The 52517-nt window shown below is 74.6% G+C and carries 50 protein-coding genes, 1 other RNA gene and 1 riboswitch; of the genes, 29 read left to right on the forward strand and 22 right to left on the reverse strand.

The window, feature by feature from the left end:
* Window positions 1–137: 137 nt before the first annotated feature.
* Window positions 138–536: an ACT domain-containing protein gene (locus ACGF0D_RS16125; protein WP_392869558.1), complete on the forward strand. Its 399-nt coding sequence runs from the start codon at window positions 138–140 to the stop codon at window positions 534–536.
* Between the two features lie 98 nt (window positions 537–634).
* Window positions 635–892, forward strand: a complete 258-nt coding sequence (locus tag ACGF0D_RS16130; protein WP_392869560.1) for a Prokaryotic metallothionein — start codon at window positions 635–637, stop codon at window positions 890–892.
* Window positions 893–951: 59 nt separating this feature from the next.
* Here the strand turns inward: ACGF0D_RS16130 and ACGF0D_RS16135 are convergent, their stop codons facing one another.
* The 3 genes from ACGF0D_RS16135 to ACGF0D_RS16145 all read right to left on the reverse strand — a co-directional run bounded on the left by ACGF0D_RS16135 (window position 952) and on the right by ACGF0D_RS16145 (window position 3299).
* The gene (locus ACGF0D_RS16135) at window positions 952–1173 is read right to left on the reverse strand and encodes a hypothetical protein (RefSeq protein ID WP_392869562.1); all 222 of its coding nucleotides are present in this window, start codon (window positions 1171–1173) and stop codon (window positions 952–954) included.
* A 212-nt stretch (window positions 1174–1385) separates the two neighbouring features.
* Window positions 1386–1783, reverse strand: an RNA gene (gene rnpB / locus ACGF0D_RS16140) — RNase P RNA component class A.
* 13 nt (window positions 1784–1796) lie between these two features.
* Window positions 1797–3299, reverse strand: a complete 1503-nt coding sequence (locus tag ACGF0D_RS16145) for an MFS transporter (RefSeq protein WP_392916570.1) — start codon at window positions 3297–3299, stop codon at window positions 1797–1799.
* 196 nt (window positions 3300–3495) lie between these two features.
* On the opposite strand from ACGF0D_RS16145, the gene ACGF0D_RS16150 reads away from it, so the two are divergent.
* Both ACGF0D_RS16150 and yaaA read left to right on the forward strand, forming a co-directional pair.
* Window positions 3496–3948, forward strand: coding sequence for a DUF3995 domain-containing protein (locus ACGF0D_RS16150; protein ID WP_392869566.1), 453 nt, complete (start codon window positions 3496–3498; stop codon window positions 3946–3948).
* 42 nt (window positions 3949–3990) lie between these two features.
* Complete coding sequence (gene yaaA / locus ACGF0D_RS16155; protein WP_392870084.1) at window positions 3991–4776, forward strand: peroxide stress protein YaaA; 786 nt, start codon at window positions 3991–3993, stop codon at window positions 4774–4776.
* Window positions 4777–4795: 19 nt separating this feature from the next.
* Here the strand turns inward: yaaA and ACGF0D_RS16160 are convergent, their stop codons facing one another.
* From ACGF0D_RS16160 to ACGF0D_RS16170, 3 genes are read right to left on the reverse strand one after another with little or no spacing between them, the layout of a single operon-like run.
* A complete protein-coding gene (locus tag ACGF0D_RS16160; RefSeq protein ID WP_392916573.1) occupies window positions 4796–5932 on the reverse strand; it encodes a bifunctional RNase H/acid phosphatase in 1137 nt (378 codons plus the stop codon).
* 4 nt (window positions 5933–5936) lie between these two features.
* Window positions 5937–6680, reverse strand: a complete 744-nt coding sequence (locus ACGF0D_RS16165) for a zinc ribbon domain-containing protein (RefSeq protein ID WP_392869570.1) — start codon at window positions 6678–6680, stop codon at window positions 5937–5939.
* Window positions 6681–6703: 23 nt separating this feature from the next.
* Window positions 6704–7540, reverse strand: a complete 837-nt coding sequence (locus tag ACGF0D_RS16170) for a Nif3-like dinuclear metal center hexameric protein (protein ID WP_392869572.1) — start codon at window positions 7538–7540, stop codon at window positions 6704–6706.
* 502 nt (window positions 7541–8042) lie between these two features.
* Between ACGF0D_RS16170 and ACGF0D_RS16175 the strand changes: the two genes are divergently transcribed.
* The 3 genes from ACGF0D_RS16175 (at window position 8043) to ACGF0D_RS16185 (ending at window position 11882) form a co-directional block, all read left to right on the forward strand.
* Entirely contained in the window at window positions 8043–9374 is a 1332-nt protein-coding gene (locus tag ACGF0D_RS16175) for a hypothetical protein (protein WP_392916576.1), read from the forward strand.
* Window positions 9371–11362, forward strand: a complete 1992-nt coding sequence (locus ACGF0D_RS16180; RefSeq protein ID WP_392916579.1) for an alpha/beta hydrolase family protein — start codon at window positions 9371–9373, stop codon at window positions 11360–11362. Before ACGF0D_RS16175 ends, ACGF0D_RS16180 begins: the two co-directional genes overlap by 4 nt.
* Window positions 11363–11708: 346 nt before the next feature.
* Window positions 11709–11882, forward strand: coding sequence for a hypothetical protein (locus ACGF0D_RS16185; RefSeq protein WP_392916582.1), 174 nt, complete (start codon window positions 11709–11711; stop codon window positions 11880–11882).
* A gap of 87 nt (window positions 11883–11969) precedes the next feature.
* On the opposite strand, the gene ACGF0D_RS16190 is transcribed toward ACGF0D_RS16185, so the two are convergent.
* Window positions 11970–13052 (reverse strand): alcohol dehydrogenase catalytic domain-containing protein, encoded by a 1083-nt coding sequence (locus tag ACGF0D_RS16190; RefSeq protein WP_392916584.1) that lies wholly within the window; start codon window positions 13050–13052, stop codon window positions 11970–11972.
* 205 nt (window positions 13053–13257) lie between these two features.
* Here ACGF0D_RS16190 and ACGF0D_RS16195 point away from each other — a divergent pair, with 205 nt between their 5' ends.
* The 4 genes from ACGF0D_RS16195 (at window position 13258) to ACGF0D_RS16210 (ending at window position 17363) form a co-directional block, all read left to right on the forward strand.
* Window positions 13258–13911 (forward strand): class I SAM-dependent methyltransferase, encoded by a 654-nt coding sequence (locus tag ACGF0D_RS16195; protein ID WP_392916587.1) that lies wholly within the window; start codon window positions 13258–13260, stop codon window positions 13909–13911.
* 165 nt (window positions 13912–14076) lie between these two features.
* Window positions 14077–15240, forward strand: coding sequence for a hypothetical protein (locus ACGF0D_RS16200; RefSeq protein WP_392916590.1), 1164 nt, complete (start codon window positions 14077–14079; stop codon window positions 15238–15240).
* A 7-nt stretch (window positions 15241–15247) separates the two neighbouring features.
* Window positions 15248–16270 (forward strand): N-acetylmuramoyl-L-alanine amidase, encoded by a 1023-nt coding sequence (locus tag ACGF0D_RS16205; RefSeq protein WP_392916592.1) that lies wholly within the window; start codon window positions 15248–15250, stop codon window positions 16268–16270.
* A 187-nt stretch (window positions 16271–16457) separates the two neighbouring features.
* Entirely contained in the window at window positions 16458–17363 is a 906-nt protein-coding gene (locus tag ACGF0D_RS16210) for a hypothetical protein (protein ID WP_392869587.1), read from the forward strand.
* A 118-nt stretch (window positions 17364–17481) separates the two neighbouring features.
* Here the strand turns inward: ACGF0D_RS16210 and ACGF0D_RS16215 are convergent, their stop codons facing one another.
* The 3 genes from ACGF0D_RS16215 to ACGF0D_RS16225 form a co-directional block, all read right to left on the reverse strand.
* On the reverse strand, window positions 17482–18543 hold the full coding sequence (locus ACGF0D_RS16215; RefSeq protein ID WP_392869589.1) for a prenyltransferase: 1062 nt from the start codon (window positions 18541–18543) through the stop codon (window positions 17482–17484).
* A complete protein-coding gene (locus ACGF0D_RS16220) occupies window positions 18540–19358 on the reverse strand; it encodes a class I SAM-dependent methyltransferase (RefSeq protein WP_392916593.1) in 819 nt (272 codons plus the stop codon). Before ACGF0D_RS16220 ends, ACGF0D_RS16215 begins: the two co-directional genes overlap by 4 nt.
* Window positions 19359–19444: 86 nt before the next feature.
* A complete protein-coding gene (locus ACGF0D_RS16225; protein WP_392916595.1) occupies window positions 19445–20755 on the reverse strand; it encodes a glycosyltransferase family 4 protein in 1311 nt (436 codons plus the stop codon).
* Window positions 20756–20986: 231 nt separating this feature from the next.
* On the opposite strand from ACGF0D_RS16225, the gene ACGF0D_RS16230 reads away from it, so the two are divergent.
* The 11 genes from ACGF0D_RS16230 to ACGF0D_RS16280 all read left to right on the forward strand — a co-directional run bounded on the left by ACGF0D_RS16230 (window position 20987) and on the right by ACGF0D_RS16280 (window position 32884).
* Complete coding sequence (locus tag ACGF0D_RS16230; protein WP_392869594.1) at window positions 20987–21619, forward strand: TetR family transcriptional regulator; 633 nt, start codon at window positions 20987–20989, stop codon at window positions 21617–21619.
* Window positions 21620–21756: 137 nt separating this feature from the next.
* Window positions 21757–21840: riboswitch (cobalamin riboswitch) on the forward strand.
* A gap of 105 nt (window positions 21841–21945) precedes the next feature.
* Window positions 21946–23202: a prenyltransferase/squalene oxidase repeat-containing protein gene (locus ACGF0D_RS16235; protein ID WP_392916598.1), complete on the forward strand. Its 1257-nt coding sequence runs from the start codon at window positions 21946–21948 to the stop codon at window positions 23200–23202.
* Window positions 23202–23945 carry an SCO2322 family protein gene (locus tag ACGF0D_RS16240; RefSeq protein WP_392916601.1) on the forward strand — a complete coding sequence of 248 codons (744 nt, stop codon included), beginning with the start codon at window positions 23202–23204 and terminating at the stop codon, window positions 23943–23945. Before ACGF0D_RS16235 ends, ACGF0D_RS16240 begins: the two co-directional genes overlap by 1 nt.
* Before the next feature lie 21 nt (window positions 23946–23966).
* A complete protein-coding gene (locus ACGF0D_RS16245) occupies window positions 23967–25076 on the forward strand; it encodes an energy-coupling factor transporter transmembrane component T (RefSeq protein WP_392916603.1) in 1110 nt (369 codons plus the stop codon).
* On the forward strand, window positions 25073–26674 hold the full coding sequence (locus tag ACGF0D_RS16250; RefSeq protein WP_392916606.1) for an ABC transporter ATP-binding protein: 1602 nt from the start codon (window positions 25073–25075) through the stop codon (window positions 26672–26674). The genes ACGF0D_RS16245 and ACGF0D_RS16250 overlap by 4 nt, the downstream gene beginning before the upstream one ends.
* Entirely contained in the window at window positions 26671–27507 is an 837-nt protein-coding gene (locus tag ACGF0D_RS16255) for an ECF transporter S component (protein ID WP_392869599.1), read from the forward strand. The genes ACGF0D_RS16250 and ACGF0D_RS16255 overlap by 4 nt, the downstream gene beginning before the upstream one ends.
* Window positions 27508–27814: 307 nt before the next feature.
* The gene (locus ACGF0D_RS16260; RefSeq protein ID WP_392916608.1) at window positions 27815–28228 is read left to right on the forward strand and encodes an NUDIX hydrolase; all 414 of its coding nucleotides are present in this window, start codon (window positions 27815–27817) and stop codon (window positions 28226–28228) included.
* Between the two features lie 69 nt (window positions 28229–28297).
* Entirely contained in the window at window positions 28298–29872 is a 1575-nt protein-coding gene (locus ACGF0D_RS16265) for an IS1182 family transposase (RefSeq protein ID WP_392916768.1), read from the forward strand.
* A gap of 453 nt (window positions 29873–30325) precedes the next feature.
* Window positions 30326–31630 carry a hypothetical protein gene (locus tag ACGF0D_RS16270; protein ID WP_392916611.1) on the forward strand — a complete coding sequence of 435 codons (1305 nt, stop codon included), beginning with the start codon at window positions 30326–30328 and terminating at the stop codon, window positions 31628–31630.
* Between the two features lie 77 nt (window positions 31631–31707).
* Window positions 31708–31944: a hypothetical protein gene (locus ACGF0D_RS16275; RefSeq protein ID WP_392916614.1), complete on the forward strand. Its 237-nt coding sequence runs from the start codon at window positions 31708–31710 to the stop codon at window positions 31942–31944.
* Between the two features lie 70 nt (window positions 31945–32014).
* A complete protein-coding gene (locus ACGF0D_RS16280) occupies window positions 32015–32884 on the forward strand; it encodes a LysR family transcriptional regulator (protein WP_392916617.1) in 870 nt (289 codons plus the stop codon).
* A 65-nt stretch (window positions 32885–32949) separates the two neighbouring features.
* Here the strand turns inward: ACGF0D_RS16280 and ACGF0D_RS16285 are convergent, their stop codons facing one another.
* The gene (locus ACGF0D_RS16285; protein WP_392869608.1) at window positions 32950–33276 is read right to left on the reverse strand and encodes an antibiotic biosynthesis monooxygenase family protein; all 327 of its coding nucleotides are present in this window, start codon (window positions 33274–33276) and stop codon (window positions 32950–32952) included.
* 198 nt (window positions 33277–33474) lie between these two features.
* Here ACGF0D_RS16285 and ACGF0D_RS16290 point away from each other — a divergent pair, with 198 nt between their 5' ends.
* Entirely contained in the window at window positions 33475–33951 is a 477-nt protein-coding gene (locus tag ACGF0D_RS16290) for a MarR family winged helix-turn-helix transcriptional regulator (RefSeq protein WP_392916620.1), read from the forward strand.
* A 21-nt stretch (window positions 33952–33972) separates the two neighbouring features.
* On the opposite strand, the gene ACGF0D_RS16295 is transcribed toward ACGF0D_RS16290, so the two are convergent.
* Window positions 33973–34455, reverse strand: coding sequence for a hypothetical protein (locus ACGF0D_RS16295; protein WP_392916622.1), 483 nt, complete (start codon window positions 34453–34455; stop codon window positions 33973–33975).
* Between the two features lie 84 nt (window positions 34456–34539).
* A complete protein-coding gene (locus tag ACGF0D_RS16300; RefSeq protein WP_392870087.1) occupies window positions 34540–36504 on the reverse strand; it encodes an MFS transporter in 1965 nt (654 codons plus the stop codon).
* Window positions 36505–37032: 528 nt separating this feature from the next.
* On the opposite strand from ACGF0D_RS16300, the gene ACGF0D_RS16305 reads away from it, so the two are divergent.
* Window positions 37033–38223: a peptidoglycan-binding protein gene (locus ACGF0D_RS16305; RefSeq protein WP_392916625.1), complete on the forward strand. Its 1191-nt coding sequence runs from the start codon at window positions 37033–37035 to the stop codon at window positions 38221–38223.
* 56 nt (window positions 38224–38279) lie between these two features.
* Here ACGF0D_RS16305 and ACGF0D_RS16310 read toward each other — a convergent pair whose 3' ends face one another.
* The 4 genes from ACGF0D_RS16310 to ACGF0D_RS16325 all read right to left on the reverse strand — a co-directional run bounded on the left by ACGF0D_RS16310 (window position 38280) and on the right by ACGF0D_RS16325 (window position 43031).
* Window positions 38280–38870, reverse strand: a complete 591-nt coding sequence (locus tag ACGF0D_RS16310; protein ID WP_392870090.1) for a TMEM165/GDT1 family protein — start codon at window positions 38868–38870, stop codon at window positions 38280–38282.
* A gap of 228 nt (window positions 38871–39098) precedes the next feature.
* The gene (locus ACGF0D_RS16315) at window positions 39099–39905 is read right to left on the reverse strand and encodes an ABC transporter permease (RefSeq protein WP_392916628.1); all 807 of its coding nucleotides are present in this window, start codon (window positions 39903–39905) and stop codon (window positions 39099–39101) included.
* A 10-nt stretch (window positions 39906–39915) separates the two neighbouring features.
* Window positions 39916–41541, reverse strand: coding sequence for a dolichyl-phosphate-mannose--protein mannosyltransferase (locus tag ACGF0D_RS16320; RefSeq protein ID WP_392869618.1), 1626 nt, complete (start codon window positions 41539–41541; stop codon window positions 39916–39918).
* 188 nt (window positions 41542–41729) lie between these two features.
* Entirely contained in the window at window positions 41730–43031 is a 1302-nt protein-coding gene (locus ACGF0D_RS16325) for an MFS transporter (protein WP_392916631.1), read from the reverse strand.
* Between the two features lie 144 nt (window positions 43032–43175).
* On the opposite strand from ACGF0D_RS16325, the gene ACGF0D_RS16330 reads away from it, so the two are divergent.
* Window positions 43176–43757 (forward strand): MarR family winged helix-turn-helix transcriptional regulator, encoded by a 582-nt coding sequence (locus ACGF0D_RS16330; protein ID WP_392869622.1) that lies wholly within the window; start codon window positions 43176–43178, stop codon window positions 43755–43757.
* A 117-nt stretch (window positions 43758–43874) separates the two neighbouring features.
* Here the strand turns inward: ACGF0D_RS16330 and ACGF0D_RS16335 are convergent, their stop codons facing one another.
* From ACGF0D_RS16335 to ACGF0D_RS16345, 3 genes are all read right to left on the reverse strand, one after another.
* Window positions 43875–45599, reverse strand: coding sequence for a glycosyl hydrolase family 18 protein (locus ACGF0D_RS16335; RefSeq protein WP_392916633.1), 1725 nt, complete (start codon window positions 45597–45599; stop codon window positions 43875–43877).
* A gap of 387 nt (window positions 45600–45986) precedes the next feature.
* Complete coding sequence (locus tag ACGF0D_RS16340; RefSeq protein ID WP_392916636.1) at window positions 45987–46610, reverse strand: FxLYD domain-containing protein; 624 nt, start codon at window positions 46608–46610, stop codon at window positions 45987–45989.
* A 220-nt stretch (window positions 46611–46830) separates the two neighbouring features.
* Window positions 46831–47397, reverse strand: a complete 567-nt coding sequence (locus tag ACGF0D_RS16345) for a DoxX family protein (protein ID WP_392869628.1) — start codon at window positions 47395–47397, stop codon at window positions 46831–46833.
* A 212-nt stretch (window positions 47398–47609) separates the two neighbouring features.
* On the opposite strand from ACGF0D_RS16345, the gene ACGF0D_RS16350 reads away from it, so the two are divergent.
* The gene (locus ACGF0D_RS16350) at window positions 47610–48242 is read left to right on the forward strand and encodes a MarC family protein (protein WP_392916639.1); all 633 of its coding nucleotides are present in this window, start codon (window positions 47610–47612) and stop codon (window positions 48240–48242) included.
* A 65-nt stretch (window positions 48243–48307) separates the two neighbouring features.
* Here the strand turns inward: ACGF0D_RS16350 and ACGF0D_RS16355 are convergent, their stop codons facing one another.
* Both ACGF0D_RS16355 and ACGF0D_RS16360 read right to left on the reverse strand, forming a co-directional pair.
* On the reverse strand, window positions 48308–48847 hold the full coding sequence (locus ACGF0D_RS16355; RefSeq protein ID WP_392916642.1) for an NADPH-dependent FMN reductase: 540 nt from the start codon (window positions 48845–48847) through the stop codon (window positions 48308–48310).
* Window positions 48848–48935: 88 nt separating this feature from the next.
* Window positions 48936–49397, reverse strand: a complete 462-nt coding sequence (locus tag ACGF0D_RS16360; protein WP_392916645.1) for an Lrp/AsnC family transcriptional regulator — start codon at window positions 49395–49397, stop codon at window positions 48936–48938.
* Window positions 49398–49584: 187 nt separating this feature from the next.
* On the opposite strand from ACGF0D_RS16360, the gene ACGF0D_RS16365 reads away from it, so the two are divergent.
* The 3 genes from ACGF0D_RS16365 to ACGF0D_RS16375 all read left to right on the forward strand — a co-directional run bounded on the left by ACGF0D_RS16365 (window position 49585) and on the right by ACGF0D_RS16375 (window position 52425).
* On the forward strand, window positions 49585–50415 hold the full coding sequence (locus ACGF0D_RS16365) for a tryptophan 2,3-dioxygenase (RefSeq protein ID WP_392869636.1): 831 nt from the start codon (window positions 49585–49587) through the stop codon (window positions 50413–50415).
* A gap of 124 nt (window positions 50416–50539) precedes the next feature.
* The gene (gene kynU, locus ACGF0D_RS16370) at window positions 50540–51766 is read left to right on the forward strand and encodes a kynureninase (RefSeq protein WP_392916648.1); all 1227 of its coding nucleotides are present in this window, start codon (window positions 50540–50542) and stop codon (window positions 51764–51766) included.
* Between the two features lie 161 nt (window positions 51767–51927).
* Entirely contained in the window at window positions 51928–52425 is a 498-nt protein-coding gene (locus tag ACGF0D_RS16375; protein WP_392916651.1) for a hypothetical protein, read from the forward strand.
* The last annotated feature ends 92 nt before the right edge of the window (window positions 52426–52517 follow it).

Raw genomic sequence — 52517 nt, forward strand, 5'->3', positions numbered from 1 at the left:
GCAACGGAAGCCTAACCGCCGCCTGGCGAACTACTGGCACAAGCAGGTCGATCAAACTTCGATGGCAAACGGTGAAACTTCGCTGTCACAGGACAGGAGCACCGCGCATCCCCCGCCCAGCCGCTACGGTGGCGGGCATGGCCGCAGAACGAGACCTCGCGACACTGCTGCGCGCGATGAGCCCGCAGCTCAACCCGGGGCGGTACGTCTACTGCACGCTCCCCGCGCGGGTGCCCGCCGGCATGCGGCCGGTGGTGACCGTCGCCGAGCCCGAGGGGGTGACGATGGTGGTCGCCCAGGAGGAGGCGGACGCGCTCGGGCTGCGCTACGAGTACGTGGCGGCCTGGATCACCCTGCGGATCCACTCGGCGCTGGAGGCCGTCGGACTCACCGCCGCCGTGTCCGGCCGGCTCGCCGAGGAGGGCATCAGCTGCAACGTGGTGGCCGGCTTCCACCACGACCACCTGTTCGTCGCCGCCGACGACGCCGACCGCGCCGTCCGCGCCCTGGAGGAACTCTCCGCCCGTTCCGCCTGACGGCGACGCCGAGTGGCCGTCTCCCCGGGAGCCTCCAAGACTGGAAGTGACCGCGCGACCACCCCGGGCCGCGGCCCCACCGGAAGGAGACGGCCGCCATGGCAATCTGCGTCACCTGCGGCAACGACTACTGGCTGGCCTTCGAGATCAAGACGGTCAGCGGCGACACCTACACCTTCGACAGCTTCGAGTGCGCGATGGAGAAGCTCGCGCCACGCTGCGAACAGTGCCAGGTCCGCATCGTCGGCCACGGCGTCGAGGTCGCCGGCATGTTCTTCTGCTGCGCCAACTGCGCCCGCGTCAGCGGCGGCCTCGGCGACCAGATCCGCGACGCCGTCGGCGCCCACCCCGCCTGAGACCGCCATGCCCGCCCCGGCCGGGGCGGGCATCGCCGTACGGGACGTCACCGCGTCCGTCAGTGCGGGGGGACTGCGCACTCCTGGTCGTACTTGTGCTGGAGGTCGGACAGCCGCTTCTCGTCGTACGACAGCTGTCGGCGGTCCGCGGCCAGTCCCGCCTCGGCCGCGGAGACCTTCACCGGGTCGGGATTCTGCTGGGCGTTCAGCTGGTCGAGCCCGGCCACGTCGTTCTCCACAGCCGTGTGGTCGCGGTCCACCGCGTGCTCGGCCGTGGTCATCCACACCCGCATGCGACTGCACGGGTCTGGTGCCAGAGGGGCCATGGTCGCGCCCCCTTCCTCTCGGATTCGGGCGTTGCCCGCTGCCTCCATCGTGGCGCCGCCCCGCCGCGGCACGCATCCGGAACTCCCCGGGGAGCCGGACGGGACATGACGAAGGGCCCCGCGACCTGTCGTTTCCGCAGGTCGCGGGGCCCTCGTGAAGCCAGGGGCGGAAGAGTCGGCCTGTACGCCGGGTTCTGTCTCCCGGGTTGCTCGCGCGGCCCGGGGAGGCGGCCATCCATCTAGGGCTGCCGTTGCCGACAGCCTCGTGCGGTCCACCCGCGGACTCGGGCGAGCAGCCTTCGAACGTCCGCGCACGGTGCCCGAGGGCACCGATCTTGACCTTGCTCCAGGTGGGGTTTACCTAGCCGGCCGGGTCACCCCGGTCGCTGGTGGTCTCTTACACCACCGTTTCACCCTTACCCACCACGAAAAGCGGTGGGCGGTCTGTTTTCTGTGGCACTGTCCCGCGGGTCACCCCGGGTGGGCGTTACCCACCACCCTGCTCTGTGGAGCCCGGACGTTCCTCGGCGGGTCTGGGACCCGTCGCGACCGCCCGGCCGGCTCTTCCGCCGTAGTGGTCATCGTAGCCGCTCGGGCGGTGCCTCCCGTACACCGGACCGGACGGGCGGTGCCTCGGAGCCGAGGCGGGCCGCCACCCGGGCGGCCGTCGCGCTCGCCCAGGCGGTGGTGGTGGCCAGTCCGAGGGCGAGGACCGCGCCGCCGAGGCCGACCAGGATCCACCAGCCGGCGTGGCTGGCCGGGGCGAAGCCGGTCGCGACCGGCCCGACCACGGCCGAGGTGACGACCGTGCCGATCACCGCCACACCCAGCGACTGGCCGACCTGACGGCTGGTCGAGGCGACCGCGGCCGCCACCCCCGCCTGGGCGCGCGGCATGCCGGCGACGGCGGAGTTGGTGATCGGCGCGTTCACCATGCCGAAGCCGAAGCCGAACAGCCCGTACGCGACCAGCAGCAGGGCCGGCGGGGAGTCGGCGGCGAGCCGGGTGAGCAGCAGCCCGCTCGCGGCGATGCCGAGGCCGGCCGCGACCAGCGGCAGGCGCGGGCCCCGGACGGCGACGATCCGTCCGGACAGCGGCGCGCAGACCAGCATCATCCCGGCCATCGGCAGGGTCCACAGGCCGGCCTCGACCGGGCTGTAGTGGCGGACGTTCTGGAGATAGAGGGTGTTGAGGAAGAGGAAGCCGCCGAGCGCGGCGAAGGCGCAGACCGCGGTGACGGTGGCGCCGGTGAACGGCGCACTGGCGAAGAACCGCGGGTCCACCAGCGGCTGGGCCACCCTCCGTTCCCAGAGCGGGAAGGCGATCAGCGCGGCCCCGGCGGTCGCGGCCAGGACGAGGATCAGCGGGGAGGTCCAGCCGTTGGCCGGACCCTCGATGATCGCGGCGGTGCCGCAGCCGAGCAGCACGATCATCAGCAGCTGCCCCACCGGGTCCAGCCGGCGCGGCCGGGGCGCGCGGGACTCGGGGACGAAGCGGGCGGTCAGCGCGATGGCGGCGAGCGCCACCGGGACGTTGATCAGGAAGATCGACGGCCAGCCCGCGCCGTCCACCAGGAAGCCGCCGAGCAGCGGTCCGAGCGCCATCGAGATGCCGACCACGCCGCCCCAGACGCCGATCGCCCGGGCCCGTTCCTTCGGGTCGGTGAAGGTGTTGGTGATGATCGACATCGCCACCGGGTTGAGCATCGAGCCGCCCACCGCCTGCAGCGCGCGGAACGCCACCAGCCAGCCCAGGCTCGGCGCCAGGCTGCACAGCAGCGAGCCGAGCGCGAAGCAGACCAGGCCGGTCTGGAACACCCGGCGGCGGCCGAAGCGGTCGGCCACCGAGCCGAACAGCATCAGCAGCGAGGCCAGCACCAGGGTGTAGGCGTCGATGATCCACTGCAGCCCGGACGCCGGGGCGCCCAGGTCCCGCTGGATCACCGGAAGGGCGATGTTCACCACGGTGTTGTCGAGGCCGACGATGAACAGGCTCAGGCAGCAGATCGCCAGGACGAGCAGACGGCGGCGGGGCCCGAGGACGGGCGCGGGCGCGGCGGTGCGGGGCTGGGGGGCGGGCACGGACCGATCCTCCCACCGCGGGACGTGCCCGGGCGGGTGGGCGGCGCGTCCGGGTGGCGGCGCCGGAGCGGCGGCCGGCGCGTCGCGGGCGGCGGCGGGAGCGGCGGCGGGGATGTCGCGGGCGGGCGGGGGCCCGGACCGGCGTAAGCGCTCGTACGGTGGGGGCAGCCGACGGTGTACGAAGGGGGTTCGGGCGATGAGTGGTGCGGTGCGGGCGGCCGGGGGCGCGGTGGCCGCGGTGCTGGGGGCGACCGGGGTGCTGCACGCGGTGTGGACGGTGACGCCGTGGCCGCTGGGGTCCGCGGAGGAGTTCGCGGACGCCGTGGTGGGCCGGGGTGACGGGGTGCCACCGGTGTCCGCGTGCCTGGCGGTGGCGGGGGCGCTCGGGGCCGGGGCGTACCTGGTGGGGGCGGAGGCCGGCGTGCTGCCGGCGGTGGGGCCGCGGCGGCTGCGGCGGGCCGGGGTGCGGACGGTGGCGGGGGTGCTGCTGGCGCGCGGGCTGGCCGGTCCGGTGGTGTTCGGGCGGGTCAGTGAGCGCTCGGAGCGGTTCCGCCGGCTGAACGCGCGGTACTACTCGCCGCTCTGTGCCGCGCTGGGGGCCGGGGCCGCGGTGGTCGCGGGGGCGGGGTCGGGGCGGCGGCCGCAGTAGGGTTGCGGAGTTCGTCTGCCACAGATTGTTGAGGTGTCCGCTGTGCTGGTGCTTTTGCCGCCCTCGGAGGGCAAGTCCGGGTCCGGGGACGGCGCGCCGGTGGAGCTGGAGCGGCTGTCGCTGCCCGGGCTGACGGCGGCGCGCGGCGCGGTGCTGGACGCGCTGGTGGGCCTGTGCCGGGGCGACGAGGACACCGCCGCCGGGGTGCTCGGCCTCTCCCCCGGCCTGCGCGGCGAGATCGCCAGGAACGCCGCACTGCCGACGGCCGGCGCCCGCCCGGCGGGCGAGGTGTACACCGGGGTGCTGTTCGACAACCTCGGCCTGGCCACCCTGGACGAGGCCGCGTACGACCGGGCCGAGCGTTCGCTGCTGGTCTTCTCCGGCCTCTGGGGCGCCGTGCGGATCTCCGACCGGATCCCGTCCTACCGCTGCTCGATGGGCGTGAAGCTCCCCGAGCTGGGGGCGCTCGGCGCGTACTGGCGGAGCGCGACGGCCTCCGTGCTCCCGGACGTCGCGGACGGGCTGGTGCTGGACCTGCGCAGTTCCGCGTACGCGGCGGCCTGGAAGCCGGCCGGTGAGGTGGCCTCCCGCACGGCGACCGTCCGGGTGCTCCAGGAGCGCAACGGCAAGCGCACCGTGGTCAGCCACTTCAACAAGGCGACGAAGGGCCGGATCGTCCGGGACCTGCTGCTCGCCGGCGCCGAGCCGAAGACCCCCGACGCGCTGATGGAGGCGCTGCTGGACCTGGGCCACCACGTGGAGCTGGCGGCCCAGGGCACGGCGCGCAAGCCGTGGCAGCTGGACGTGGTGGTCACCGAGGTGCACTGACCCTCCCCCGAGGGGCGGGTCAGCGCAGGTGCGAGGTGTCGTTGAGCAGCCGCAGCGAGGCGTTGCCGTCCGCGTAGTACTGGACGGCGCAGATCGAGGCGGCGGACAGCTCCATCCGGTACATCGAGTCCGGCGGGGCGCCGAGCGCCAGCCGGACCAGGGTCTTGATCGGGCTGACGTGCGAGACCACCAGCACGGTCTTGCCCGCGTACCGGGCAAGGATCTTGTCCCGGGCGACGCCGGCCCGGTGGGTGAGCGTGGTGAAGCTCTCGCCGCTGCCGGTCGGCTTGGCCTTGGCGGAGCCGAGCCAGGCGGTCAGGTCGTCCGGGTACCGCTCCCGCACCTCGGCGAAGGTCAGGCCCTCCCAGTCGCCGAAGTCGACCTCGCGCAGCCCGTCCTCGTACCGGACCTCCAGGCCGAGCCGGGCGGCGACGGTCTCGGCGGTCTGCCGGGTGCGGCGCATCGGGGAGGCGACGACCGCCTGGACGCTGCCGCGCGCGGCCAGCGCCTCGGCGGCCCGCTCGGCCTGCCAGCGGCCCTTGTCGGAGAGCTCCGGGTCGCTGCCGCCGCTGCCGGAGAAGCGCTTCTCCGGGGTGAGCGGGGTCTCGCCGTGGCGCAGCAGGACGAAGGTGGTGGGGGTGCCGAGGTCGGCGGGGGCGGCCCAGCCGGCCTTGGCGGCGGGGGGCTCCGGCAGGGGTTCCTCGACGGCGGCGGCCGCCGGCTTGCGGGGCTCCCACTGGCGCCCGGCCTTGCCCGCGTCCATCGCCTCGTTGGCCAGCCGGTCGGCGTCCTTGTTCCGCTCGCGCGGGATCCAGGTGTACGTGACCCTGGCGCGCGGGAAGACGGTGCGCGCCTCGGCGGCGAGCGGCTGCATGTCGGGGTGCTTGATCTTCCAGCGCCCGGACATCTGCTCGACGACCAGCTTGGAGTCCATCCGGACGTCCACCGAGGCGTCCGGGTCCAGCTCCCGGGCCGCCTTGAGCCCGGCGATCAGGCCCTTGTACTCGGCCACGTTGTTGGTGGCGTGGCCGATGAACTCGGCGGCCTCGGCGATGATCTGCCCGGTGTCCCCGTCGCGGACCACCGCGCCGTAGCCGGCCGGCCCCGGGTTGCCCCGGGACCCGCCGTCGGCTTCGACGATGAAGCGCGCCGTCACCGGCTCAGACGCCCGAGTCGGAGGTGCGGACCAGGATCCGCGAGCAGTTCTCGCAACGGACGACCTTGTCGGCCGGCTCGGCCTTGATGGCGTTCAGCTCGGTGATCGAGAACTCGGTGCGGCAGCCCTCGCAGCGGCGCTGGTAGAGGCGGGCCGCGCCGACGCCGCCCTGGGTCTCGCGCAGCTTGGTGTAGACCTTCAGCAGGTCGGCCGGGATGACGGCGGCGACGGTCTCGCGGTCGCGCTTGACCTTGTCGGCCTCCGTGTCGATCTCGGCGAAGGAGGCGTCGCGGCGGCCCTCGGCCTCCTTGAGCACGACGGTGGAGTGCTCCAGGCGGGCGGACAGCTCCTCGACCCGGCTGATGGCGCTCTCCTGGCGCTCCATGATCCCCAGCACGACGTCCTCCAGGTCGCCCTGGCGCTTGGCGAGCGAGCCGATCTCGTGCTGGAGGTTCTCCAGGTCCTTCGGCGAGGTGATCGCGCCGGAGTCCAGGCGCTGCTGGTTGCGGGCGGCACGGGAGCGGACCTGCTCGACGTCCTGCTCGGCCTTGGTCAGCTCGCGGGCGGTGTCGCCCTTCTGGGCCTCGGCGGCGACGACGAGGTCCTTGAGGGCGGTGTGGTCGGCGGTGGCCTTCTCGATCTCGGCGTGCTCGGGCAGGCTCCGGCGCCGGTGGGCCAGCTGGTCGAGCTTCGAGTCGATGGCCTGGAGGTCGAGCAGGCGGATCTGGTCGGCGGGCGCGGCGTTCAAGCGGAGAGCTCCTGTGAATCGGGTCAGGCGGTGAAGGACATGGGGGCGTGCGCGGTCCACGGGTCGGTGACCCGGTGGGAGACCTTGGTCTCCACGGCCCAGCCGCGCTTGTCGGCGGCGGCCAGCAGGGCCCGCTCGGCCAGGGTGAGCCAGGGCCACTCGGTGGCCCAGTGGGCGGCGTCGAGCAGCGCGACGGGCGCCGCCTCGGCGGCCTCGGAGGCCGGGTGGTGACGCAGGTCGGCGGTCAGGTAGGCGTCCACGCCGGCCGACCGGACGTCGGCGAAGAAGCTGTCGCCGGAGCCGCCGCACACCGCGACCCGGCCGATCAGCCGGTCGGGGTCGCCGGAGACGCGGACGCCCGCGGCGGTGGCGGGCAGGCCCTCGGCCACCCGCGCGGCGAAGGCGGCGAGGGTCAGCGGGGGCTCCAGCAGGCCGATCCGGCCGGAGCCGCGGCGGCCCAGCGGGTCGGTCGGATCCGGCACCAGCGGGCCGGTCACCCGCAGGCCCACCGCCTCGGCGAGGGCGTCCGAGACGCCGGGGTCGGCGTGGTCGGCGTTGGTGTGGGCGACGTGCAGGGCGATGCCGTTGGTGATCAGCGTGTGCACCACCCGGCCCTTGAAGGTGGTGGCGGCGACGCTGGTGGTGCCGCGCAGGTAGAGGGGGTGGTGGGTGACCACGAGGTCGGCGCCCCACTCCACGGCCTCGTCGACGACCGCCTGTACGGGGTCGACGGCGAACAGCACGCGGTTGACCTCGGCCTGAGGGTCTCCGCAGACCAGGCCGACTGCGTCCCAGGACTCCGCCCACTGCGGGGGGTAGACCTCTTCGAGCGCGGTGATGACGTCGGACAGTTTCGGCACCTGTCGAGACTACCGTGCGCGCGGGGGCGGTCGGGCCTCGGCCGTTCGGCGGGCTGCCGGGGGAACCGTCACCGCCGTTCGGACGCGGGAGCTGTGGGCGTACGGGTGCGCGTCAATCCGCGACGGGAGGCGCCCGGCGGTCTCCACGCGCTCCGTACGCGGCCGCGCGCCGGGCGCCCGTTACTCACAGCAGTGTTCTCGTACGAATTCGAAACCGCGCCCTGATCACCCTTACGAGTGAAGTGACCGGCTCTGCGTTGAGGCTTCGGCTGGCTCGAAAGTAACTTCACTCCTGCGAAGGGGAGTTGCCCCGGCGGCAGCCACGGCCAGGAGTCGGGCGGATGCCACGCCGGGCCGGACGGGATCCGGGTGGGCGCTCCCGCACCGGGGCGGCACCGCCGCTCCTTCCGAGGGAACCGATCAGGCCGGGCCGCGCACCCGGGTGCCGAGCGAGCAGTGGGCACCCGGGGACGGCGGCCGTGACGAAGGGATGTGGTGGCGGATGGCAGCGGGCACATCGCTGCGCACGGCCGGGGAGAGGGGATCGGCGGACCCCGGACCGGGAGCGGCGGGTTCGTGGCCGGAGACGACGCGGGCGGCGCTGGCCGGTGCCGGAGGCCGGGGAGGCGGCGGGGACTGGGACGTCACCGTCGGTGGCTCCTGGTGCACGGCCAGGCCGTCCGCGTCCGCGCCGCTGCCGGAGCGGGGCTGGAAGCTCCGGGTGAGCGCGGCCTCGGCGGCGGGCGAGGCGGTGCTCTCGGCGGTGGTCCGGGTGCTCGCCGGGGACCCGTGCCGCTTCAGGTTCGCCGCCGCCCAGGAGCACCTGAGCGAGCTCAACTCCCGGAACGGCGACCGCGGCGCGGCGGGCGAGTTCATCACCGTCTACCCGGCCGACGACGCCCAGTTCCAGCGACTGGCGGCCGAACTGGACCGGGCCACCGCCGGGCTGCCGGGCCCGGTGGTGCCCTCCGACCGGCCGTACCGGGCCGGGAGCCGGGTGCACTACCGGTACGGCGCGTTCGCGCCGCCGGCGGGGCCGGGCGAGGACGGGGAGCACCGCTCGGTGCCGCGCCCCCTCGAACTGATCGAAGAGGAGGACTCCCTCTTCCTGGTGCAGGAACGAATCACCGGGCAGCCCCTCGGCAGCTGGGTGGCCGCCCGGCTGCGGCGCGACGGCGGCCCCGGCGTCGACTGGGCCGAGGCCGGGCCGGTCGCGCACGGCCTGCTCGACCTGGTCGAGCAGGTCCACGCCCAGGGGCTGGTGCTGCACGACCTCTCCCCCGGCAACGTCATGGTCCGCCCGGACGGCACGCCGCGGCTGGTCGACCTCGAACGCGCCACCGAGGCCGGACGGCTCGCGGGCGCGGGCTGCACCCCCGGCTACCGCGCCCCCGAACACGGGCCCGGCCGGCTCGCGCTCGCCGCCCGCGGCCGCGTCGCCGACCCGGCCGTCGACCTGTACGCCCTCGGCGGCCTGCTCTTCCTACTGGCCACCGGCCACGACCCGCTGCTGCCGGAGGACCTCCCGCAGGCCCGCCCGGCCGCCGAGCGCCTCGGCCGCTGGCTCGCCCTCGCGGCCAGGACCGGCGGGACGGCGCGGCGGCTGGCGCCGGCGGTCCTCGGGCTGCGGGCCGAGGATCCGGAGCGGCGATGGGCGGTGGCCCGGGTACGGGCGGCGCTGAACGAGGACGACCCGGCGGGCCCGGCGGCCTTCCCGCGGCGACCGCGCCACGGCGGGCCCCGGCTCCGGCCGGCCCCGGCACCACCGGCCGTACGCCGGCAGCCGCCCGACCGAACGGACCCGTCCGGCACCACCGGGGTGAGCGGAGCATGAACGTGGCCACCCGGACCGCGACCCAGGCCCTGCGCCGGCTGAGCTTCGCCTTCGCCGCCGACGGCAGCCACGCCGCCTGCCTCGCCTCCGCCGCCGACAGCGGCTGGTACGTGGAGAGTTGGCGACTGCCGCCGGACGGAGAGCCGGCCGCGCCGACCCCGCTGCCACTGCCCGGCAACCGCTCGGAGAGCCCGCGCTCGCAGCTGGTCGCTCTGTCGGACGGCTCGGTGCTGACCTGCCGGCACGACGGCGACCGGCACGACCTGGTCCGCCTCTCACCCGGCGAAACCGGCACCCTGGAGCAGCAGTCGGGCTCACTGCGGATGGCCGGACTGCGCCTGCTGCCGCTCCCGGCACGGGACGACGCCGGCCCGCGGACGCCGGTGGCGGTCGCACTCGGCAGCGACACCCGCCCGGCGACCACCGCCTGGCTGGTGCGCACGGACGGCAGCGAGCCCGAACAGGCCGCCGAGATCCCCGGGTTGCACGGCGGCGGCACCTGGCTGGACCGTACGGGCGCACTGCTCGCGCTGGACCGGGTGAACGTCGGCCTGGTCCGCAGCGTGGTGCTCGACCTGCGCACCGGCCGGACCAGCCCGCTGCTGGAGATCGGCCCGCGGAGCAACGACCGCCTGGTGCTGTTCGACCCGGACAGCCGGTTCGCGATGGTGCGCAGCGACGCGCCCGGCACCGACCGGCTCGGCTGGGGCGTCCTCGGCGCCGGGCAGCCGCTGCGGTTCCCGGAGTGCCTGCACGTCACGGGCATGGTCCTGCGGCCGGTGGCGCTGCGGGTGGCGGCGGACGGCCCGCGGGTCGCGGTGCAGATCGACCACGGCGCGGGGTCGGCGCTCGCGCTGTGGCGGCCCTCGACCGGGCGGCTGGACCCGCTGCCGGTGCCGCCCGGGCGGCTCGGCGCGGTCGGCCACTGGGACGCGGCGGGGCTGCGGCTGCCGTACTCCTCGCCCGACCACCCGACCGCGCTGGCCACCCTCGACGTGGACGCGCTGCTGGCGCACGGCCCGCTCCCGGCCGCCTCCGGACCGACGCCGCTGCCGCTGCGACTCGCGCCGCTGGCCTCGGGGCTGCCCGGCCCGTGGCGGGACACCGTCCTGCCCTGGCAGCCCGGCGGGGTGCGCCCGGTGCGGACCGAGCCGCCGGGCTGGCGGCTCGACGGCAGCACCCCGCCCGGCGACGGCGGCCGCTGGCAGCCCGCGCAGAGCCTCGAACTGGCGGGCCCGGCAGGCCCGTTGGAGGCCGTGGTGTACGGCGGGGACGCCTGGCTGAGCAGCCCGCACCTGGTGCTGGCGCTGCACGGCGGCCCGGCGGACGCCTGGCGGCTGGAGTTCGAGCCGGCGCTGCAGCGGATGGCCGCCGAGGGCCTGGCGGTCGTCGCCCCCAACCAGCGCGGCTCCACCGGTTACGGCGTGGCGCACGCGCTGGCCATCCGGGGCGCCTGGGGCGGCCCGGACCTGGACGACGTCCTCCACCTGCTGGACGGCATCGCGGGCCAGCGCGCCGCGCTCGGCCTGGAGCCGCCGGCCCTCTTCGGGGTCAGCTACGGCGCCTTCCTGGCGCTGCTGGCGGCGGCGCACGCGCCGGCCGAGCAGGTCGCCCGCTGCGCGGTGGTCGCGCCGTTCCTGTCCGGCGCCCGGCTGCTGGCCGAGTCGGCGCCCCCCGTACGGGCGTTGACCACCCGGCTGGGCGGCGGCGAGCCGATCGCGGACCCCCGCGGACCGCGCGACGTGCTGCAGCTGGCGCACCGGCTGAGCGCGCCACTGCTGGTGGTGCACGGCAACCGGGACGAGGTCGTGCCGGTGAGCCAGTCCCGCTCGCTGCGGCACGAACTGCTGCGGATCGGCCGGGTCGAGGGCGAGGACTTCCGGTACGTCGAGGCGGCCGGCTCCGGGCACGAGGTGCTCGCCGACGAGGGCGCCGCGGTCCTGCACGAGCTGCTGGCCACGTTCCTGCGGACCGGCCGTCCGGGCTGACCGGGCGGTAGCCCCCCGGTGCCGGAGGCGCCGCGCTAGGCGATCCGAGTGAACCCGCCGCGGGTGAGCGCCGGTTGTCGGCCCGGCCCGTCCCCCGCCGCGGCGTCCCCGACCCACCCCGAACCGGGCGGCCGTCGGCTCGCTTCCGGGCCCCCGACCAGCCCGGGACTCGCGTCACGATCTCGATAGGATCTCGTCCGTCCCGGCCGTTATGGTGGCCGGGGCACGGGCCGCGATCACTGGCTGCGGGCGCGTACCGAGCGCCCGATCGGGGACCCGACCGTGCGCCACCGGCGCCGGCCGGGCGCCGATGACCTGCACCCTCCGCACGGAAAAGACGATTCTCATGTCCGACACCCTCACCGACACCACCGGACCCGCGATTACCGGGACCGACGCCGACGAGAAGACGGCCAAGGACACCGCGTCGCACGGCCGCCACCGCGGTGGCTCCGCCGCCGACGACAGCCCGGAGACCGACCCGCACGGCCGCCACCGCGCGGCCGGGGCGCGGGGCTGACCGAACCGGCAGCGGGCCCGCCGGGAGTGCACCCACTCCCCCGGCGGGCCCGACCCGTTTCCGGAGCCCGCCGGGGGAACGGCGCCCTCAGTCCATCGTCACGACCGTCCGCAGCGCCTCGCCGCTGCGCATCTGCGCGATCGCCTCGTTGACGTCCGCGAGCCCCACCCGGTGGGTGACCATGCCGTCGAGGTCGACGCGCCCGGCGCGCCAGAGGTCCACGACGAGGCCGATGGTGCGCGACACCGTCGCCCCGCCGTAGAGCGAGGGCAGCAGGCGCTTCTCGTTGAAGAACAGCTCGCCCATGGTGAACTGCGCGAGGTCGTCCTGCGCGCCCGCGCCGATGACGACCACCGCGCCGCCGCGCCGGGCGGCGTCGTAGCCGGCCCGGACGGTGGCCGCGCGGCCGACCGCCTCGAAGACGTGATCGAAGCCGCCGCCGGGCAGCTTCTTGGCCACCGCCTTCAGCTCCTCGGGCGCGATCGCCTCGGTGGCGCCGAACGCCAGGGCGCGCTCGCGGCGCGAGGCCACCGGGTCGACGACGGTGATCCGGCCGGCGCCGCAGACCCGGGCGCCCTGCACGGTGGCCACGCCGACGCCGCCCGCCCCGATCACCGCGACGGAGGCCCCGGGCTGGACCCCGGCGGTGTTCACCGCGGCGCCGATGCCCGTGGTCACCCCGCAGCCGATCAGCGCGGCGGCCTCGTACGGGAGGTCGGCGGGCACCTTGATGACGGCGTTCGCCGCGACCACGACCTCCTCGGCGAAGGCGCCGGTGCCGTAGAAGCCGGAGGCGCTCAGCTCCCCCTCGGCGATCAGGAAGCCGGGGGCGCCGAGGCCGCGCAGGCTGGCGACGCACAGGTGGCCGCGGTCCTGGCGGCAGTGGTCGCAGTGGCCACAGGGGGCCATCCAGCAGAGCACCACGCGGTCGCCGACGGCGAGGCCGGTGACGCCCTCGCCGACCTCCACCACGTCCCCGGCGCCCTCGTGCCCGGGGACGAACGGCGCGGGCTGCGGCAGCACGCCGCTCATCGCGGAGAGGTCCGAGTGGCAGAGGCTGGCGGCGCGCATCCGGACCCGTACGGTGCCCGGCCCGAAGCCCACGGCCGTCACGTCCTCGCGCACGTCGAGGGTCTCCTGGCCGGTCTCGTGCAGGACGGCTGCGCGCATGGTGCTGCTCCCGGGGTGCCGGTGTTCCTCGGATCGACGGTCGCGCCGATTCTGGCACGGTCGGCGCAGCGCGACTAGAACGCGTTCCATGCCCCGACCGGCCCGGACGTCCCGGCCGGCACCGGCGCCCCGGGCGCCACCGCTCCCGCTACCGTCGAGTAGGGTCCGTGCACGTCCGCCCGCGTCCCGACCCCGAGGAGCACCCATGTCCGACCTGCTGCTGAGCGCCGAACCGGCGCCCGAGGTGCTGGCGGCGTTCGAGGGGGCCACCGGGTTCATGCCGGTGGACGAGGGGCTCGCGCTGTACGCGGCGGCGGTGGCGGCGGCGTCCGGCACCGGGCTGCCGGTGCTGGAGATCGGCACCTACTGCGGCCGCTCGGCGATCCTGCTCGCGGCGGCGGCCCGGGAGGCCGGGACGGTCGCGCTGACCGTCGACCACCACCGCGGCTCGGAGGAGCAGCAGCCCGGCTGGGAGTACCACGACCCGACGCTGGTCGACCCCGAGGTCGGGCTGATGGACACCCTGCCGCGGTTCCGCCGCGCCCTGCACGCGGCCGGGCTGGAGGAGCACGTGGTGGCCCTGGTCGGCCGCTCGCCACGGATCGCCGCGCTGTGGGGGCGCCCGCTCGGCCTGGTGTTCATCGACGGCGGGCACACCGACGAGCACGCGACCGGCGACTACGAGGGCTGGGTCCCGCACCTGGCGCCGGAGGGCCTGCTGGTGGTGCACGACGTCTTCCCGGACCCTGCGGACGGCGGCCAGGCCCCGTACCGGGTGTACCTGCGGGCGCTGGCCGAGGGCTTCGAGGAGGTCTCGGTGACCGGCTCCCTGCGCGTCCTGCGCCGCGCCGCCCGCTGAGCCCGTCCCGCCGGCTGAGCCCCGCCGACCGGTCACCCGTTCGTTCCCGCCGCCCCGAGCCGATGCTCTAACGTCGTGCCAGGGCTGTCGGGCGGGGGTTCGACCGGTACGGTGGCCGCGCAGCACCAGGCAGAGCATCGGCGGACGGTGGGGGCCAGCAGCGACATGACGGACCAGCAGAACAGCGCTCCGGCGGTCTGGGACCCCACCGCGCGCGGTGGCGCCGGCGGCTGGGTGCGCGGCCCGCAGCAACCGGCCGACGCCCGGTCCGCGCCCGAGGCCTCCGCCGCCCCGGCACCCGCCGCGCCCACCGCACCCCTGCCGCCCGTGCCCGGCGCCGTCGGCGACCAGGGCCCGCCACCGGGCGCCCGCCCCTACCCGGCCACCCCGCCCGGCTACGACCCGCCGACCGCCCGGCTGTTCCCCGCCACCCCGCCGCCCCCGGCCGCCCCGCCCGCGGCCTCGCCGTTCCCCTCCCACCCGGGCCCGCAGGCCCACGTGCCGCAGCAGGACCCCGGCCACGACTACTTCCTGCAGCCGCCCGCCGCTGCGCCGCCACCTCCGTACGCCTTCCAGCCCGACTACCCCACCGGCCCCGTCGGCGAGGAGGAGCGGCCGGCCAACCGCAGGGCCCCGCTGCTGATCGGCTTCGCGCTGCTCCTGGTGCTGGCGGTCGGCGGCGGCATGCTGTTCGCCGTCCGCGGCGGCGAAGACAAGAGCGGCCAGGCCGCGCCCGCCCCGGCCTCCGCCCCGGCGACCGGTGCGGACAGCCTGCCGCCCACCCCCGCTCCCACGGGTACGGACGGCGCGCCGAGCGCCGCCGCGAGCGCGTCCGGCGCGCCGTCCCCGACCTCGACCGCCCCCGGTCCCGGCGCCCAGGCCCAGGCCCAGGCGCTGGACGCCCTGCTCAGCGAGGGCGAGAGCGCCAAGGCCCCGATCGGCAGCGCCGTCGCCAAGGTGACCAGCTGCCCGCCGAAGGCCGACATCGAGAGCGCCGCGCAGACCTTCGACAACGGAGCGACCCAGCGGACCGCCCTGCTGGCCAAGCTCTCCCAGCTGAGCGTCACGGACGTGCCGGGCGGCGCGGACGCGGTGAACTCGCTGAAGTCCGCCTGGCAGCTGTCCGCCGACATCGACAAGGCGTACGCGAGCTGGGCGCGCTCCGTCGCCGCCCAGGGGTGCACCGGCAGGGCCCCGGCCACCCAGGACAAGAAGCACGCCGACGAGCTCAACCCGCAGGCCACCCAGGCGAAGACGGACTTCATGAACAAGTGGAACGCGATCGCGAAGAGCTACGGCCTGACTCCGCGCACCCAGGACAGGATCTGACCGACCAGTGACCGGCTCCGCCCCCCGACCGCCCCGTCGCTCCGCCCTGCTGCGCGCCACCACGGCCGCCGCGGTGGCCGTTCCGCTCTGCACGGCGGGCTGGTTCGGCTGGCGGGCACTCGACCGCTCCGACCCGGCGGACGCCACGGCGGCCCCGGCCACCCGGGCCGCGGCGCCCGCGGCTCCGGCAGCGACCGCGACTCCTGCGACCGGACAGCCGGGCACCGCCGACAGCGCGGCCGCGACGCCCCTCACCCCGCCCGTCGCCCCGGCGCCCACCGACAGCGCACCCGCCGGGACCCCACCCCCGCCCGCCGGCGGCGAGGGCGCCGTCCTGGCCGGCCGCACCGTCCTGCTCGACCCCGGCCACAACCCCGGCAACTCCGCCCACACCGCCGAGATCAACCGCCAGGTGGACATCGGCAACGCCCGCAAGGAGTGCGACACCACCGGGACCGAGACCAACGCCGGCTACACCGAGGCCGAGTACACCCTGGACGTCTCCCGCCGGGCCCGCGCCATCCTGGCCGCCCGGGGCGCCAAGGTGGTGCTGGTGCAGGACGGCGACCGCCCGTGGGGCCCGTGCATCGACGAACGCGCCCGCGCGGGCGCCGACGCGCACGCCGACGTCGCGCTCTCGGTGCACGGGGACGGCGGCCCGGCGGGCGGCAGCGGGTTCCACGTGATCATGCCCGCCAGGGTGGTGGCCGGGAAGGCGGACAACGCGGCGATCGTCGATCCCTCGCACCGGCTCGGGCTGCTGCTGCGCGACCGGTTCCACGCCGCGACCGGTGAGCCGTACGCGGACTACATCGCCAAGGACGGCCTGAACACCCGCTCCGACCTGGGCGGCCTCAACCTCTCCACCGTCCCCAAGGTGTTCATCGAGTGCGGTAACATGCGCAACTCGACGGACGCGAAGCGGATGACGGACCCTCAGTGGCGCCAGCAAGCGGCCCAGGGGATCGCCGACGCGCTGACCGCGTTCCTGACGACCCAGGAGAAGGCCGAAGAGCGACGCGGGAGTTGAGCCGCAGACCCCCGGAGGACGACGCTCCGGCCGGACCGCACGGTTTGCAACGACTTCGCCCCATTCCCGGTCCCGCCGTGCACCGGCGGGACGGTTGGGCCTAGGCTTCTGGTCCGTTCGGGAGTTTCGGCCGGTCAGCCCGACCGTACGAACCACCGTCCACGACACGTCAACGAGGGGAACGTTAGTGAATCTGCGCGCTCTCACGAGGGGAGACGCCGCCGTCGCGGGCGCGGCCGTCCTGCTCTTCATCGCCTCCTTCCTGCCCTACTGGACCGTGGACTGCAGCGGCCGGTACTGCGGCGACACGACCCAGAACGCGTGGAGCACCGAACTGTTCCCCGTCCTGCCCTCGATCTACCTGCTGGGCATCGCCGCCGCCCTGCTGATCCTGGTGCAGCGCTTCCAGGGCCCGGCCGCGGCCACCCGCCAGGTGCTCGGCCTGCGGCTGGACCAGTGGGGCATCGCGTTCTCCGTGGCCGCGCTGTGGACCTCGCTCTGGTCGCTGGGCGGCGGCCCGAAGGCCCCCAGCTTCAGCCACGGCTTCGGCGCCTGGCTCGGCGTCATCGCCCTGGTCCTGCTGGCCGGCGCCGCCGCCGCGAGCCCCCTGGTGCCCGCGCTGAAGGCCCCGCTGGTCGCCGACCGCCCGGCGGCCGTCCCCGGTCAGTACGGCTACCCCGGCCAGCCCGGCCACCCGGGTGCCGGCCAGCCCGGTCAGTACGGCTACCCGGCCCAGGGCCAGGACCCGGCGTTCGGCGGCCAGGGCGGCTACGGCTACCCGGGTGCCGGCCAGCCGCAGCCCGGCCAGCCGGTCCAGGCCGCCCAGCCGCACGACGCCGCCGCCCAGGCCCCGCAGCCGACCCCGGCCGCGCAGCAGGCGCCCGCCCCGGCGGACTTCCAGCCCTTCTGGTTCGCCGTCCCGGCCCCGCGCCAGCTGGCCCCGAAGGACAACCCGGCCGGCGCCCCGGTCGGCGAGGTCGTGCCGGGCACCTGGTACCTGGCCGTCGAGCAGCGCGGCGCCGCGCTGGTGGCGCAGCTGCCGGACGGCAGCCAGGGCGTGCTGGCCGACACCACGGGCATCCAGCGCGGCTGACGGCCCGGCCGGCCGCACGGCCGACCGCGGGCCGACGCGCTCGGACGCACACGCGAAGGGGCGGGACCGGAGAACCGGTCCCGCCCCTTCGGCGTTCGCGCGTTCGGCGTCCGCCGACTCAGCAGCAGTCCTCGACCACCAGCCCGGCGGGCAGCTGCTCCCCGCCGAAGACCGCGACCGTCGCCGGGTCCCCGCCGAGCGCGGCCACCGCGAGCAGCAGCGCCCCGGCCGTCCAGGTGGTGCGCTCCTCCGGCCAGATGGCGTCGTCCTCGAAGACGTACCCGGTCCAGTACGAGCCGTCCTCGTGCCGCAGGTGCTTCTGGATCCAGCGCAGGATGTCCACCGCGCGGTCGGACTGGCCGATCGCCCAGAGCGCGAGCGCCAGCTCGGCGCTCTCCCCGCCGGTCACCCACGGGCGGTCGCTGACGCAGCGCACGCCGAGGCCGGGGACGACGAAGCGCTCCCAGTCCCGCTCGATCCTGGCCAGCGCCGCGTCGCCGCGCAGGCCGGTGCCGAGCACCGGGTAGTACCAGTCCATCGAGTAGCGGTCCTTGTCCAGGAACCGCTCGGGGTGGTGGGAGACGGCGTGCCCCAGCCGCCCGGCCGCGAGCTCCCAGTCGGGCTGCGGCTCCTCCAGGTACTCGGCGATGGCCAGACCGCAGCGCAGGGCGTGCAGGATGCTGGACGAGCCGGTGAGCAGTGCCTCGTCGGTGGCGGCGCCGTCCTCGTCGACCCGCCAGGCGATCGGGCCGCCGGGCAGCCGCAGTCCGACGATGAAGTCCAGGGCGCGCCGGACGACCGGCCAGATCCACTCCAGGAAGGCGTCGTCGCCGGCGCTGAGGTGGTGGTGCCAGACCCCGACCGCGATGTACGCGCAGAAGTTGCTCTCCTTGGCCCGGTCGGTGACCGCGCCGTCGGTGTACGCCGCGTACCAGGAGCCGTCCGGGTTCTGGGCGGCCGCGAGCCAGCGGTAGGCGGACTCGGCGGCGGCGTGCTCGCCGGCCGTGTCGAGGGCCATCGCGGCCTCGGTGTGGTCCCAGGGGTCGAGGTGGTGGCCGGCGAACCAGGGTATGGCGCCGTCGGGGCGCTGCTCGGCCAGGATGCTGCGCACGGTGTCGGCGGCCTGCACGGCGTCGAGCACCCCGTCGAGCAGCAGCACCTCGGGGACGGCGGCGGTCATGCCGACCCGCCCGGCGCGTGGTCGGCCTCGGCGTGGTCGGCCGCGGTGCGGTCGGGCTCGATGCGGTCGGGCTCGATGCGGTCGGGCTCGATGCGGTTGGGCTTGGAGGCGTACGCGACGAAGCTCTTGCCGATCACCGGGTTGAGCGCCCGCTCGGCGGCCTTGGTGAGGGTGCTGATCACCGGGGTGCCGACGATGTCCCAGACCAGCAGCTGGTGGTAGGCCTTGACCGGCAGCGCCTTGTCGTTGTCGACGCCGACCGCGCACTTGATCCACCAGTACGGCGAGTGCAGCGCGTGCGCGTGGTGGGTGCCGTACGGCTCCAGGCCGGCGTCCTTGAGCTTGCCGAGCAGTTCGTCGCCCCGGTAGATCCGGATGTGGCCGCCCTCGTTCGCGTGGTACTCGTCGGACAGCGCCCAGCAGATCTTCTCCGGCAGCCAGCGCGGCACGGTGACGGCGAGCAGGCCGCCCGGCTTGAGGACCCGGAACATCTCGTTGAGCACGCCCTTGTCGTCCGGGATGTGCTCCATCACCTCGGAGATGATGATCTTGTCGAAGTACTCGTCCTCGAACGGCAGCGCCAGCGCGTTGCCCTCCATCGCGACCGCCGACGCGCCCTCGGGGGCCTCACCGGCCTGCTCCATCGCCGCGAACCACTTCCTGACCTCGGCGATCTCCTCGGCGTTCTGGTCGAGGGCGATCACGTTGGCGCCGCGGCGGTAGCACTCGAACGCGTGCCGGCCCCCGCCGCAGCCCAGGTCGAGCACCCGGTCGCCGGGGGCGAGCGGAAAGCGCGAGAAATCGACGGTCAGCACTTCAGGACTCCCATTCCTTTTGCTACCAAGCGTTCTTGACGCTCCGTCGGACAGGCCACGCCTGCCCGACAACGGCGAGGCCGTGGCTAGGCCACGTACCGCCAGCCCGGCCCCGAGCGGGCACGGGCGCCGACGCCGGTGGCGATCGCCGCGCGGTAGGCCTCGGCGGTCAGCTCGGCCGCCCGCTCCCAGGTGAACCGGGCGAGCACCCGCTCCCGTCCGGCCGCACCGAGCGCGGCCCGCAGCCGCGGGTCGTCCAGCAGCCGGCCGAGCGCCGCGGCCAGCGCGTCCGCCTCCCCCGGCGGGACGGCCAGGCAGGTCTCCCCGTCCGGTCCGGCGACCTCGGGGATCGCCCCGCCGGTGGTGGCGACCAGCGGGGTGCCGGTGGCCATCGCCTCGGCGGCGGGCAGCGAGAAGCCCTCGTACAGCGAGGGGACGCAGGCCACCTCGGCCGAGCGGTAGAGGTCGACCAGCTCCCGGTCGCTCAGCCCGCTGCGGAACTCGATGTGCTCGGCCAGTCCGAAGCGGCGCACCGCCTCGGCCACCGGCCCGTCCTCCTTCTGCGGCTTGCCGACCACCACCAGGTGGGCGTCCCGCTCGGTGCGGACCTTGGCGAGCGCCTCGACCAGGAAGACCAGGCCCTTCAGCGGGACGTCCGCGCTGGAGGTGGTGACGATCCGGCCGGGGACGCGCTCGACCGCGTCCGAGGGCGACCAGAGCCGGGTGTCGGCACCGACCGGCACCACCGAGATCGCGCCCGGTGCGGCGCCCAGGTGCTCGGCGATCTCGCGCTGCGAGGTGCCGGAGACGGTGATCACGTGGTCCAGCCGGGCGGCCACCCTGCGCTGCATCCGGGTGAAGGCGTACCAGCGGCGCAGCGAGAGCCGCTTGCCCCGGGTGGTGGCGGCGTCCAGCTCCAGCTGCCGGTCCACGGTGATCGGGTGGTGGATCGTGGTGACCAGCGGGAAGCCGTGCCGGGCCAGGCCGAGCAGGCCGTAGCCGAGGGTCTGGTTGTCGTGCACCACGTCGTAGCGACCCTTGTGGGCGGCCAGGTACCGGCGGGCGCGCAGCGAGAAGGTGAGCGGCTCGGGGAAGCCGCCGGTGCGCATGGTGGCGTACTCCAGCACGTCCACCGGGCCGCGGAACTCGTCGCGGGCCGGGGTGCGGAACGGGTCGTCGGCGCGGTAGAGGTCCAGGCTGGGCAGCTCGACCAGGCGCACCGAGCCGGGGCCCTCGACCTCGTCCAGCACCGGGAAGGGCTGGGCGCCGATCACGTCCACGTGGTGGCCGAGCCTGGCCAGCTCCCGGGAGAGGTGTCGTACGTACACGCCCTGACCGCCGCAGAAGGGGTCACCGCGGTACGACAACAGGGCAATCCGCAGCGGCTGCGCGATCATCCTGGGCCCTCTTCTCTAGCTGCTGACGGTACTGCCGGTCGTGCTTCCGGTCGCTAAAGTAGATCAGGTTCCAGTGGCCGGGAAACTCGTCGTCGACCACGTGAACAATGAGAGACCTCGAAGATACCGGCCCGTAGCTTTTCCTCAGGAGCCAGGGCTGGTGATTCCCACCACGCGAATCCTGCCGACCATGTGGAGCACGCCGCCACTCTCGCCCGCCCGGGAGCACCCTTGCCGCCACCCCCTCCTTCGACGCTGCCGCCGGTCCCGCCGACCGTACCGCCGCCCGGCGAACCGCCGCTGACCGCGAGCCAGGCCGAACGGCGCCGGCGCATCCTGCGGGCCGCCACCGCGCTGGCGGTGCGAGGCGGGTACGAGGCGGTGCAGATGCGGGAGGTCGCGGAGGGCGCGCACGTCGCCCTCGGCACGCTCTACCGCTACTTCCCGTCCAAGGTGCACCTGCTGGTCGCGGTGATGCTGGAGCAGCTCCAGGGCCTGCGCGAGCACATCCGGCGGCACCCGCCGACCGACCTCGAACCGGCGCCGAGGGTCGCCGACACCCTCACCCGGGCCTTCCACGCGCTGCAGCGCGAACCGCTGCTGGCCGAGGCGATGGTCCGGGCGCTGTCCTTCGCGGACCGCTCGGTCGGGGCCGAGGTGGACCGGGTCAGCGTCGCCACCGGGCAGCTCATCCTGGACGCGATCGGCCAGTCCGAACCGCCCACCGAGAGCCAGCGCGCGGCGGTGCGGGTGATCGAACACACCTGGCACTCGGCGCTGGTCGCCTGGCTCTCCGGCCGCGCCTCGATCGCCGAGGTGCGGGCCGACCTGCACACCGCGGCCCGGCTGCTCACCCTGCCGTGAACCGGCCGACCACCGCGCCCCGGAACAGCCCCCGCGCACCCGCCGACTGGAACCTGTTCCTGCCGGGCCCGGGCCGCTCCGCGCGCTCCGGCGGCTAAAGTCGACAGGCAGCAGAACTCCATCCCGCTCCTCCCCCGGGGAAAGCCGGTGCGAATCCGGCGCTGACCCCGCAGCCGTGAGTCCGGCGCCGTACGCGGCCGCCCGGGCGAGTCGGAACACCCGGGGAGGGGCGAGCGGCCAGTCCGGACGCACGCGCCCGGCACCGTCGAGGACTACGGACCGGCCCCGCCCGGGCCACCACCGCTCACCGAAAGGCACACCGCACCATGCTGACCGCCGCCCGCCTGGGCGCCGCCGCCCTGTCCGCCGCGCTGCTCACCGGCCTCGCCGCCGGCCCGGCCCTCGCCGACAGCCCCGCGCCGACCCCGCCCGCCGCCGACGGGCTGTACGGCAAGAGCGACCCGACGTACGACGGCGTCTGGCGGCAGTCGCTGGCGCTCACCGCGCTCACGGCGGCCAAGGTCACCCCGGCCGACTCCGCGGTCGGCTGGCTGACCGGGCAGCAGTGCGAGGACGGCGGCTGGCCCTCGTACCGGGCCGCCGGCGCGGCCTGCGACCCCAAGACCGAGGACAGCAACGCCACCGCCGTCGCCGTCCAGGCCCTGGTCGCCCTCGGCGGGCACCAGGACGCCGTCGACAAGGGCGTCGCCTGGCTCAAGGCCAACCAGAACGCCGACGGCAGCTGGGCCTACAACCCGGGCAGCCCGGGCGACGCCAACTCCACCGGGCTCGCCGTCAACGCGCTGTTCGCCGCCAAGGCCGACCCGGCGGGCGTCGCCAAGGCCGGCAAGTCCGCCTTCGACGGGCTCGCCCTCTTCCAGCTCGGCTGCGCCGCCCCCGCCGACCAGCGCGGCGCCTTCGCGTACCAGCCCGACCCGGCCTCCGGCGCCCTCACCCCGAACGCCCTGGCCAGCGCCCAGGCCGCGCTCGCCGCCGGCGGCGGCCACCTGCCGGTCGCCACCTCGGTGCGCGCCGACGCCGCGCCCAAGGCCCTCGCCTGCGCCTCCGACGCCGCGGCGGCCTCCCCGGCCCCGGTCGCCCACGCGGACTCCGGCGAGGCCGTCGGCGCCTACCTGACCGCCCAGCTCGCGGCCGGCGGCAACCACCTCAGCCTCACCACCCCGGGCGCCGCCCCCACCCCCGACTACACCGCCACCGCCTGGGCCGCCCTCGCCCTCACCCAGAGCGGCCACCCCCAGCAGGCCGCCGGCGCCGTCGACTGGCTCGGCAAGGAGGGCGCCACCTGGACGAAGGGCGGCACCGACGCCGGCGCCACCGCCACCCTCCTGCTGGTCGACCAGGCCGCCCAGCGCGACACCGCCGCCCTGACCGGTCAGCTCACCGCCCTCGGCCCGACGCCCAAGGCCACCGCGACCGCCGCGGCCGCCTCGGCGACCCAGGCCCCGAAGGAGAAGAAGGACGGCGGCATCGGCCAGTACTGGCTCATCGGCGTCGGCCTCCTCATCGGCGTCGGCGGCGGCCTCCTGCTCAGCCTCCAGCGCAAGCGCAACCAGCACCTCTGATGCGCGCCGCTCCCCTCCCCGCCCCGGGCCGGCGGTCCTCCACCGGCCTTGCCGCGCTGCTCCTGCCCCTCCTCGGGGCGGTGCTGCTGCTCGCCTCCGCCGCGCCCGCGCAGGCCGCCGGGTACCGGTACTGGTCGTTCTGGCGCGGCGGCGAGGGCGGCGGCTGGACGTACCAGCAGCAGGGGCCCGCCGTCGCGGTACCGCCGGACGGGGCGGTGGACGGGTGGCGGTTCGCGCTGAGCCCGGACGGCGGGCAGGACGCCGCGAAGCCGCGGGCCGCCGGGAGCTTCGCCGGGATCTGCGCGGACACCCCCGCGCAGGAGGGGCGCAAGCGGGTGGCCGTCGTGCTGGACTTCGGGACCGCCGAGGACACCGGCGCGTCCGCCGCCGGCACTTCGGCCACCAGCTCTTCGGCCACCGGCTCTTCGGCCACCGCGCCCGAGCAGCGCACGACCTGCGCGAGCGTCGCGCCCCGCGCCACCTCGGCCGAGGTGCTGGCCGCCGTCGCCCCGCCGCTGCGCTACGACACCAACGGGCTGCTGTGCGCCATCGCCGGGTACCCGAAGGCGGGCTGCGGCGACCAGGTCGGCGCGGCGGGCGCCGCCCAGCCGGACGCCGGCGCCGCGTCGGCCGACCAGGGCAGCGGCAGCGGCCCCGACGTCGGCCTGCTCGCCGGCGGCGCGCTGGTCGCCGTCCTCGCCGGCGGAGCCGTCTGGCAGGCCCGCCGCCGCCGTCACTCCTAGTCCCCCACTCAGGAAACCTCCGTGAGCAGCACCGCCGCCCGTAGCACCCGGCCGCCCACCGGCCCCCGTCAACTGCACCCCGGGGCCTGGTGGTTGTGGGCGCTCGGGCTGGGCGCGGCGGCGACCCGCACCACCAATCCGGCGATCCTGCTGCTGCTCACCGCCGTCGCCGGGTACGTGGTCGCGGCCCGGCGCGGCGATGCGCCGTGGTCGCGCTCGTACGGGGCGTTCCTGCGCCTGGGCCTGCTGGTACTGGGCATTCGGCTGGTGTTCGCGGTGTTCCTCGGTTCGCCGATCCCCGGCACCCACGTGCTGTTCACGCTGCCCGAACTCCCGCTGCCCGCCTGGGCGCAGGGCGTGCGGATCGGCGGACGGGTCACCGCCGAGGGGCTGCTCGCGGCGCTGTACGACGGGCTTCGGCTGGCGACCCTGCTGATCTGCGTCGGCGCCGCCAACTCCCTGGCCAGCCCGGCCCGCCTGCTGCGCACCCTGCCCGGCGCGCTCTACGAGGCGGGCGTCGCCGTCGTCGTGGCGATGACCTTCGCGCCGAACCTGATCGCGGACGTCCGCCGACTGCGTGCCGCCCGCCGGCTGCGCGGCCGCACCGACAAGGGCATCGCGGCCGTGCTGAGCGTCGGACTCCCGGTGCTGGAGGGCGCGTTGGAGCGGTCCATCGCGCTGGCCGCCGCGATGGACACCCGGGGCTTCGGCCGCACCGCCGACGTCCCGCGCCGGCTCGCCCGGGCGACGGCCGCGCTCACCCTGGCCGGACTGCTCGGGATCTGCCTGGCCGCGTACGGGCTGCTGACCGCCGACGGCGCGGGCTGGGCGCTGCCCGTCCTGGCGCTCGGCCTGGCCGCCGCCTTCGCCGGGCTGCTGCTCGGCAGCCGACGGTCCGTCCGGAACCGCTACCGGCCCGACCCCTGGGCCCTTCCCGAGTGGCTGACCGCCGGTTCCGGAGTGGCCGTGGCCGCCCTCACCACCTACCTGGCCGCGCAGGACCCGGCCGCGTTCGCCCCCACCGTCGTCCCGCCGACCGTCCCCGCGCTGCCCCTGGCCGCCGTGCTGGCCGTCCTGCTCGGCCTGGTACCGGCGTTCGCCGCCCCGATCCCGCCCCGGAGGGCATCGTGATCACCTTCGAGCAGGTCTCCGTCCGGTACGCGGACTCCGCCGCGCCCGTGCTGAACGGCGTCGACCTCACCGTCCCCGAGGGCGAACTCTGCCTGCTGGTGGGCCCGTCCGGCTCCGGCAAGTCCACCCTGCTGGGGACGGTCAGCGGCCTGGTGCCGCACTTCACCGGCGGGGTGCTGCACGGCCGGGTCACCGTCGACGGCCGGGACACCCGCGAGCACCGGCCGCGCGAACTCGCGGACCTGGTCGGCACGGTGGGGCAGGACCCGCTGGCGCACTTCGTCACCGACACGGTGGAGGACGAACTCGCCTACGGCATGGAGTCGCTGGGCCTGCCGGGCGACGTGATGCGCCGCCGGGTCGAGGAGACCCTCGACCTGCTCGGCCTCGCCGACCTGCGCGACCGCTCCCTGAACTCCCTGTCCGGCGGCCAGCAGCAGCGCGTCGCGATCGGCTCGGTGCTCACCGTGCACCCGCGCGTGCTGGTGCTGGACGAACCCACCTCGGCGCTCGACCCGGGCGCGGCCGAGGAGGTGCTGTCCGTCCTCCAGCGGCTGGTGCACGACCTCGGCACCACCGTGCTGATGGCCGAGCACCGGCTGGAGCGGGTCGTCCAGTACGCCGACCGGGTGCTGCTGCTCACCCCCGACGCCCCGCCCGTCCTCGGCGAACCCGCCGAGGTGATGGCGCACTCCCCGGTGCACCCGCCGGTGGTCGGCCTCGGCCGGCTCGCGGGCTGGCGGCCGCTGCCGCTGTCCGTCCGCGACGCCCGCCGCAAGGCCGCCCCGCTGCGCGCCGAACTGGACGGCCGCGGCCCGGCCCCCGCCTGCGCCCCGACCGCGTCCCCGCTGGCCGTGACCGACCGCCTCGCCGTCCGGCGCGGCCCCGTCCCGGCGCTGCGCGGCGTGGACCTCGCCCTCCACCCCGGCGAGATCACCGCCCTGATGGGCCGCAACGGCGCCGGCAAGTCCACCCTGCTGGGCAGCCTGGTCGGCCTGCACGCCCCCGCCTCCGGCAGCGTCCGGGTCGGCGGCCGCACTCCGCACCGCACCCGGCCCGCCGAGCTGATCCGCGAGGTCGGCCTCGTCCCGCAGGACCCGCGCGACCTGCTGTACGGCGAGTCCGTCGCCGCCGAGTGCGCCGCCGCCGACACCGACGCGGGCGCCGCCGCCGGCACCTGCCGCGCCCTGGTCGAGCGCCTGCTGCCCGGTATCGCCGACGACGCCCACCCGCGCGACCTCTCCGAGGGCCAGCGGCTCACCCTCGCCCTCGCCGTCGTCCTCACCGCCCGGCCCCCGCTGCTGCTCCTGGACGAGCCGACCCGCGGCCTCGACTACGCCGCCAAGGCCCGACTGGTGGAGATCCTGCGCTCGCTGGCGGTCGAGGGCCACGCCGTGCTGCTCGCCACCCACGACGTCGAACTGGCCGCCGAACTCGCCCACCGCACGGTGATCCTGGCCGAGGGCGAGATCGTCGCGGACGGCCCGACCCCGCAGGTGGTGGTCTCCTCCCCCGCCTTCGCCCCGCAGGTCGCCAAGGTGCTGGCGCCCGGGCCGTGGCTCACCGTGCGGCAGGTCGCGGAGGCACTGGGCGCATGAGCACTCGTCCCGTCCCGCTCGGGCGCCGGTCCGTCACGGCACTGCTGTCCGTCTCCTTCGTCGGCGTCGCCGCCTTCGGCTGGCCACTGCTCGCCTCCACCAGGTCGGCGCTGGTCGGCCACTCGGCGGACGCGCCCTGGCTGTTCGCGCTGCTGCTGCCGCTGCTCCTCGCCGTCGTCGTCGCCCAGATCTCCGAGGGCCGTACGGCGGGCGGCGGGGCGCCCGGGCTGGACGCCAAGTCCGTGGCCCTGCTGGGGGTGTTGGCGGCGGCGGGCGCGGCCCTGCGGCCGCTCGGCGCGGGCACGGCCGGACTGGAGCCGATGTTCTTCCTGATGGTGCTGTCCGGGCGGGTGCTCGGTCCTGGCTTCGGCTTCGTGCTCGGCTCGCTGTCGATGTTCGCCTCCGCGCTGCTCACGGGTGGGGTCGGGCCGTGGCTGCCGTTCCAGATGCTCGCCATGGGCTGGGTGTGCCTGGGCGCGGGCCTGCTGCCGGGGGCCTCTTCCCTGCGTGGCCGCCGTGAACTCCTGCTGCTCGCCGGGTACGGAGCCGTCGCGTCCCTGCTGTACGGCACGATCATGAACCTCCAGGGCTGGCCGTACATCGGCGGCCTGGCCGGCTCCATCTCCTTCGTGCCGGGCGACGCGCTGCCCGCCAACCTGGTCCGCTTCGCGGCGTACTGCCTGACCACGTCCCTGGGGTGGGACCTTCCCCGGGCTGCCTTGACCGTCGTCCTGTGCCTGACCCTCGGCACCCCCGTCCTGCGCGCCCTGCGCCGCACGACCCGCCGCGCCGCCTTCGACGCCCCGGTCGCCTTCCACCCGCCGGAGCGCTGACGGCGGCACGCTCCGCACACCTGCCCCGCCCCGGCGACGGGCCGCCCGCACATCCCGGCCCGCCCGGGGCACTCGTGCCGGCGCACCTCGCCGCGTCACCCTGGTGCGCGAGCTCGCACCGGCCTTCAAGCCCTGTGCCCGGGTCGACGGCGTGCCCGAGTTCCCGGAACGGCTGCGCGGCGTCCGAGCGCACCTCGCCCGGACGACCGCGGCCACGACACGCGGCCGGTGGAGGCCTGCCGACCGGGGCCGTGAGCGCGGGCCAGGATGGCGTCGACACCGACGCCGTCCCCCGAGGAGCAGAGCGATGACCGAGCAGGAATCCGGGCAACTCCCCGCCGTCGCCGTCGCGATCGTCGTCAAGGACGGCCGGGTGCTGATGGTGCGGCGGCGGGTCGCCGAGGGCGAGTTGTCCTGGCAGTTCCCGGCCGGGGAGGTCGAGCCGAACGAGTCCCCCGAGGAGGCGGCCGTCCGGGAGACCGCCGAGGAGACCGGCCTGCACGTGGCGGCGGCGAAGGTGCTCGGCGAGCGGGTGCATCCGCAGAGCGGGCGGCGGATGTCGTACACGGCCTGCGAGGTGGTCGGCGGCACCGCCAGGGTGGCGGACTCGGACGAACTGGACCGGGTGGTGTGGGCCTCGCACGCCGAGCTGGCCGAGTACGTGCCGTTCCCGATGTTCCCGCCGGTGCGGGAGTACCTGGAAGGCCTGCTCGCGGGCTAGAAGGCTGATGAAGATGTTGGGTTCTGGCCCCACCGTATGGGCGGTGGGGCCAGACTCGTGTCTGTGGCGATGGGGGAATGGGTCGGGGAGACGGTCGGGCCGGATGTGTGGGAGACGTGCCGGGAGTTGATCCCGGCGGGGAGTGTGTTCGCGTTCCTGGCCGAACATCGGGGCCGGCTGTTCCCAGCGGTGATGTTCGCGGACATGTATCCCTCGGCGAACGGCCGGCCGAGCATGCCGCCGCAGATCCTGGCCGCGGCGGTCACCCTGCAGGCCCTGCACGGCCTGTCCGATTTCGAGACGGTCCAGGAACTGCGGTGCGACCTGCGGTGGAAGGCCGCCTGCGGACTGGGCTTGCACGACACCGCGTTCGACCCGTCCCTGCTGTCCTACTTCCGCCGTCGGCTGGCCCGCTCGACGCGTCCGGACCGGGTCTTCGAGGCCGTGCGGGAGGTCGTGAACGCGACCGGCGTGCTCAAGGGCCGCCAGAGGCGGGCCCTGGACTCGACCGTGCTGGACGACGCGGTCGCCACCCAGGACACCGTCACCCAGCTGATCGCCGCCGTCCGTTCGGTGGTCCGTGAGGTCCCCGGCGCCGACCGGGTGGCGGCCGTCCACTGCACGGCGCACGACTACGGCGATCCGGGCAAGCCCCGGATCGTCTGGAACGACGAGCGGGCCCGGGCCGACCTGGTGGACGCCCTGGTCGGTGACGCGCTGCGGCTGCTCGGGCACCTGCCCGAGCAGCCGCTGGGCGAGAAGGCCGCGAACGCGGTCGGCCTCCTGGCCCTGGTCGCCGGGCAGGACGTCGAACCCGCCGACGGCTCCGACGGCCGCGACGGACGCTGGCGCATCACCCGCGGCACCGCCCCCGACCGCGTCGTCTCCACCGTCGACCCCGAGGCCCGCCACGTCCACAAAACCCGTACCCACCGCCAGGACGGATACAAGGCCCACCTCGCCATCGAGCCCGAGACCACGATCTACACCGACGTCGAGCTGACCCCCGGCAACGGTGGCGAGCACCACGAGGCCCAGGTCGCCCTCGACTTGCTCGCCGACGAGCCTGAACCGGTGGACGCGTTCGGCGACACCGCCTACTCCACGGGGCCGACCCGCAGGGCCCTGCGGGAAGCAGGGCGCCGGCTGTTCCTCAAACCCGCCCCCCTGACGACCGCCGTCCCGGGCGGTTTCGGCCTCGATGACTTCGCCATCGACACCGCGGTCGGCACAGCGACCTGCCCCGCCGGTCACACCGTCGCCTTGTCCGCACCGTCCGGCCGACACATGCAGCGCAAGGCGGTCTTCACCGGCCAGTGCACCGGCTGTCCCCTACGCGAACGGTGCAGCCGGGCCAAGGCGGGCCGGATCGTCACCATCCGCCCCGACCACGACCTCATGTCCCAAGCCCGCCAGGCGGCGAGCACACCCGACTGGCAAGCCACCTACCGCCGCTGGCGCCCACCCGTGGAACGCGCCGTCGCCTGGCTCGTCGGCCACGGCAACCGCCGCCTGCGCTATCGGGGAACGATCAAGAACAACGCCTGGCTCCACACCCGCGCCGCAGCCCTCAACCTCCGGACCCTGATCAACCTCGGACTCACTCACAACGGGACCACCTGGCAGATCGGGGCTGCCGCCTGACGGCGGCAGCCCCGATCACACCAAGATCTTCATCAGGCTTCTAGGGCCTGTCTCTTGGATTTTGTCGGATCAGGGCGCGGCGTTGGGGTGCGTGCATCGCAAGGCGGAGGAGGGAGCCACTGCGGTGGGGGCACCTCCCGGCCGAAGGCTGGGGGCCATTGGCGACCGACGACAACGCCGCGAGGTGCGTGCCCCGGCGTCGCGGACCCGGCAAGGATCCAAGAGACAGGCCCTAGGGGCCCGCTGGTGGCAGACGAACCCGCGCGGGAGGTCGGCCCGCCCGACTTCCCGACCTCTCGCGAGCCGCTCCGCGGAACCGCGTCGCCGATGTCCGGAACTCGTTCCGGCTGTGGGGGCGTTCGGGTTGGAGACCCTCGTGCCCCGCCCCGGAAGGAAGCGCGTGACAACCACCTGCGGAGCCCCGTCCGACCTCGCCGTGCCAGGAGCACGCGCATGAGGCGGGATCCGGTCACCGACGAGACGGTCGCCCGCCTCCGGGTCCAGGCCCGCACCGACCCCGCCTCGGGCCTGCCCGCACTGGCCGCGGCTCTGCGGGGCCGGATCTACGGCTCTCCCAGGCCCCGTCCCGAGGACGCTGTCCCGTTCCTGGAGGAGTCGGCCGAGATCTACCGCACCCTGGTCGCCGACGGCGGCACCGAACACCTGGCCGCCGCCTCCCACGCCCTGTCCTCCCTCGCGCTGGAGTACTCCATCGTCCACGCCGACGACCTCGCCCTCGTCGCCCGGCAGGAGGCGGCCGACCTCGCCCGGCGCGCCGAAGTGGTCCGGCCGGTACCGGACCTCGGGCGGGCCGCCGTCATGCGCGCCGACCTGGCCCACGGCCTCGCCGAGGCGGGACGGTTCGACGAAGCCGTGGACGCCGCCCGCGCGGTGGCCGACCGCTCCCGGGCGGTGACCGAGCAGGGCGGAAGCGACCTGACGTGGCGGCTGCTCGACCTCACGCTGCTGCTCCGCCTCGCGGACCGCACCGAGGAGGCCGTGGCCGTCGAACACGAGGCCCTCGCCTGGCAGCGCGACGGCCGCGCGGAACTCAGGGCGCTGCGGGCCGCCGGTGCCGCGCTGTGGTTCGCCGACCTCGGCGACCCCGGGCGGGCCCACCACCTGCTCGCGGAGGCCGTCCGCTCCTGCGAGCGCCTGCCCGCCCGTGGCGGCACCGCCGACTTCGGCTTCAACGAAGGCCTGCGGAGCGCCTTGTTCGCCCGCTCCGGCGTACGGGACGAACAGGCCGCGGCCGACGCCCCGGACCAGCTCGCGCTCGGTGTCGACCCGCGCCAACGCCTCCAGCCGGTGCTGGGTCTGAGCCTCCACCACTGGTCCTTCAGCCTGCGCGCGTCCTTCGAGGACGGACTGGGCGTCCTCGTACGGGCCGTCGAGGCCATCACCGGCACGCCCGAGGCCTCCTGCCCGCCGGACGAGGTCTGCGCGCCCGCGCACACCGACGGCCCGGCGCCCCTGCCGGACGACCGCGACCTGCTCGTCACCCTCGGCACCCTCACCCGGCGGCTCGACCTGCGCCGGGCGGTCCTGGGGGACCACCCGACCTGCTACGCCCACCTCACGCTCCCCCGGCTGCGGCGGAGCGTCGAGATCGAACGCCGCCTCCACGCGACGGACCCCGCCGACGGCACCCGGCGCCTGGTCAGGGCACTCACCGACCTGGCCATGGCCCAACTCGTCCACGGCGACAACGCCGACGCGACCGGCACCCTGCACGAGGCCCACGCGCTCGCCGGCTGAACGGAGCAGTCAGCCCCCGATGTCCGTACGGGCGCCGAACTTCCCTCCCCGGGACGCCAGTTCCACGATCAGCGCCGGTGGCCCGCCTGCTCGCCACCGGTGTGGCGCCCTGGGGCCCGGTGGCGACGACCGAGCCCACCCGGGTCAACGGGCACCCGGCGCCGATCCTGCGGATCGACGGGGAGTTCGACCCGGTGGTGGCGATGCGCCTCGACGAGGGGCGGATCACCGGCATCCACTCGGTGCGCAACGCGGAGAAGCCGACCCACATGGACCGGGAGATGCCGGTGACCCTCTCGCCGGTGACCCTCTGAGGCCCCTCCACACCGCCGTCCCCCGTACGCTGTCCCGCAGCACCGGGAGCGAGGGCGTTCGGGGGAGCCAGTGGAACTACGTCAGTTGCGCGTCTTCGAGGCCGTCGTCACCCACCGCACCGTCAGCGGCGCGGCCGTGGCCCTCGGGCTCGCCCCGTCCTCCGTCGCCGAGCAGGTCCACACCCTCGAACGCAGCCTCGGCACCGAACTGTTCGACCGGGCCAGGCGCGACCTGGTCCTCACCTCCGCCGGGGAGCGGCTGCTGCCCTGGTCCCGCCGGCTCCTCGCCCAGGCCGAACAGGCCCGCCGCGAGGTCGTCGTCGCCCGGACCCGCCTGCGCCTCGGCGTCCTCTCGGCCGTCACCGCCGCCCAGCTCCCGGCCGTCCTGGCCCGCCTCACCGGCCACCGGCCCGACCTGGACGTGTCCCTGCGCACCGACACCACCCGGGACGTCCTGCTCGACGGCGTCGCGGCCGGAGCCCTGGACGCGGCCCTCGTCCTCGACGCCCCCGGCCCGCTCGGCACCCTCGGCTTCCACCTGCCGCCCGCCCCGCTCGACCACGTCGACCTCCAGGACGTCCCCCTCGCCCTGGTCGCCGCCCCCACCCATCCGCTCGCCCGCGCCACCGCCCTCACCGGCGAGGACCTCCACGGCCACCGCCTCCTGGTCGGCTCCCCCGGCTGCTCCTACCGCCTCGCCGGCGAGCACCTCCTCGGCCGGCACGTCCGCCGCCTCCACACCGGCGCCGTCCCCGCCACCCGCGCCTGCGCCGCCCAGGGTCTCGGCATCGCCCTGCTCCCCACTCACGCCGTCCACGACCATCTCGCCACCGGCGCCCTCGTCCGCCTCCCCCTCGACCCCCCGCCCCTCCACCTGCGCCTCCTCTGGCCCGCCGACCACACCCCCCTCCCCGGCCTCCGCGCCACGGCCGGCCGCTAGCCGGGGCCGCGAAGCACTCCGGGCCCCTCCCCGTCGAGGGGAGGGGCCCGGCGGAACGGGGCGGCTCAGGCGTTCTTGGGGCCCGCGGACTGGACGACCTCGAAGGACCAGAGGGTGGAGCCGGTGGCGGCGGGGCGCTTGGGGGCCTCGTCGGAGGGGCCGTTCTGGTGGGCGGACTTCATCGGGCCCTCCATCCAGGCCTTGAAGTCCTCCTCGCTGCGCCAGCGGGTGTAGACGAGGTACTGGTCGGTGCCCTCGACGGGGCGGAGGAGTTCGAACCACTCGAAGCCGTCCGAGTTCTCCACCGCGCCGGCCCGGGAGGCGAAGCGCTGCTCCAGCACCTCGCGCTGCTCGGCCGGCACCGTCAGGACGTTGATCTTCACGACGGACATGGGGGCTCCTTGCTGCTCCGCCGGCGCGCTGGTGCGGCCGCCGGTGCGGTGACGGGGACTGCCTACGGGAGCAGTCTGCTACACCTCACGGCCGGGCGGGCCGTGGGCCGTCAAAGGCGTGGACGGGGGCCGGCACGGCGAAGGAACCCCCTAGGGTGGACAATGACGTTGTCCATATGGTCAATGAGGTTGTCTATCGTGCCAAGTGAACCGCCCCCGCCGGGTTTTGAGCTGCCGCTGCGCCTGCTGCTCGCCTTCCGGACGATCACCGACGAGCTGCACGAGCGCATCACCCGCGAGGGCCATCCCGACCTGCGCCCGATGCACGGCTTCGTCTTCCAGGCGATCGGCCCGCAGGGCACCACCGCCTCCGAACTCGGCCGCCGCCTCGGCGTCACCAAACAGGCGGCGGGCAAGACCGTCGACAACCTGGAGCAGCTCGGCTACGTCGAGCGCGCCGCCGACCCGGCCGACACCCGGCGCAAGGTGGTCCGGCTCACCGAGCGCGGGATGGACTGCCTGCTCCGCTCGGCCCGGATCTTCGACGAGCTGCGCGAGGAGTGGTCGGAAGTCCTCGGCGAGGAGCAGCTGAGACTGCTGGAGGACGGCCTGCGCCGGCTCGCCCCCGGCGACCCGTTCCGCCTCGACACCCCGCCCTGGTTCGGCACGCCGTAGGGCCGAACGCCCCCGGCGGATTCAGGACCCGGGCATTCCCCGGGTCGCGAGGGTCTGGTTCTTGTACGCCTTCACGCCGGTGACCTCGGCGCCGAACCACTCCGGCGCCGAGAACGCCGCCGCCTGCGCCTCGGAGCCGAACTCGACCTCGACGGTGCGCAGTCCGGCCAACTCCCCCTGGTAGACGTCCGCGTAGACGGTGACGCCGGAGGCCTCGAAGGTGTACCGGTCCTTGACCAGCCGGGCGCCCTCGGTGGCCGGCCAGAGCTCGGTGAACTCCTGCTCCCCCAGCTCGCGTTCCACCTCGATCCGGACGGGAGAACCCTCCGCGGAGGAGGCGCTCCGCTTGACGCCGAGGACGCGGCTGCCGCCGATCCGCCGCAGCCGCACCTCCGTCCCGTCGTCCCTGATCGCGATGTACCCCTGCTCGATGTGCTGCCGCACCGCCGTCTGCGGCGGCTCGAAGGCGCTCAGCAGGAACTTGCGCTCGATCTCGAACGGCATGCCGCACCACCCTTCCCCATCACGCCGAACGGGCCGTCAAGCCGTCGAGCCATTGGACCGTCGAGCCATCGGACCGTCGGACCATCAGAACGACCGCCCCTCCCCACGGTACGGCCCCTGCGGCCCCGACGGGTCCGGCCGGTCCCGCAGGTCCGCGCACAGCGAGGAGCTGAGCCGGTTCAGCACCCCCGCGATCTCGGCGTGCCGCTGCTCGTCCCAGTCCCCCAGCAGTTCGGCGAGCTGGGTGCGCCGGGCGGCCACCAGCCGCAGGGCCGTCTCCTCGCCCGACTCGGTGAGCCGCAGCGGCAGCCCGCCGGACCGCGCCGCCAGCCCCCGGCCCTCCACCTCCCGGACGGCCTCCTCGACGGTGGCGATCGGGACGACCCGCGCCTCGGCCAGTTCGGCCGGCTCGACCGAGCCGTGCTGGTGGATCTGGAGGAGCAGCCAGCTGGAGGCGGGCAGCAGGTCCAGCCCGGCGGTCTCGGTGATCCGCCGGAAGAGGTCGCGCCGGGCCTCCCGGCTGTTCAGCACCGACAGGGCGCGGGCGATCTCGTCCAGCGAGCTGCGCTCCACGGGGTTGATCCCGATGGACTCGCCGAGGTCGGGGGCGGTGACGGTGGAGCGCAGCTTCTGTTCGCGCAGGAACAGCGACAGCACGAAGGCGACCACCGCGACCGGCACCGCGTACAGGAACACCCGGGTGATCGACTCGGCGTACGCGTGGTAGACCCCCGGCTGGACGGCGGCCGGCAGCTGGGGGATGACCCGCGGGTCGGCGGTGATGACCTCCGGCCGGAAGCCGGGCGGCAGCGGCACCCCGGCCAGCGCGTCGGCGAGCCGGCTGCGCAGTCCGCTCGCGAAGACCGTCCCGAAGATGGAGACGCCGAAGGAGGCCCCGATGGAGCGGAAGAAGGTGGCGCCCGCGGTGGCCACGCCGAGGTCCTCGTAGCCGACCGAGTTCTGCACGATCAGCACCAGCACCTGCATCACCAGGCCCAGCCCGAGGCCGAAGACCAGGAAGTAGAGGCTCATCTCGGCGGTGCTGCTGTGCTCGTCCAGCCGGGAGAGCAGCAGCAGTCCGACGGTGGTCACGGCCGTCCCGACGATCGGGAAGATCCGGTAGTGGCCGGTGCGGGCGACGATCTGGCCGGAGCCGATCGAGGTGAGCAGCATGCCGAGCACCATCGGCAGCATGTGGATGCCGGACAGGGTGGGCGAGACCTGCTGGACCACCTGGAGGAAGGTCGGCAGGTAGGTCAGCGCGCCGAACATCGCGAAGCCGACCACGAAGGAGATCACCGCGACCAGGCTGAACGTCCGCGAGCGGAACAGCCGCAGCGGCAGCACCGGTTCCACCGCCGTCCGCTCGACCAGGACGAAGGCGAGCAGCAGCACCAGCCCGAGCACACCGAGGCCCACGATCTGCCAGGACGTCCAGGCCCAGGTGGTCCCGCCGAGCGAGGTCATCAGCACCAGGCAGGTGGCGACGGCGGCGATCAGGACGGTGCCGAGGTAGTCGATCCGGTGCTCGCGCCGGACCTCCAGCCCGTGCAGCACCGTCGCGATCACCACCAGGGCGACGATGCCGATCGGCAGGTTGATGTAGAAGACCCAGCGCCAGCTGAGGTGGTCGACGAACAGTCCGCCGAGCAGCGGCCCGAGCACGCTGGTGACGCCGAACACGGCGCCGAACAGGCCCTGGTAGCGGCCGCGGTCCCGGGGCGCGACGAGGTCGCCGACGATCGCCTGGGAGAGCACGATCAGCCCGCCGCCGCCCAGGCCCTGGAGGGCGCGGAAGGCGATCAGCTCGCCCATGTTCTGGGCGATACCGCACAGCACCGAGCCGAGCAGGAAGATCACGATGGAGGCCTGGAAGAAGCGCTTCCGGCCGTACATGTCGCCGAGCTTGCCCCACAGCGGGGTCGCGGCGGTGGAGGCCAGCAGGTAGGCGGTGACCACCCAGGAGAGGTGTTCGAGGCCGCCGAGGTCGCTGACGATGGTCGGCAGCGCGGTGGAGACGATGGTCTGGTCGAGCGCGGCGAGCAGCATCGCCAGCAGCAGGGCGCCGATCGGCACCCAGACGTTGTGCACGGTGACCGCCGGCGGGCCCGGCTCGCCCGCCGGGCTCCGGTCGGACGCGGTGCTCGGCTCCGTCACGGCGTCTCCGCGGGCGTCACGGCGTCTCCGTGGGCATGGCGTCTCCATGGGGTCGCGGCCCGTCGGCCGGGCCGTGCGGATGATCACTCCCAGCTGACCACGCTGGTCGTTTCGTCCCGATTCGTTCCGTCGGTGTGAGCCGAGCGTAAGCGCCGGGGACAACCGCCGCGCTCCGGGCGTTCCCCGAAGGGCCGACCGGCACCAACCGGCACAACACCCCGCCGAGGGACGGACGCCCCTGTCCACCCCTCGGACGGTCCTGCATAATCAGGCGCGTCCGCGCGCCGCCCGGGTCCGCCCGGAGCGTGCTCGGGACGACCGGACGCCGGCCGGCCGACCGACCGGCGGACGACCCGAACGACCCGAACGACCCGAACGACCGCCCACGAAAGTCGACGCGAAACCGAGGAGGACCGGCCGATGCCGGACCAGCACTGCCCGACGTGCGGCACCGCACGCTCCACCGGGTGCAGCTGCGTCCCGGACCCGAGCCTCACCGAGACCGCCGTCCTGCCCTACCTGGAGGGCCCGCCGCTGGTCCGCCCGTACGTCCCGCGGACGGCCGACCAGGTGGCCGACGAGGCCCACCCGGGCACCCCGGTGGTCGACCCGTTCGCGACCACGGTGCTGCCGCCGGTGCCCCCGGGGCAGCCCGCCGCGCCCGGGTCGCCGGTCGTTCCCCCGCTGGGACCGGACGCGGACGCGTACGCCACCACGGTGCTGCCGCCGGTCGGCCCGGGACAGGCGCCGTACGGTCCGGACGGGGCCTACCCGGACGCGTGCGCCACCACCGTGCTGCCGCCGGTCCCGCCGGCCGGGCCGGGCGGGTACCCGGCGGCGGCCGCGCAGCCGCGGACACCGGCTTCGGCGCCGGACGGGAACGAGATCGGCCTCTTCCCCTTCGGGCAGGCCCAGGACTTCCGGCAGGGCCCGGCCGGGCCCGGCCCGGAGGCGGGCGGCCGAGCCGCCCGACGGGCGGCCGAGCAGGCCGGGCGCCGCCCGCTCGCCCAGCGCAAGGGGCTGCTCGCCGGGGTCGGCGCCGCCCTGGTGGCGCTCACCATCGGCGTCGCGTACGCGGTGACGCCCTCCGCCGAGCCGCCGGCCAAGCAGGCGCAGCCGCTGCCGACGACCACCCTGGCGCCCGCGCCGGTGGACCCGCCGACCCTGGCCGCGCCCGCCCCGAGCACGCCGCCGACCAGCGAGGCGCCGAGCCCGACGCCCACCCCCACCCCCACCCCCACCCGCAAGCCGAGCCCGACGAAGACGGCCACCCCGCCGCCGGTCGCGACGCCGACCGTCGATGCCCCGGCCGCTCCCCCGGTCCCGGCCCCCACGCCGACCGCGCCCCCCGTCCCGACCCCGACGCCCGCCGTCACTCCGACCCCGCGGATCCTGCAGTACGGAATGAGCGGCCCCGACGTCACCGCTCTCCAGCAGAAGCTCGCCGCCGCCGTCAGCTGCTTCGCGTCCATACCGGTGACCGGGGTCTACGACGACACCACCGTGAACACCGTCGACTACGTCCAGTGGAGGTGGAACGTCAAGGGCGACAAGCGGGGCGTCTTCGGCCCCAACACCAGCGCGGCCCTGGACAAGCACACCTCCTGCTGACGGCGGAGCGTCAGCAGGAGGTGTGCACGGGAATCAGCCGGCGCTTGGCCCGGGGATCAGCCGGTGATCGCCCCGAAGAGGCTGTACCCCGCCAGCGCCACCATGATCGCTGCCGCCACCCGGATGATCAGCTTCATCGGCACGTACTTGAGCAGCTTCTGCCCGCCGACGATGGCGATCCCGCCGACCGCGCACAGCGCCAGCCAGGAGCCGATGCCGACGGCCAGCGGATCGGCGTACTTGGCGGCCAGGTTGGCGGTCATGATCTGGGTCAGGTCGCCGAACTCGGCGATCGCGACGACCACGAAGCTGGCCCCGGCCACCTTCCAGAAGCTGTTCGAGGACGGCTCCTTGGCCGCGTGCCCGTCCTCGTCGTCGCCCCCGCCGTGGAACAGCAGCATCGCCGCGCCGACCAGGAACAGCACGCCGGTGACGCCCTCCACCCAGCGGTGCGGCAGCAGCGAGAGCAGGTGCCCGGCGACGAGTGCGATGCCCACCTGGAGGGCGAAGGCGGCGGCGATGCCCGCGAAGACGTAGCTCGCGCGGTACTTCGTGCCGAGCACGAGGCTGGCCAGCGCGGTCTTGTCCGGTAGTTCGGCCAGGAAGATGATGCCGAAGGTCAACGCGGCAACGGTGATACTCATCAGGAGTTCCTCGGTCGGGCTGCCCGGCCTCCGCAGGTCCGTCAGGGGACGCTTCGGCCCGACAGCACTGGTCATGGTCACAGCACTGCGGCCGAAGGTCTCGCCGACAACGCCCCTTCGGACGGTGCCCCGGGCGCCGGGCCCCTGGGGGCCAGTATGTCGACGGTCCGGTGGAGGGCTACTCCCCTTCAACGGCCCCAAGCGTACCCGACCGCGCCGACCGGCCCGCCGCTACCGGAAGCCCTCCTCCGCCTCGGCGGCGACCAGCCCGCGCCCGACCAGTTCCAGTACCACCACGATCGCCACCGACTCCACCGCCAGCAACCCGATCAGCACGAACAGCTGCACCGCCCCCGCCTGGACCGGCGAGGCCCCGCCCAGCAGCATCCCGACGAAGGCCCCGGGCAGGGTGACCAGGCCGACCGTCCGGGTCTGGTCCAGCGCCGGGACGAGCGAGGTCGCGGCCGCCGTCCGGCAGATCTCCAGCCGGGCGTCGCGCTCCTCGAAGCCGAGCGCCAGCGCGGCCTCCACCTCGCCGCGCCGCAGCCGCAGCTCGTCCAGGGCCCGCCGCCCGGCCAGCGAGGTCGCGCTGAGCGCGCCGCCGATCAGGATGCCGGCGACCGGGATGACGGACAGGCCCTCGGGCGGCAGCAGTCCGACGCCCAGCAGCAGGGCGAGCACCGGCAGCACCCCCGCGCCGATCGGGGCGGCCGCCCAGACCCAGCCCGGGCCGCGGGTCATCCGCCGCCCGGCGGTGCGCACCGCGACCGAGAACATCAGCAGCACGAACAGCGCCGACCACCAGAGCGAACCGACCACCCAGGCGATCACCGCGGCGACGGCGGCCAGCTGCACCACCGCGCGCAGTCCGGCCCGCAGCACCGCGTGGCCGTGCCCGAGCAGGCCCCACCCGGCCACCGCGACGGCGGCCAGCAGCAGCACGGCCGTGACCACCCCGAGCACCGGGGTGACGGGCAGCAGCTGACCGCCGGACGCCACCGGACCGGCCGAGGGCACCAGGGCCGAGAGCGGCGTCACGTCCGGCCCGTCAGATCCAGCTGGTGAACCACATCCGGTCCTGCCAGGACGACATCGGGATCACCTCCGCCGTGTACAGCGGGTAGAAGAAGGCGAAGCAGCCGACGATCGCGAGCACGATCACCCCGGCCCCGATCGCACCGATCCGGCGGCGCTCGGGGCTGCACCCGGCCGGGCCGAGCATCGCCCCGAGCATCTGGGCGACGGCCAGGCACAGGAACGGCACCAGCACGACCATGTAGAAGGAGAAGATCGTCCGCTCCTGGTACTTGAACCAGGGCAGGTAGATCGCGGCCACCGCGCAGAGCACCGCGCCCGAGCGCCAGTCCCGCCGGAAGAACCAGCGCCACAGCAGGTAGACCAGCGCGAAGCAGGCCGTCCACCACAGGAACGGCGTGCCGAGGCCGAGGATCTGCGCCGCGCAGCCGCCCGAGGAGGTGCAGCCGTGCTGCCCGTACGGGACCTGCTCCCAGTACATCGACACCGGGCGGCCGTCGACCAGCCAGGCGAAGGGGTTGGACTGGTAGGTGTGCGGCTGGTTCAGGCCGGTGTTGAAGTCGAACATCTGCGAGTGGAAGTGCCACAGGCTGCGCAGCGAAGCGGGCACCCAGCTCATCGGGACCTGCGGCAGCGGGATGCCGAGGACGCTGTCCGGGGAGAGCCCGGCGCGGCCGTCGGCCCAGTGCCGGTCGTAGCCGCCCTGGCCGTTGCCGCCACTGGCCAGCCAGCCGCTCCAGGCGCCGACGTACACCACGACGGCCGAGCCGACCATGGCGAGGAAGGCGGGCAGGGCGTCCCGGCGCAGCATGGAGCGCCAGGGGCGGTGGGCGCCGGCGCCGCGGCGGCCGGCCTGGTCCCACAGGACGGTCAGGACGCCGAAGGCGGCGAGGATCGGGGCGCCGTTCCACTTGACCGCGCAGGCGGCGCCGACGAGCACCCCGGCGGCGATCCGCCAGGGGCGCCACCCGAGCCGCACCGCGTCGGCGTCGCCGCCGCCCTCGGCGACCGCGGCGAGCCGGGCGCGGGCGTGGTCGCGGTCGATCAGCAGGCTGCCGAAGGAGGCCAGCACGAAGAACATCTGGATGCCGTCGAGCAGGCCGACCCGGCTCATCACCAGCTGGAGGCCGTCCACCGCCATCAGCAGCGCGGCGGTGCAGCCGATCAGGGTGGAGCCGAAGAGGCGGCGGCCGATCCGGGCCAGCATCAGCACGGTGACGGTGCCGAGCAGGGCGGTCATGAACCGCCAGCCGAAGGGGTTCAGCCCGAACAGCTGCTCGCCGATCGACATCACCCACTTGCCGAGCGGCGGGTGCGCGATGAACTCGGGCGCGGAGCTCAGCGGGATCGACTGCGGGACGGACAGGATGTCGGCGTTGGCGTGGTCGGGCCAGGTGCCCTCGTAGCCCTGCTGGAGCAGGGACCACGCGTCCTTGGGGTAGTACGTCTCGTCGAAGACGAAGGCGTTGGGGTGGCCGAGGTTCCAGAACCGCAGCAGGCCGGCGAAGAGCGCGACGGCGATCGGGCCGAGCCAGCCGGAGCGGTCGGCCGCCCAGCGGACCAGACCGCCGCGCGAGGCCTCTGCCGGGGCCGCGGGGGCCGGGGCCGCCGGTGGGTGCGTGAGCGCCGCTTGCGTCATAGCCTCGCCGATTCGCCTGTCTGCTCTGCCCGGGTCCTGGCTCCGCCCGGGGTCGTGCCGCTCCGGCCTGGGTCGGGCGGTCAACAGCCACTGACACTATGTGGCGGTGCGCGCGAAGCCAAGCGCGACGGGCGCCGACCAGGTGACCTGGCCGGCGCCCGTCGCGAACGCCCTCGCGGGCCGTTCCGCTACGCGGCGGTCTGCAGTTCCCGCACCTGGACGGTGTGGACCACGGCCGGGGCCGCGTTGTCCTGCTCCGGCGTGAGGTACGGGCGCAGCCGCAGCGCCAGGGTGACGATCAGCAGGGTGCAGCCCGCCATGGCCGCCAGGTAGAACGGCCAGGCGCCGGAGCCGACCAGCAGCACGCCGACGGCCGGACCGACCGCGACCGCGATCTGCTTCACCAGGGAGTACCCGGCGTTGTAGGTGCCGAGCAGCCGGGCCGGGGCGAGGTCCGCGACGATCGGGCCCATGGTGGGCGCCAGCAGCGACTCGCCGACGCCGAACAGGGCGTAGACGGAGACGATGGCGATCGTGGCGGCCATGGTCTCGGTCCGGATCAGGCCGGCCAGCAGGGCCATCGCCCAGGCGCCGAGCCAGACCAGGCCGGCCGCGGCCATCGCGGTGGTGCGGCGGCGGCGCGCGGTCATCCGCACCACGAACATCTGCAGCACCACGATGGTCAGCGCGTTGGCGCCGATCGCGAAACCCAGGGTGGACGGCGCGGTGTGGACGGTGGAGGTGGCGAAGGCCGCGACACCGGACTCGAACTGGCCGTAGCAGGTGAAGAAGATCAGCCCGGCGAGCAGGCAGAGCCGCAGCATCGCCTTGTCCGCGACCAGCGCGCGCAGGCCCGTCGGGCCGTCCGCCTTCTCGTGGACCGCCGTCAGCTGGACCCTCGGCATCCGGGCGGTGCCGGTGACCAGGGCGAGGCCGAGGAAGGTGGCCGCCTCGATGGTGAACAGCCGGGTGAGGCTGGCAGGGTCGGCCACGTTCACGATCTGGCCGCCGACCAGCGCACCGATGCCCATGCCCAGGTTGACCAGGGTGAACTGGAGCGCGAAGGCGTGCGAACGGGTGGCCGCCGTGGAGCAGCGGACGATCATCGTGGCGAGCGCCGGCTGGCAGGCCGTGACGCCCGCGCCGAACAGGAACGAGGAGACCAGCAGACCCGGGGTGCCGGTGGCGTGCCCGAAGGCGAACGCGCCGGTGGCGGCGAGCGCCGTACCGGCCAGCAGCACCGGGCGGGGGCCGTACCTGTCGATGCCGCGGCCGATGAACGGGAGGACGGCGAGGGCGGCCAGCGCGAAGAGCGTGAACACCATCCAGGCGACCATCGATCCCAGCCCGCGCACCTGCTCCACGTACACGTACATGTACGGAAGCGTGAATCCGCTGCCGAACGCGCTGAGCGCGTTGCCGATCTGGACGCGGCGCAGCGGGCCGCCCGCTCCACGCCGCTGCCTCTGCTGCTTCACCGTGCCGGTCACCGTGCACATCCCTTCCTGGTTTCGACTGGATACTCTTAAGTCCAGAAGATTTCAGAGCTAAAGTTTGACGAGATAAAGTCTTAGCACCGGAAGAGTGCGGAGTCAAAGGCTTAAGGGGTGCACGCACGTGGGACACTGGTCGGCATGACTACGGACAAGCCGCGGCCGGATGCCGACAAGCCCGCCCCGGCCACCCGCCTGGAACTCGGCATCGCCGAGCAAGTGGCGCTCTACCAGCGGGAGTTCCCCACTGTCGACCCGCAGGTGGAGACCATCGTGCAGACCCTCCTACGGGTCTCCCGGCGGATGGGCGTGGCGTACGACCGGCAGCTGACTGTGCTCGGGATCACCTCCGCCGAGTGGGAGGTGCTCAAGGCCCTGGTGGTCTCCGGCAGCCCGTACCGGCTGGGGCCGGGCGAGCTGGCCAAGCGGCTCGGGCTCACCCCGGCCGCGATGACGCACCGGATCGACCGGATGGTGGCCGACGGCCTGGTCACCCGGGAGCGGGACGAGACCAACCGGGTGCGGGTGATCATCGAGCTGACCGAGACCGGTCGCGTCAAGTGGCTGGAGTCGATGCGGATGGCGGCGGTGTTCGAGGAGGAGTTCCTCCAGGACGTCGCGGGCGAGGAGCGCGCCGAACTCTCCGCGACGCTGGGCCGGATGCTGCGGCGGATCGAGGAGAGCCAGCCGGACGCGCTCGGGCGCACCGACGACCTGGTGTAGCCGCTCCGGGAACGCGAACGGGTCCGGCCCGCCGGGAGGATGATCCTCCCGGCGGGCCGGACTTCGTCACTTCAGGTGCCGCGAGGGTCCGTCAGGCCCTCGGCGGCCGGTCGGCCGTCAGCAGGGACCGTTGTCGGTCCAGACGCCCCACTGGCCGCTCAGGCTCGGGTCGTCGCCCTTGGTCCACCACTTGTTGGTGTAGTAGTGGCCCTTCCACGAGACCTTGGTGCCACCGGCCGCGTAGGTGGTGTTCGCGTCCCAGCTCGGAGCCGCCGAGCAGGCCGGCGCCGGCGTGGTCTGGGTGCTGGTCGGGGTCGGGCTCGGGGTGCCCGAGCCGGTCGGGGTCGGGGTCGGGGTCGCCGAACCGGTCGGGGACGGCGGGGCCGGGCAGCCGGCGGCGGAGCCGTTGGTGGCGCTCACCATCTTGTCGAACAGGGCGGTCTTGGTGCCCAGGTCGTACAGCGAGAAGGCGAAGGAGCCGCCGAGGCCGTTGCAGTGCGCGTAGTCGAGCTTGGCCTGGATCGACTTGGCGTCCTCACCGCTCCAGAAGGTGTTGCCGTCGTAGAAGTACGTGGCCTGCGCGGCGTCGTCCCAGAAGGTCTTGGACGGGTTGTCGACGAAGCCCGCGAGCTCCTTGTACATCTGGATGCCGGGGACGTTGCCGGACATCGCCGCACCGGCCGCCGGCTGGGTGGCGGGCTGGAACAGGCCGTGCTGGCCGTTGTCCTTCACGCCGGTCCAGCCGCGGTAGTAGAACGGCACACCCATGTTGATCTTGCCGGCGGGGAAGCCGCCGGGGATGCCGTAGTCCTTGTCGCCGACCGTCCACGCCTTGATGGCGTTGTCGATCGAGTACTTGCCGTTGCCCGGCTTGACCGGGGTCGACGGGTCGTTCGGGCCCGCGTAGAGCGCGGCCTGGTGGTTGGTCGGGCCCTGCGCGTCCCAGCCGCCGTGCATGTCGTAGGTCATGACGTCGAGGAAGGTCAGGTACTGACCGATCTTGTCGGTCTCGACGTTCATGATCTTGTCCTGGCCGGCACCGACCGCCGCCGACAGGGCGTAGGTCTTCTTGTCGGCCGCGCCCTGCGCGTCCAGCTGGGTGCGGAACTCCTTCAGCAGCGCCGTGAAGTTCTGCTTGTCGGCCGGGCTGGAGATGTTGCCGGTGTGGCCGCCGCCGCCCGGGTACTCCCAGTCGATGTCGATGCCGTCGAAGACACCGGCCGCCGAGCCCGGACCGCCGAAGCCCGCGTCGACGGGCAGGTTGCCCTTGATGAACATGTCGATGCAGGACGACACCAGGTGCTTGCGCGAGGCGTCCGTGGCGGAGGCCGGCGAGAAGTACTTGGAGTAGGTCCAACCACCCAGCGAGAGCAGGACCTTGAGGTTCGGGTTCTTCGCCTTCAGCTTCTTCAGCTGGTTGAAGTTGCCCGCGATCGGCTGGTTCCAGACGTCGCCGACGCCGTCGACCGAGATGTCCGCGCCGAAGCTCTTCTGGTAGTCGGCGAACGCGTCGGCGGCGCCGTCACCCGCGTTGGGGTTGTTGTCGTTCGTGTCCGCGGCCTTGGTGGCCTCGAAACACCCCAGGTCGGTCGGGTGGATGTTGGCGAAGTCGTAGATCAGGTAGTCCAGCTTCCCGGCGACGCCGGTGTCCTGGATCGTCTTGGGGTAGTACGCGTTCGCGTAGACCGACCACTGGTCGTAGTACGCGACCTTGATGCCGCCGCTGGTGGCGGGCGCACCGGTGGAGTTGGTGGTCGCGGCGTTGGCCGCGCCGCCGCCGGACAGCGCGAGGCCGGCGCCGAGCAGCAGGGAGGCGGTGGTGCCGGCCGCGATGGCGGCCATGCTCTTGGGGCGACGTCGGCGGCCGCCCTGCGGAGCCGGGGTCCCGGCCCTTTCAATGCGTGAGCGCAGCATGGGTGCGTGACTCCTGGTTGTGGGGGTTCCCGCCGCCCCGGGGGGCACGCGTCCGGGGTGGGGCCGGACGACCGGGACATGACAGGCGTGGGTGGGGAATCGAGCGGATCGGGCCATGACGGACTACCGGGATGTGCCGAACCGGCGTCAGCGACACACGGTCGCTGACGCCGGTTCAGGGGCTCCCTGCACCTGGGCAATAAAAATGGACTAGACCAACTCACCCGTCAAGGGGTGCCGTTGGGCCTTGAGACCCGCTTAAGGTTCCGCCCCCGCGCCGAACTGGGCGGCCGCACCCGGATCCGGCACCGGAGATCAGTAGCCGACGGCGTTGGCCACCTCGGCCTTGACCGTGCCGGAGAGGTCCCGGTGGGCGTGCGCGGTGGCCTGGGCGCTCTGCCCGGGGGCCACGTCCTGGACGGTCACCGCGGCCGCGTCCAGCACCTTGCCGGACTCGTCGGTGAAGTTCACCTGGATCGCGTACCGGTACGACTGCTGCCCGTGGTTGGTGATGCTCAGCGGCGCCTGCGGCTTGCCGTCCGAACCGGTGGTCACCGCCCCGACGGTGATGTCCCCCTTGGCGTCCAGCCCGCCCTTGATCCCGGCGATGGCCGAGGAGGCCGCCGACACCGCCGCCGAGGCCTGCGCCTGGGCCGAGGCGATCGCCGAGCCCGCCCCGCCGGCCGCCGAGGCCAGCGCCGAGGCGGCGGAGGCGGCGGCGCTCGCGCCCTGCTTCACCGCGGCCGCCGCCGAGGAGGCCACGCTCTCCGCGCTCTTCTCGGAGGAGCAGCCCGCGAGCACCGCCGCACCGACCACCGCCACGGCCAACACCCCTGCCACCGCACGCCGTCGGCGGCTCAGCGGCGGCGCGTCCAGATTCTGCGCGGTGGCCCTCGGCGGGGTCGGGTGGCTGGCTCGGGTGAGTGGCTGGCGGTCCATGCGGTCCCTCGTTTCCGGTCGGTGCCGGGCTGCCCGGCACACCTCCCCGCCCACCCTCCGAGGACCGCCGGACCGCCGCCAGCAGGGCTGCTGCCTCCGGGTGACCCGGCCGCGCCGCCGTGAGTCGGCCGCGGGCCGGCGCCCGGGGCGGCTCCCGGCCAGGGCCTCGCCTGGATCCCTGCCGGGTCCGCCGAACCCAAGAGACAGTCCGGTCCGGTCCCTAGGAGAGCCCCGAGCCCTCCTGCGCGTCCGCCTCGACCGCGGCCCGCTCCTCGCGCAGCCGCATCACGTGCCGGCGCCGCGCGACCGTGCCGTACGCCCCGGCGGCGCTCGCCACGAAGGACACCAGGCCGACCCACGGCCGGTCGAAGACGTGGCCGGTCAGGTGGTCCAGCGAGTAGCGGCCGGCCCCGGCCAGGCCGATCGCCAGCCCGGTCGCGCCGAGGAAGGCCGGGTACTCGTAGCCGCCGGACATCGCGAAGAAACCGGCCGGGGCGTGCACCGACACGGCGCCCGCCATCGTCCCGGCCACCACCGCGCCGGCCGCCGGCGTGGCCAGCCCGGCCACCAGCAGCGCGCCGCCGCCCGCCTCGCCGAGGCCGGCCGCGAGCGCGCTCTGCCGCGCCGGGTGGAAGCCCATCTGTTCCATGGCCTGGGTGGCGCCCTCCAGGCCGCCGCCCCCGAACCAGCCGAACAGCTTCTGGGTGCCGTGCGCGATCAGCACCCCGCCGACCGCGCCGCGCAGGGCCAGCAGGCCCAGGTCCTTACGGTTCAGGCACGTGCCCATGTCGCATCCTCGCTTCCGCGGCGGAGTGGTCCTGCTCGGCGGCAGTCCTGCCTCCATGGGACCCGAGAGCGCCCGCCCCTTCGAGCCGGGGCCGCCATCCGGGCGAATTCCTCCGCGACCGGGAATGAACCGCGGCCGACGAGACACACGCCACGCCCGGACGCGGAGCGTGGCGGACCGGCCGCCCGAAGCCCCGCGGTCATGCTTGGCCCATGTTCGTCTTCAACCTGAGCAGCGCCTTCATCACCTTCTTCGCCGTGGTCGGCCCACCGAAGACCCTGCTGGCCTTCGCCCGGCTGGCCGGGACCAGGACCAACCTGGAGCTGCGCCGGCTGGCGGCCCTGAGCACGGCCATCTCGTCGGTGATCGGCCTGGTGCTCGGCTTCGGGGCCGACGAACTGACCACCCTGTTCCACATCAGCGACCAGTCCCTGCAGCTCGCCGGCGGGGCGATCTTCTTCGTCTACGCCGTCGCGCTGGTCTTCGGCGTCCACCTCGGCTCGGACGGCGACGAGGACGAGCACCTGGCGAACCCGCTGGTGGACGGCATCCGCGAACTGCTGCTGCCGTACATCGCCAGCCCGCTCGCCATCACGGCCGTCCTGGTCGCCTCGCTCAACCAGGACAACTGGGGCTGGAAGGCCGCCGTCTCCGGGGCGTACGTGGCCGTCGCGGTGATCAACTACCTCTGCGTGGCGATGCTCGCCCCGCTGATGCGGCGCACCCACCGCACCTCGCTGGAGGTGCTGTCCCGGCTGCTCGGACTGCTGCTGGCGGCGGTCGGCGTCGAGCTGTTCCTGGAGGGGCTGTCCGGGCTCGGGGTGCACCTGCCGGACGGCCACTGAGCCGGGCCACCCTCAGCCCGGCCCGTCGGCCGTCCCGCCGGCCAGTCCGCTGGTCAGTCCGTCGGTCAGCCCGCCGCGAGGCGGGCCAGCACCTCGCCGATCCGCTCGCGCACCAGCGGGTCGGCGACCAGCCCGTCCGGGCCGACCGCGCCGCGCTCCAGCGGAAGCCGGACGCAGGCCTCGTCCAGCACCGCGGCGCCGGTGTAGCCGAGGACGGTGCGCAGGGCGGCCTCGGCTCCCAGACCGCGGCCCGGGCCCGCGGCGTTGATCCAGCCGGTGGGCTTGTCCGAGATCTCGACCCCGCCGACCGTCCAGTCCAGCAGGTTCTTGAACGCGCCCGGCAGCGTCCCGGCGTACTCGGGCGTGCAGACCAGCAGCGCGTCGGCCGCCTCGATGGCGGCCCGCAGCGCGGCCACCGGCTCCGGCAGCGGGTCGGTGTCGTGGTCCGGGTTGAAGTGCGGCAACCCGGCCAGCCCGGCGTAGTACGTGGCCCGCAGGCCCGGGGTGGCGGCGGCCACCTCGGCCGCGGTGCGCAGCACCGTCTCGTTGGTGGAACCGGCCCGCAGGCTCCCGGACAGCAGCAGGATGTGGCGCTCGTTCGGCATGCCGGGCAACCTACTCCTTGACGCCCGCGTCAAGGCCAGCGGACGCCGAGGACCGCCCGGGGACCGCCGGGGACCGCCCGGGCCGCGCTCAGCGCGGCACCACCGGCCGCCAGGGCACCGGGCTGGAGAGGATCATCGAACTGGACGGCTGGCCGTAGCCGCCGAGCCGGTCGCACACCGCCTCGAACTCGGCCATCGTCGACACCGCGACCAGCAGCACGCAGCACGCCCCGCCGGTGACCCGGTGCAGCTGGACCACCTCCGGCCAGGTCGGCACGTCCGGGTCGCGCAGCACGCAGCGCGGGCCGTAGCACTGGATCTGGACCAGCGCGGTGATCGGCAGCCCGGCCCGGGTGAGGTCCACGTGGGCGTGGTAGCCGCTGATCACGCCCTCCGACTCCAGCCGGCGGACCCGTTCGGCCACCGCGGGTGCGGACAGGCTCACCCGGCGGGAGAGTTCGTTGTACGAGAGCCGGGCGTCGGCCTGGAGCTCGGCGAGCAGGCGGCGGTCGACGGCGTCCAAGGCGGCCTCCAGGGCGGTCGGGATCAAGGGGTTTCCATTCGTAAGGCGGATCGGCGGAACGCCTCGCGAACGACAGCTCAAATGGCGGTTGCGATGCCCGTCACCCATTCAAGCGGGGGCCACCGCCGCCGCACAATGGGCACCCGGTGGAACCCGGCAGTCCGGCTGGTTCACCGGACCGGGCGACGGGGCCCGGAGGATCAGGAGGATCGGGATGGGGCACGACACGGTGGAGACACCCAACCTGTCGTTCGGTCGGGGCGGAGCGCCGGGTCGGGGCACCCCGTACGCCCAGTACGTGCGCCTGGACGAGCTGCACGGCCTGCAGCACCCGCGCAGCGAGGAGCCGGCCGAGCTGTCGTTCATCGTCACCACCCAGGTGATGGAGCTGCTGTTCGACCTGCTGCGGCACGAGTGGACGCTCGCCCGGCGGGCGCTGCGCGAGGACGACCTGGCCGCCGCCCTGGCCGCGCTGCGCCGGGGCACCCACGTGCAGGACGTGCTGGTGGAGTCCTGGGGCCTGCTGGCCACCATGACCCCGCACGAGTTCAACTCCTTCCGCGCGCTGTTCGGCGAGGCCTCCGGCTTCCAGTCCGCGGCCTTCCTGCGGCTGGAGTTCCTGCTCGGCAACAAGAACGCCGCACTGCTGGCGATGTACGACGGGATGCCCGACACCCAGGCCGAGCTGACCGAGGCGCTGCGCTCCCCCGGGCTGTACGACGAGGCGCTGGCGCTGCTGGCGCGCCGCGGCCTGGCCCCGCACCGGGCGCCCTCCGAGCAGCGCTACCAGCCGTCCGCGGAGGTCGAGGCGGCCTGGCGGCGGGTCTACACCGAGCCGGAGCTCGCCGCGCTCCAGCCGCTCGGCGAGGCCCTGCTGGACGTGGCCGAGCGGGTCACCCGGTGGCGCCAGCGCCACCTCTCGGCGGTCAAGCGGACCATGGGCGGCAAGCCCGGCTCGGGCGGCTCCAGCGGGCTGACCTGGCTGCGCAGGTCGGCCGAGCAGGACGTCTTCCCGGAGCTGTGGACGATCCGGGACGGGCTGTGACGGGCCGTGACGGGCCGTGGCTCGCCGTCGCGGGCCGCGAGACGGGGCACGACCGGGACGGGACCGGACGTGACCGGACGGGACTGGACGAACCGTGCACACGGATGACGAGGGAGGGACGGGCATGACCACGCGCGAGGACTGCGCGGCGCTGGACGCCGTCGACCCGCTGGCGGAATTCCGCAAGGAGTTCACCCTGCCGGACGGGGTGATCTACCTGGACGGCAACTCGCTGGGCGCGCTGCCGGTGCGCACGCCCGAGCGGGTGCGCCGGGTGGTCGAGGAGGAGTGGGGCCGGGAGCTGATCCGCAGCTGGAACGACGCCGGCTGGTTCGAGCAGCCGTACCGGCTGGGGCGGCGGATCGCGCCGCTGGTCGGCGCCGATCCGGCGGAAGTGGTCGTCTGCGACACCACCTCGGTCAACCTGTTCAAGGTGCTGTCGGCCGCGCTGCGGCTGCGCCCCGGCCGGCGCACCGTGCTCGGCGACGCCGAGGCCTTCCCGACCGACCTGTACATCGCCGAGGGCGTGACCGGCCTGGTCGAGGGCGCGCGCAGTGCGCTGATCCGCCCCGAGGAGCTGGACCGGCACCTGGACGGGGACGTCGCCGCGGTCGTCCTCTCGCACGTGGACTACCGCACCGGCGAGCTGCTGGACATGCCCGGGATCACCGCCCGGGTGCGGGCCTCGGGCGCCCTGATGATCTGGGACGTCTGCCACTCGGTGGGCGCGCTGCCGGTCGAACTCGACGCCGCCGGAGCGGACTTCGCGATCGGCTGCACCTACAAGTACCTGAACGGCGGCCCCGGCTCACCGGCCTTCCTGTACGTCGCCGAGCGGCACCTGGCGGCAGGCCCGCTCCAGCCGCTGAGCGGCTGGTTCGGCCACGCCCGGCCGTTCGCCTTCGAGCCCGGGTACGACCCGAAGGCGGGCATCGGTCGCTTCCTGACCAGCTCGCCCTCGCTGCTCGGCCAGGCCGCCCTCGGCGCCTCGCTGGACGTCTGGGAGCGGGCCGACCTGGCCGCGGTGCGGGCGAAGAGCCTGGCCCTGACCGACCTGTTCGTGTCGCTGACCGAGGGGCTGGACGGCGTCGAGGTGGTGACCCCGCGCGAGCACGCCCGGCGCGGCAGCCAGGTCGCGCTGCGGCGCGCCGACGGCTACCCGGTGGTGCAGGCGCTGATCGAGCGCGGGGTGATCGGCGACTTCCGCGCGCCGGACCTGATGCGCTTCGGCTTCACCCCGCTCTACCTCTCGTACACCGAGGTCTGGGACGCGGCCCGGCAGTTGGCCGAGGTGCTGGAGAGCGGCGAGTGGCGGGCGGAGCGCTTCTCCCGCCGGGGCGAGGTGACGTAGCCCGGGAGCCGGGGGCCGAGCCCTGGGGCCGAGTCCCGGGGGCCGAGTCCCTGGGGCCGGGGGCCGGTCGTGACGCAGCTCATGTCCGGGCCGAGTTCGATCCCCTTCGTCCTTGGGGAGGCTCCGGACCGACGGAACGTCACACCCTGGGGAGGTCGTGCGTGAACCTCGAACTCGGCCCGCTCAAGCCCGAACCGGCCCCGCTGCTCCTGGGCCTGGCGCTGTTCTTCCTGCTGCTGTGGGCGCTCGGCCGCCACCTGCTCCCCCGGATCGAACGGGTGCAGTCCGAACGCTGGGAGGCCACCGAGGGGCGCGCCGAACACGCCGAGGCCCTGCTCGCCGAGGCCGAGGCCACCCGGGAGGCCCGCCTGCGGGAGCTGGCCGAGGCCCGGCACGAGGCGGCCCGGATCCGCGAGGAGTACGCCGAGCGCGGCGCGGCGGCGATGGTCGCGGCCCGCGCGGAGGGCATCCGCGACCGGGACGAACTGCTCACCGCCGGCCGCGCCCGGATCGCCGCCGACCGGGCCGAGGCGGCCCGGGTGCTGCGCCGGGACGTCGGCGAGCTGGCCGTCACCCTGGCCGGCCGGGTGATCGGCGAGCCGGTGCACGCCGTCGCCGCCCGGCGGCGCACGGTGGAGCGCTTCTTCGAGGCGAACTAGTAGATTGTCGCGGCTTAATTTCGCTGTGTGGTGGGGTAGAGGTGGCGTAGTTTCACGCGTGCGTCGTCGGTGGTGAAGTGCCAGTCGACTTG

Origin of the sequence: Kitasatospora sp. NPDC048298 (assembly GCF_043201465.1) — a bacterium.
Lineage (GTDB): Bacteria > Actinomycetota > Actinomycetes > Streptomycetales > Streptomycetaceae > Kitasatospora.

What these genes read in the sequence shown, in the direction of transcription:
- ACGF0D_RS16125 (WP_392869558.1), top strand. Translation starts at nt 138, where the DNA reads ATGGCCGCAGAACGAGACCTCGCGACACTGCTGCGCGCGATGAGCCCG.
- ACGF0D_RS16130 (WP_392869560.1), top strand. Translation starts at nt 635, where the DNA reads ATGGCAATCTGCGTCACCTGCGGCAACGACTACTGGCTGGCCTTCGAG.
- ACGF0D_RS16135 (WP_392869562.1), bottom strand. Translation starts at nt 1,173, where the DNA reads ATGACCACGGCCGAGCACGCGGTGGACCGCGACCACACGGCTGTGGAG.
- ACGF0D_RS16150 (WP_392869566.1), top strand. Translation starts at nt 3,496, where the DNA reads ATGAGTGGTGCGGTGCGGGCGGCCGGGGGCGCGGTGGCCGCGGTGCTG.
- ACGF0D_RS16175 (WP_392916576.1), top strand. Translation starts at nt 8,043, where the DNA reads ATGGCAGCGGGCACATCGCTGCGCACGGCCGGGGAGAGGGGATCGGCG.
- ACGF0D_RS16180 (WP_392916579.1), top strand. Translation starts at nt 9,371, where the DNA reads ATGAACGTGGCCACCCGGACCGCGACCCAGGCCCTGCGCCGGCTGAGC.
- ACGF0D_RS16185 (WP_392916582.1), top strand. Translation starts at nt 11,709, where the DNA reads ATGTCCGACACCCTCACCGACACCACCGGACCCGCGATTACCGGGACC.
- ACGF0D_RS16190 (WP_392916584.1), bottom strand. Translation starts at nt 13,052, where the DNA reads ATGCGCGCAGCCGTCCTGCACGAGACCGGCCAGGAGACCCTCGACGTG.
- ACGF0D_RS16195 (WP_392916587.1), top strand. Translation starts at nt 13,258, where the DNA reads ATGTCCGACCTGCTGCTGAGCGCCGAACCGGCGCCCGAGGTGCTGGCG.
- ACGF0D_RS16200 (WP_392916590.1), top strand. Translation starts at nt 14,077, where the DNA reads ATGACGGACCAGCAGAACAGCGCTCCGGCGGTCTGGGACCCCACCGCG.
- ACGF0D_RS16215 (WP_392869589.1), bottom strand. Translation starts at nt 18,543, where the DNA reads ATGACCGCCGCCGTCCCCGAGGTGCTGCTGCTCGACGGGGTGCTCGAC.
- ACGF0D_RS16225 (WP_392916595.1), bottom strand. Translation starts at nt 20,755, where the DNA reads ATGATCGCGCAGCCGCTGCGGATTGCCCTGTTGTCGTACCGCGGTGAC.
- ACGF0D_RS16235 (WP_392916598.1), top strand. Translation starts at nt 21,946, where the DNA reads ATGCTGACCGCCGCCCGCCTGGGCGCCGCCGCCCTGTCCGCCGCGCTG.
- ACGF0D_RS16240 (WP_392916601.1), top strand. Translation starts at nt 23,202, where the DNA reads ATGCGCGCCGCTCCCCTCCCCGCCCCGGGCCGGCGGTCCTCCACCGGC.
- ACGF0D_RS16255 (WP_392869599.1), top strand. Translation starts at nt 26,671, where the DNA reads ATGAGCACTCGTCCCGTCCCGCTCGGGCGCCGGTCCGTCACGGCACTG.
- ACGF0D_RS16260 (WP_392916608.1), top strand. Translation starts at nt 27,815, where the DNA reads ATGACCGAGCAGGAATCCGGGCAACTCCCCGCCGTCGCCGTCGCGATC.
- ACGF0D_RS16265 (WP_392916768.1), top strand. Translation starts at nt 28,298, where the DNA reads ATGGGGGAATGGGTCGGGGAGACGGTCGGGCCGGATGTGTGGGAGACG.
- ACGF0D_RS16270 (WP_392916611.1), top strand. Translation starts at nt 30,326, where the DNA reads ATGAGGCGGGATCCGGTCACCGACGAGACGGTCGCCCGCCTCCGGGTC.
- ACGF0D_RS16285 (WP_392869608.1), bottom strand. Translation starts at nt 33,276, where the DNA reads ATGTCCGTCGTGAAGATCAACGTCCTGACGGTGCCGGCCGAGCAGCGC.
- ACGF0D_RS16295 (WP_392916622.1), bottom strand. Translation starts at nt 34,455, where the DNA reads ATGCCGTTCGAGATCGAGCGCAAGTTCCTGCTGAGCGCCTTCGAGCCG.
- ACGF0D_RS16300 (WP_392870087.1), bottom strand. Translation starts at nt 36,504, where the DNA reads ATGCTGCTCGCCGCGCTCGACCAGACCATCGTCTCCACCGCGCTGCCG.
- ACGF0D_RS16305 (WP_392916625.1), top strand. Translation starts at nt 37,033, where the DNA reads ATGCCGGACCAGCACTGCCCGACGTGCGGCACCGCACGCTCCACCGGG.
- ACGF0D_RS16320 (WP_392869618.1), bottom strand. Translation starts at nt 41,541, where the DNA reads ATGACGCAAGCGGCGCTCACGCACCCACCGGCGGCCCCGGCCCCCGCG.
- ACGF0D_RS16330 (WP_392869622.1), top strand. Translation starts at nt 43,176, where the DNA reads ATGACTACGGACAAGCCGCGGCCGGATGCCGACAAGCCCGCCCCGGCC.
- ACGF0D_RS16335 (WP_392916633.1), bottom strand. Translation starts at nt 45,599, where the DNA reads ATGGCCGCCATCGCGGCCGGCACCACCGCCTCCCTGCTGCTCGGCGCC.
- ACGF0D_RS16340 (WP_392916636.1), bottom strand. Translation starts at nt 46,610, where the DNA reads ATGGACCGCCAGCCACTCACCCGAGCCAGCCACCCGACCCCGCCGAGG.
- ACGF0D_RS16345 (WP_392869628.1), bottom strand. Translation starts at nt 47,397, where the DNA reads ATGGGCACGTGCCTGAACCGTAAGGACCTGGGCCTGCTGGCCCTGCGC.
- ACGF0D_RS16350 (WP_392916639.1), top strand. Translation starts at nt 47,610, where the DNA reads ATGTTCGTCTTCAACCTGAGCAGCGCCTTCATCACCTTCTTCGCCGTG.
- ACGF0D_RS16355 (WP_392916642.1), bottom strand. Translation starts at nt 48,847, where the DNA reads ATGCCGAACGAGCGCCACATCCTGCTGCTGTCCGGGAGCCTGCGGGCC.
- ACGF0D_RS16365 (WP_392869636.1), top strand. Translation starts at nt 49,585, where the DNA reads ATGGGGCACGACACGGTGGAGACACCCAACCTGTCGTTCGGTCGGGGC.
- kynU (WP_392916648.1), top strand. Translation starts at nt 50,540, where the DNA reads ATGACCACGCGCGAGGACTGCGCGGCGCTGGACGCCGTCGACCCGCTG.